Annotated in this window: 60 protein-coding genes, 13 pseudogenes and 2 other annotated features (2 of these 75 only partly in view); of the genes and pseudogenes, 55 read left to right on the top strand and 18 right to left on the bottom strand. The window is 34.7% G+C overall.

Going from position 1 to position 57671, the window contains the following annotated elements:
• The 9 genes and pseudogenes from LC087_RS16400 to LC087_RS16440 all read left to right on the top strand — a co-directional run.
• On the top strand, nucleotides 1-312 hold the end of the coding sequence (locus LC087_RS16400; protein WP_226542649.1) for a hypothetical protein. The gene continues 312 nt to the left of window position 1, outside the view; only the last 312 of its 624 coding nucleotides appear in the window; its start codon lies off the left edge, out of view; it ends in the stop codon at nucleotides 310-312.
• Nucleotides 313-473: 161 nt separating this feature from the next.
• Nucleotides 474-764 carry an Asp-tRNA(Asn)/Glu-tRNA(Gln) amidotransferase subunit GatC gene (gene gatC, locus LC087_RS16405; protein WP_226542651.1) on the top strand — a complete coding sequence of 97 codons (291 nt, stop codon included), beginning with the start codon at nucleotides 474-476 and terminating at the stop codon, nucleotides 762-764.
• A gap of 12 nt (nucleotides 765-776) precedes the next feature.
• Nucleotides 777-2234: an Asp-tRNA(Asn)/Glu-tRNA(Gln) amidotransferase subunit GatA gene (gene gatA / locus LC087_RS16410; protein ID WP_226542653.1), complete on the top strand. Its 1458-nt coding sequence runs from the start codon at nucleotides 777-779 to the stop codon at nucleotides 2232-2234.
• Between the two features lie 13 nt (nucleotides 2235-2247).
• Nucleotides 2248-3679: pseudogene (gene gatB / locus LC087_RS16415) on the top strand (Asp-tRNA(Asn)/Glu-tRNA(Gln) amidotransferase subunit GatB).
• 256 nt (nucleotides 3680-3935) lie between these two features.
• Nucleotides 3936-4875, top strand: a pseudogene (locus LC087_RS16420) (diacylglycerol kinase).
• Nucleotides 4876-4950: 75 nt separating this feature from the next.
• A pseudogene (gene rlmD, locus LC087_RS16425) lies at nucleotides 4951-6331 on the top strand (23S rRNA (uracil(1939)-C(5))-methyltransferase RlmD).
• Between the two features lie 194 nt (nucleotides 6332-6525).
• Nucleotides 6526-6675, top strand: a complete 150-nt coding sequence (locus tag LC087_RS16430) for a hypothetical protein (protein WP_226542661.1) — start codon at nucleotides 6526-6528, stop codon at nucleotides 6673-6675.
• Nucleotides 6676-6895: 220 nt separating this feature from the next.
• A complete protein-coding gene (locus LC087_RS16435; protein ID WP_226542663.1) occupies nucleotides 6896-7417 on the top strand; it encodes a hypothetical protein in 522 nt (173 codons plus the stop codon).
• Between the two features lie 50 nt (nucleotides 7418-7467).
• On the top strand, nucleotides 7468-7863 hold the full coding sequence (locus tag LC087_RS16440) for a DUF2251 domain-containing protein (RefSeq protein WP_226542665.1): 396 nt from the start codon (nucleotides 7468-7470) through the stop codon (nucleotides 7861-7863).
• A gap of 462 nt (nucleotides 7864-8325) precedes the next feature.
• Here LC087_RS16440 and LC087_RS16445 read toward each other — a convergent pair whose 3' ends face one another.
• Entirely contained in the window at nucleotides 8326-8721 is a 396-nt protein-coding gene (locus tag LC087_RS16445) for a hypothetical protein (RefSeq protein ID WP_226542667.1), read from the bottom strand.
• A 322-nt stretch (nucleotides 8722-9043) separates the two neighbouring features.
• Nucleotides 9044-9241 carry a hypothetical protein gene (locus LC087_RS16450; protein WP_226542669.1) on the bottom strand — a complete coding sequence of 66 codons (198 nt, stop codon included), beginning with the start codon at nucleotides 9239-9241 and terminating at the stop codon, nucleotides 9044-9046.
• Nucleotides 9242-9474: 233 nt separating this feature from the next.
• Between LC087_RS16450 and LC087_RS16455 the strand changes: the two are divergent.
• Nucleotides 9475-10629, top strand: a pseudogene (locus tag LC087_RS16455) (IS3 family transposase).
• 204 nt (nucleotides 10630-10833) lie between these two features.
• On the opposite strand, the gene LC087_RS16460 reads toward LC087_RS16455, so the two are convergent.
• The 5 genes from LC087_RS16460 to LC087_RS16480 form a co-directional block, all read right to left on the bottom strand.
• On the bottom strand, nucleotides 10834-11523 hold the full coding sequence (locus LC087_RS16460) for a hypothetical protein (protein WP_226543449.1): 690 nt from the start codon (nucleotides 11521-11523) through the stop codon (nucleotides 10834-10836).
• Nucleotides 11524-11599: 76 nt separating this feature from the next.
• Entirely contained in the window at nucleotides 11600-12100 is a 501-nt protein-coding gene (locus LC087_RS16465; protein ID WP_306019710.1) for a hypothetical protein, read from the bottom strand.
• A gap of 134 nt (nucleotides 12101-12234) precedes the next feature.
• On the bottom strand, nucleotides 12235-12465 hold the full coding sequence (locus LC087_RS16470; RefSeq protein ID WP_226543445.1) for a DUF7660 family protein: 231 nt from the start codon (nucleotides 12463-12465) through the stop codon (nucleotides 12235-12237).
• Between the two features lie 88 nt (nucleotides 12466-12553).
• The gene (locus LC087_RS16475) at nucleotides 12554-12931 is read right to left on the bottom strand and encodes a hypothetical protein (protein WP_226543443.1); all 378 of its coding nucleotides are present in this window, start codon (nucleotides 12929-12931) and stop codon (nucleotides 12554-12556) included.
• A 378-nt stretch (nucleotides 12932-13309) separates the two neighbouring features.
• Complete coding sequence (locus LC087_RS16480; protein ID WP_226543441.1) at nucleotides 13310-13528, bottom strand: hypothetical protein; 219 nt, start codon at nucleotides 13526-13528, stop codon at nucleotides 13310-13312.
• 30 nt (nucleotides 13529-13558) lie between these two features.
• Here LC087_RS16480 and LC087_RS16485 point away from each other — a divergent pair.
• Nucleotides 13559-14026 (top strand): annotated as a pseudogene (locus LC087_RS16485) (transposase); the annotation flags it as partial.
• A gap of 236 nt (nucleotides 14027-14262) precedes the next feature.
• Nucleotides 14263-14964, top strand: a pseudogene (istB, locus tag LC087_RS16490) (IS21-like element helper ATPase IstB).
• 163 nt (nucleotides 14965-15127) lie between these two features.
• On the opposite strand, the gene LC087_RS16495 reads toward istB, so the two are convergent.
• Entirely contained in the window at nucleotides 15128-15496 is a 369-nt protein-coding gene (locus tag LC087_RS16495; protein WP_306020863.1) for a transposase, read from the bottom strand.
• A gap of 436 nt (nucleotides 15497-15932) precedes the next feature.
• Complete coding sequence (locus LC087_RS16500) at nucleotides 15933-17126, bottom strand: ISL3 family transposase (protein ID WP_226543362.1); 1194 nt, start codon at nucleotides 17124-17126, stop codon at nucleotides 15933-15935.
• Between the two features lie 343 nt (nucleotides 17127-17469).
• On the opposite strand from LC087_RS16500, the gene LC087_RS16505 reads away from it, so the two are divergent.
• The 13 genes and pseudogenes from LC087_RS16505 to LC087_RS16565 all read left to right on the top strand — a co-directional run bounded on the left by LC087_RS16505 (nucleotide 17470) and on the right by LC087_RS16565 (nucleotide 28589).
• Nucleotides 17470-17763, top strand: coding sequence for a restriction endonuclease subunit S (locus tag LC087_RS16505; protein WP_226543364.1), 294 nt, complete (start codon nucleotides 17470-17472; stop codon nucleotides 17761-17763).
• Between the two features lie 44 nt (nucleotides 17764-17807).
• Nucleotides 17808-21152, top strand: a pseudogene (locus LC087_RS16510) (DEAD/DEAH box helicase family protein).
• Between the two features lie 83 nt (nucleotides 21153-21235).
• On the top strand, nucleotides 21236-21679 hold the full coding sequence (locus tag LC087_RS16515; RefSeq protein WP_226543366.1) for a DUF4275 family protein: 444 nt from the start codon (nucleotides 21236-21238) through the stop codon (nucleotides 21677-21679).
• A 192-nt stretch (nucleotides 21680-21871) separates the two neighbouring features.
• A complete protein-coding gene (locus LC087_RS16520) occupies nucleotides 21872-22501 on the top strand; it encodes an immunity protein Imm33 domain-containing protein (RefSeq protein WP_226543368.1) in 630 nt (209 codons plus the stop codon).
• Between the two features lie 94 nt (nucleotides 22502-22595).
• On the top strand, nucleotides 22596-23117 hold the full coding sequence (locus tag LC087_RS16525; RefSeq protein ID WP_226543371.1) for a general stress protein: 522 nt from the start codon (nucleotides 22596-22598) through the stop codon (nucleotides 23115-23117).
• A gap of 541 nt (nucleotides 23118-23658) precedes the next feature.
• Nucleotides 23659-24504, top strand: a complete 846-nt coding sequence (locus LC087_RS16530; RefSeq protein ID WP_306019711.1) for a hypothetical protein — start codon at nucleotides 23659-23661, stop codon at nucleotides 24502-24504.
• Nucleotides 24505-24616: 112 nt separating this feature from the next.
• Nucleotides 24617-25141, top strand: a complete 525-nt coding sequence (locus LC087_RS16535) for a hypothetical protein (RefSeq protein ID WP_306019712.1) — start codon at nucleotides 24617-24619, stop codon at nucleotides 25139-25141.
• Nucleotides 25142-25180: 39 nt separating this feature from the next.
• Nucleotides 25181-25645, top strand: coding sequence for a DUF4367 domain-containing protein (locus tag LC087_RS16540; RefSeq protein WP_226543198.1), 465 nt, complete (start codon nucleotides 25181-25183; stop codon nucleotides 25643-25645).
• A gap of 160 nt (nucleotides 25646-25805) precedes the next feature.
• A pseudogene (locus LC087_RS16545) lies at nucleotides 25806-26228 on the top strand (GNAT family N-acetyltransferase).
• A 220-nt stretch (nucleotides 26229-26448) separates the two neighbouring features.
• The gene (locus tag LC087_RS16550; protein WP_226543200.1) at nucleotides 26449-26949 is read left to right on the top strand and encodes a hypothetical protein; all 501 of its coding nucleotides are present in this window, start codon (nucleotides 26449-26451) and stop codon (nucleotides 26947-26949) included.
• Nucleotides 26950-27605: 656 nt separating this feature from the next.
• Entirely contained in the window at nucleotides 27606-27959 is a 354-nt protein-coding gene (locus tag LC087_RS16555) for a DoxX family protein (RefSeq protein ID WP_226543202.1), read from the top strand.
• A 182-nt stretch (nucleotides 27960-28141) separates the two neighbouring features.
• The gene (locus LC087_RS16560; RefSeq protein ID WP_306019713.1) at nucleotides 28142-28441 is read left to right on the top strand and encodes a MarR family winged helix-turn-helix transcriptional regulator; all 300 of its coding nucleotides are present in this window, start codon (nucleotides 28142-28144) and stop codon (nucleotides 28439-28441) included.
• Nucleotides 28422-28589, top strand: coding sequence for a hypothetical protein (locus LC087_RS16565; RefSeq protein ID WP_306019714.1), 168 nt, complete (start codon nucleotides 28422-28424; stop codon nucleotides 28587-28589). Before LC087_RS16560 ends, LC087_RS16565 begins: the two co-directional genes overlap by 20 nt.
• A 523-nt stretch (nucleotides 28590-29112) precedes the next feature.
• Here the strand turns inward: LC087_RS16565 and LC087_RS16570 are convergent.
• Nucleotides 29113-29724: a phosphatase PAP2 family protein gene (locus tag LC087_RS16570; protein WP_226543207.1), complete on the bottom strand. Its 612-nt coding sequence runs from the start codon at nucleotides 29722-29724 to the stop codon at nucleotides 29113-29115.
• A gap of 682 nt (nucleotides 29725-30406) precedes the next feature.
• Here LC087_RS16570 and LC087_RS16575 point away from each other — a divergent pair.
• From LC087_RS16575 to LC087_RS19795, 6 genes and pseudogenes are all read left to right on the top strand, one after another.
• The gene (locus tag LC087_RS16575; RefSeq protein ID WP_371932710.1) at nucleotides 30407-30913 is read left to right on the top strand and encodes a DUF6143 family protein; all 507 of its coding nucleotides are present in this window, start codon (nucleotides 30407-30409) and stop codon (nucleotides 30911-30913) included.
• Between the two features lie 145 nt (nucleotides 30914-31058).
• A pseudogene (locus tag LC087_RS16580) lies at nucleotides 31059-31462 on the top strand (cytidine deaminase).
• A gap of 192 nt (nucleotides 31463-31654) precedes the next feature.
• Nucleotides 31655-32153: pseudogene (locus LC087_RS16585) on the top strand (LURP-one-related/scramblase family protein).
• 380 nt (nucleotides 32154-32533) lie between these two features.
• Nucleotides 32534-33547 (top strand): aminoglycoside phosphotransferase family protein, encoded by a 1014-nt coding sequence (locus LC087_RS16590; RefSeq protein ID WP_226543213.1) that lies wholly within the window; start codon nucleotides 32534-32536, stop codon nucleotides 33545-33547.
• A gap of 187 nt (nucleotides 33548-33734) precedes the next feature.
• On the top strand, nucleotides 33735-33908 hold the full coding sequence (locus tag LC087_RS16595) for a hypothetical protein (protein WP_226543215.1): 174 nt from the start codon (nucleotides 33735-33737) through the stop codon (nucleotides 33906-33908).
• Between the two features lie 12 nt (nucleotides 33909-33920).
• Nucleotides 33921-34160 carry a GNAT family N-acetyltransferase gene (locus LC087_RS19795; RefSeq protein ID WP_371932711.1) on the top strand — a complete coding sequence of 80 codons (240 nt, stop codon included), beginning with the start codon at nucleotides 33921-33923 and terminating at the stop codon, nucleotides 34158-34160.
• A 156-nt stretch (nucleotides 34161-34316) separates the two neighbouring features.
• Here LC087_RS19795 and LC087_RS16600 read toward each other — a convergent pair whose 3' ends face one another.
• Nucleotides 34317-35012: an aspartate/glutamate racemase family protein gene (locus tag LC087_RS16600; protein WP_226543217.1), complete on the bottom strand. Its 696-nt coding sequence runs from the start codon at nucleotides 35010-35012 to the stop codon at nucleotides 34317-34319.
• 163 nt (nucleotides 35013-35175) lie between these two features.
• Nucleotides 35176-35398 (top strand) — a binding site (T-box leader).
• A 32-nt stretch (nucleotides 35399-35430) separates the two neighbouring features.
• Nucleotides 35431-35652 (top strand) — a binding site (T-box leader).
• A 48-nt stretch (nucleotides 35653-35700) separates the two neighbouring features.
• On the opposite strand from LC087_RS16600, the gene thrS reads away from it, so the two are divergent.
• Nucleotides 35701-37620, top strand: a complete 1920-nt coding sequence (thrS, locus tag LC087_RS16605) for a threonine--tRNA ligase (protein ID WP_226543219.1) — start codon at nucleotides 35701-35703, stop codon at nucleotides 37618-37620.
• 158 nt (nucleotides 37621-37778) lie between these two features.
• Here the strand turns inward: thrS and LC087_RS16610 are convergent, their stop codons facing one another.
• Together LC087_RS16610 and LC087_RS16615 are read right to left on the bottom strand one after the other, a co-directional pair.
• Nucleotides 37779-38300 carry a DUF4256 domain-containing protein gene (locus LC087_RS16610; RefSeq protein ID WP_226543227.1) on the bottom strand — a complete coding sequence of 174 codons (522 nt, stop codon included), beginning with the start codon at nucleotides 38298-38300 and terminating at the stop codon, nucleotides 37779-37781.
• Between the two features lie 40 nt (nucleotides 38301-38340).
• The gene (locus tag LC087_RS16615; RefSeq protein WP_226543221.1) at nucleotides 38341-38883 is read right to left on the bottom strand and encodes a GNAT family N-acetyltransferase; all 543 of its coding nucleotides are present in this window, start codon (nucleotides 38881-38883) and stop codon (nucleotides 38341-38343) included.
• An 849-nt stretch (nucleotides 38884-39732) separates the two neighbouring features.
• Here LC087_RS16615 and LC087_RS16620 point away from each other — a divergent pair.
• The 8 genes and pseudogenes from LC087_RS16620 to LC087_RS16655 all read left to right on the top strand — a co-directional run.
• Nucleotides 39733-40467 carry a transposase gene (locus tag LC087_RS16620; RefSeq protein WP_306019707.1) on the top strand — a complete coding sequence of 245 codons (735 nt, stop codon included), beginning with the start codon at nucleotides 39733-39735 and terminating at the stop codon, nucleotides 40465-40467.
• Nucleotides 40464-40916, top strand: a complete 453-nt coding sequence (locus LC087_RS16625) for a transposase (RefSeq protein ID WP_306019708.1) — start codon at nucleotides 40464-40466, stop codon at nucleotides 40914-40916. Before LC087_RS16620 ends, LC087_RS16625 begins: the two co-directional genes overlap by 4 nt.
• A gap of 65 nt (nucleotides 40917-40981) precedes the next feature.
• On the top strand, nucleotides 40982-41233 hold the full coding sequence (locus LC087_RS16630; protein WP_226543034.1) for a hypothetical protein: 252 nt from the start codon (nucleotides 40982-40984) through the stop codon (nucleotides 41231-41233).
• A gap of 164 nt (nucleotides 41234-41397) precedes the next feature.
• On the top strand, nucleotides 41398-41601 hold the full coding sequence (locus LC087_RS16635) for a Hint domain-containing protein (protein ID WP_226543033.1): 204 nt from the start codon (nucleotides 41398-41400) through the stop codon (nucleotides 41599-41601).
• Nucleotides 41602-41688: 87 nt separating this feature from the next.
• Nucleotides 41689-41946, top strand: coding sequence for a hypothetical protein (locus tag LC087_RS16640; RefSeq protein ID WP_226543031.1), 258 nt, complete (start codon nucleotides 41689-41691; stop codon nucleotides 41944-41946).
• 39 nt (nucleotides 41947-41985) lie between these two features.
• Entirely contained in the window at nucleotides 41986-43083 is a 1098-nt protein-coding gene (locus LC087_RS16645; RefSeq protein WP_226543029.1) for a metallophosphoesterase, read from the top strand.
• Nucleotides 43080-43295, top strand: a complete 216-nt coding sequence (locus LC087_RS16650) for a hypothetical protein (protein ID WP_226543027.1) — start codon at nucleotides 43080-43082, stop codon at nucleotides 43293-43295. The genes LC087_RS16645 and LC087_RS16650 overlap by 4 nt, the downstream gene beginning before the upstream one ends.
• Before the next feature lie 31 nt (nucleotides 43296-43326).
• Nucleotides 43327-43455, top strand: a pseudogene (locus tag LC087_RS16655) (SDR family oxidoreductase); the annotation flags it as partial.
• Nucleotides 43456-43493: 38 nt separating this feature from the next.
• Here LC087_RS16655 and LC087_RS16660 read toward each other — a convergent pair.
• The 3 genes from LC087_RS16660 to LC087_RS16670 all read right to left on the bottom strand — a co-directional run bounded on the left by LC087_RS16660 (nucleotide 43494) and on the right by LC087_RS16670 (nucleotide 46077).
• The gene (locus LC087_RS16660) at nucleotides 43494-45041 is read right to left on the bottom strand and encodes a polyamine aminopropyltransferase (RefSeq protein WP_226543025.1); all 1548 of its coding nucleotides are present in this window, start codon (nucleotides 45039-45041) and stop codon (nucleotides 43494-43496) included.
• Between the two features lie 63 nt (nucleotides 45042-45104).
• Nucleotides 45105-45518: a DUF350 domain-containing protein gene (locus tag LC087_RS16665; RefSeq protein ID WP_226543023.1), complete on the bottom strand. Its 414-nt coding sequence runs from the start codon at nucleotides 45516-45518 to the stop codon at nucleotides 45105-45107.
• Nucleotides 45519-45537: 19 nt separating this feature from the next.
• Entirely contained in the window at nucleotides 45538-46077 is a 540-nt protein-coding gene (locus tag LC087_RS16670) for a DUF4247 domain-containing protein (RefSeq protein WP_226543021.1), read from the bottom strand.
• Between the two features lie 991 nt (nucleotides 46078-47068).
• Between LC087_RS16670 and LC087_RS16675 the strand changes: the two genes are divergently transcribed.
• From LC087_RS16675 to LC087_RS16740, 15 genes and pseudogenes are all read left to right on the top strand, one after another.
• Nucleotides 47069-47398: a darcynin family protein gene (locus tag LC087_RS16675; RefSeq protein WP_226543020.1), complete on the top strand. Its 330-nt coding sequence runs from the start codon at nucleotides 47069-47071 to the stop codon at nucleotides 47396-47398.
• A 73-nt stretch (nucleotides 47399-47471) separates the two neighbouring features.
• The gene (locus LC087_RS16680; protein WP_226543018.1) at nucleotides 47472-48032 is read left to right on the top strand and encodes a GNAT family N-acetyltransferase; all 561 of its coding nucleotides are present in this window, start codon (nucleotides 47472-47474) and stop codon (nucleotides 48030-48032) included.
• A 240-nt stretch (nucleotides 48033-48272) separates the two neighbouring features.
• The gene (locus tag LC087_RS16685; RefSeq protein ID WP_226543016.1) at nucleotides 48273-48689 is read left to right on the top strand and encodes a histidine phosphatase family protein; all 417 of its coding nucleotides are present in this window, start codon (nucleotides 48273-48275) and stop codon (nucleotides 48687-48689) included.
• 25 nt (nucleotides 48690-48714) lie between these two features.
• Nucleotides 48715-48864 (top strand): hypothetical protein, encoded by a 150-nt coding sequence (locus LC087_RS19800; protein WP_371932616.1) that lies wholly within the window; start codon nucleotides 48715-48717, stop codon nucleotides 48862-48864.
• A gap of 212 nt (nucleotides 48865-49076) precedes the next feature.
• The gene (locus LC087_RS16690) at nucleotides 49077-49544 is read left to right on the top strand and encodes a UPF0158 family protein (RefSeq protein ID WP_226543014.1); all 468 of its coding nucleotides are present in this window, start codon (nucleotides 49077-49079) and stop codon (nucleotides 49542-49544) included.
• A gap of 307 nt (nucleotides 49545-49851) precedes the next feature.
• Entirely contained in the window at nucleotides 49852-50355 is a 504-nt protein-coding gene (locus tag LC087_RS16695; RefSeq protein ID WP_226543012.1) for a DinB family protein, read from the top strand.
• Nucleotides 50356-51319: 964 nt separating this feature from the next.
• Nucleotides 51320-51787, top strand: a complete 468-nt coding sequence (gene yiaA, locus LC087_RS16700; protein ID WP_226543010.1) for an inner membrane protein YiaA — start codon at nucleotides 51320-51322, stop codon at nucleotides 51785-51787.
• Between the two features lie 204 nt (nucleotides 51788-51991).
• Nucleotides 51992-52933 (top strand): annotated as a pseudogene (locus LC087_RS16705) (RNA-guided endonuclease TnpB family protein).
• Nucleotides 52934-53393: 460 nt separating this feature from the next.
• A complete protein-coding gene (locus LC087_RS16710) occupies nucleotides 53394-53945 on the top strand; it encodes a PadR family transcriptional regulator (RefSeq protein WP_226543009.1) in 552 nt (183 codons plus the stop codon).
• An 87-nt stretch (nucleotides 53946-54032) separates the two neighbouring features.
• The gene (locus tag LC087_RS16715) at nucleotides 54033-54533 is read left to right on the top strand and encodes an anthrone oxygenase family protein (protein ID WP_226543007.1); all 501 of its coding nucleotides are present in this window, start codon (nucleotides 54033-54035) and stop codon (nucleotides 54531-54533) included.
• A 223-nt stretch (nucleotides 54534-54756) separates the two neighbouring features.
• Nucleotides 54757-55059, top strand: a complete 303-nt coding sequence (locus LC087_RS16720) for a serine hydrolase (protein WP_306019715.1) — start codon at nucleotides 54757-54759, stop codon at nucleotides 55057-55059.
• A 28-nt stretch (nucleotides 55060-55087) separates the two neighbouring features.
• Nucleotides 55088-55294 (top strand): hypothetical protein, encoded by a 207-nt coding sequence (locus LC087_RS16725; RefSeq protein WP_306020866.1) that lies wholly within the window; start codon nucleotides 55088-55090, stop codon nucleotides 55292-55294.
• Between the two features lie 25 nt (nucleotides 55295-55319).
• Nucleotides 55320-55664, top strand: coding sequence for a serine hydrolase family protein (locus tag LC087_RS16730; RefSeq protein WP_306019716.1), 345 nt, complete (start codon nucleotides 55320-55322; stop codon nucleotides 55662-55664).
• Between the two features lie 205 nt (nucleotides 55665-55869).
• Nucleotides 55870-56393: pseudogene (locus LC087_RS16735) on the top strand (GNAT family N-acetyltransferase).
• An 11-nt stretch (nucleotides 56394-56404) separates the two neighbouring features.
• Nucleotides 56405-56641, top strand: coding sequence for a DUF3977 family protein (locus LC087_RS16740; RefSeq protein WP_226543002.1), 237 nt, complete (start codon nucleotides 56405-56407; stop codon nucleotides 56639-56641).
• 33 nt (nucleotides 56642-56674) lie between these two features.
• On the opposite strand, the gene LC087_RS16745 is transcribed toward LC087_RS16740, so the two are convergent.
• Both LC087_RS16745 and LC087_RS16750 read right to left on the bottom strand, forming a co-directional pair.
• On the bottom strand, nucleotides 56675-56956 hold the full coding sequence (locus LC087_RS16745) for a LysR substrate-binding domain-containing protein (protein ID WP_226543000.1): 282 nt from the start codon (nucleotides 56954-56956) through the stop codon (nucleotides 56675-56677).
• A gap of 78 nt (nucleotides 56957-57034) precedes the next feature.
• Nucleotides 57035-57671: the end of a peptidoglycan D,D-transpeptidase FtsI family protein gene (locus tag LC087_RS16750; RefSeq protein ID WP_371932617.1), read on the bottom strand. Its footprint extends 1238 nt past the window's final position; 637 of the gene's 1875 nt are visible here — the last part of the coding sequence; the start codon falls outside the window, past its right edge — the gene reads right to left on this strand; the stop codon is at nucleotides 57035-57037.

The raw sequence follows: 57671 nt of genomic DNA on the forward strand, positions 1-57671 counted from the left end.
GAAGGAGTAGATCGTCGTTTTGAACAGATGGAAAAACATTTAAGGCAAGTAGATCATCGCCTTGACGGAATAGACAAACGTATTGGGGGAATGGATCAGCGACTTGATCGCCTAGAGTCTGAAGTGAAAACGATTAAAGAAGGTCAAGGTCAACTTTTAAAAAATATTATCGAAAGTATGGGACAATATACGGATAACATTATCGGATATGTAGATAGTGGAACAGACGCTTTAAATAAGCGTGTGTATAAACTCGAACAAAATTATGAAAATATTATTAACGGTAGGGCTAGAACATCCTCGGCAAAATAAATAGCACACATAGAAACTAGTCCTTTTGATTTTTCTCCTCCATTCTTACCTAAAAATCCCCTATATTTATTTCCTAACTTATATGTATGTTGCTTGATGACGCAAACGTTTGATATGATTTATAATATTGTCTATGCACGAATTATGCGGAGGTGAAGGAATTGACAAGCATTTCAAAAGATCAAGTAAAACATGTTGCCCACCTTGCTAGATTAGCGGTTACTGAAGAAGAGGCTGAGATGTTTACAAAACAGTTAGATGCAATCATTGATTTTGCAGAACAGTTAAATGAATTAGATACGACAAATGTTGAGCCAACTCATCATGTACTGAATATGAAAAACATTCTACGTGAGGACAAGCCAAAAGAAGGGTTACCATTAGAAGAAGTATTAAAAAATGCACCTGATCATCAAGATGGACAAATCAAAGTACCATCGATTTTGGAATAAGGAGGGGATAACATGTCTCTATTCGATCATAAGCTGTCACATTTAAAGAGTTTATTACATAAAAAAGAAATAACAGTCTCAGATCTTGTGGATGAGTCTTTTAAAAGGATAGAAGAAGTAGATTCAAAAGTCGATGCTTTCCTTACATTAAATGAAGAAAATGCTCGCAATTATGCAAAACAGCTAGATGAGGCTCTAAACGAAAAAGATGAATTTGGTTTGTTATTTGGAATGCCGATTGGTATAAAAGATAATATTGTCACAAAAGATTTACGAACAACGTGTGGATCGAAAATATTAGAAAATTTTAACCCAATTTATGATGCGACTGTTGTTCAAAAGCTAAAAAAAGCGGAAGCTGTTCCTATTGGTAAATTAAATATGGATGAGTTTGCGATGGGTTCTTCAAATGAAAACTCAGCTTATAAAATGACTCGCAACCCATGGAATTTAGAAACAGTTCCTGGAGGTTCTTCAGGTGGTTCAGCCGCTTCTGTTGCAGCTGGAGAAGTTCTTTTCTCCTTAGGTTCGGATACGGGGGGCTCAATACGTCAACCAGCAGCCTTCACGGGAACAGTTGGGTTTAAACCAACTTACGGACGCGTATCTCGTTTTGGATTAGTTGCCTTTGCATCTTCTTTAGATCAAATCGGACCGATCACGAGAAACGTTGAGGATAATGCCTACTTGTTACAAGCAATATCAGGCCTAGATGAAAATGATAATACCTCTGCCAATGTAGAAACGCCAGATTTCTTATCTTCTTTAACAGGCGATGTAAAAGGCTTAAAGATTGCTGTACCAAAGGAATATTTAGGTGAAGGAGTAAGTGCTGAAGCTCGTGAATCTGTACTTAATGCTCTGAAAACATTAGAGAAGCTGGGAGCGACATGGGAAGAAGTGTCCTTACCTCACTCTAAATACGGAGTAGCAACTTACTACTTAATTGCTTCATCTGAAGCCTCTTCTAACCTTTCTCGCTTTGATGGTGTTCGTTACGGATATCGCACAGACAATGCTGAAAACTTATTAGAAATGTATAAGCAAACGAGAAGTGAAGGCTTTGGAGATGAAGTGAAGCGCCGTATTATGCTAGGGACGTTTGCGTTAAGCTCTGGTTACTATGATGCTTACTATAAAAAAGCCCAACAAGTACGAACATTAATTAAGCAAGATTTTGAAAAAGTATTTGAAAAATACGATGTCATTATTGGACCAACAACTCCAACACCAGCGTTTAAAATCGGTGAGAAAATTGATGATCCATTAACGATGTACGCAAATGACATCTTAACGATCCCTGTAAACTTAGCAGGTGTTCCGGCAATAAGTGTCCCTTGTGGATTTGAAAATGGCTTACCTTTAGGATTACAAATTATCGGTAAACATTTTGATGAAAGTACGATTTACCGTGTTGCTCATACATTTGAGCAAGCAACAGACTATCATAAACAAAAACCACGACTGTAAGGGGTGACAATAGATGAATTTTGAAACAGTTATAGGACTTGAAGTACACGTTGAGTTGAAAACAGATTCAAAAATCTTTTCGAGTTCACCAAATGCATTTGGTGCAGCACCAAACACAAATACTTCGGTCATTGATTTAGGTTATCCAGGCGTACTTCCTGTTGTCAATAAAGAAGCAGTTAACTTTGCGATGAAAGCAGCCATGGCATTAAATTGCGAAATTGCAACGGAAACGAAATTTGATCGAAAAAATTACTTTTACCCTGACAATCCGAAAGCTTACCAAATTTCTCAATTTGATAAACCAATTGGAGAAAACGGCTGGATTGAGATTGAAGTCAATGGTGAGAAAAAGAAAATAGGGATTACACGTCTTCATTTAGAAGAAGATGCTGGGAAGCTCACTCATAGTGGAGAAGGCTATTCTTTAGTGGATTACAACCGTCAAGGTACACCTTTAATTGAAATCGTGTCTGAACCAGATATTCGTACACCAGAAGAAGCGTATGCATACTTAGAGAAACTCAAATCCATTATCCAATATACAGGCGTATCCGACTGTAAAATGGAAGAAGGTTCACTTCGTTGTGATGCCAACCTTTCGTTACGTCCGATTGGTCAAGAAAAGTTTGGAACAAAAACGGAATTAAAGAACTTAAACTCCTTTGCTTTTGTTCAAAAAGGATTAGAGTATGAAGAGATACGTCAAGAAAAAGTTTTATTAACGGGCGGTGTCATTGATCAAGAGACACGTCGTTATGACGAACAAACGAAAACAACGATCTTGATGCGTGTGAAGGAAGGTTCAGATGATTATCGTTACTTCCCTGAACCAGACTTAGTCGAACTATACATCGATGACGAATGGAAAGAAAGAGTAGCCAAATCGATTCCTGAACTTCCAGATCAACGAAAAGCACGTTACATAGAAGAATTAGGTTTACCTTCTTACGATGCAATGGTGCTAACGCTCACAAAAGAAATGTCGGATTTCTTTGATGAAACTGTTAAAGTAGGAGTGATGCGAAGAAAGCTTCTAACTGGTTAATGGGTGAAGTGTCTGCCTACTTAAATGCCAATCAAAAGGAATTATCAGAAGTACCTTTAACACCTAAATCTTTAGCTGAGCTAGTAAAGCTTATTGATGAAGGGGGACACTTTCTTCGAAAATGGCAAAGAAAGTATTTAAGGAATTAATTGAAAATGGTGGCGATCCTCATAAGATTGTTAAAGAAAAAGGATTAGTGCAAATTTCAGATGAGGCGACAATTAAGAAGTTTGTCAACGAAACGTTGGATGCAAATCCTCAGTCAATTGAAGACTTCAAAAATGGTAAGGATCGAGCGATCGGCTTCTTAGTCGGTCAAATTATGAAAAAGACGAAGGGTCAAGCAAATCCTCCGTTAGTCAATAAGTTTTTATTGGAAGAAATTAAAAAGCGCTAACACACTTTAGAACCAGCTATGAAGAAGATCATGGCTGGTTTTTTATATGATAGGTATGAGAAGTTTTGGTAGGATTGTTTACTATGATGATATATTTGGTTATGATAAGTAATGGATAAAAGTTCTTTTCGAAAGTAAACGGTTGGTATATAATAGTCAATTGTGAGAATAAAAAATAGACCTTAGACACGTATACATTGAAAACAAACATGTGTAGAATTATACAAATACATTCAACATAATAGGATGATGGGGAATGAAAAAAGCGAGAATTATATATAATCCAACGTCTGGACGAGAAGCGTTTAAAAGACAACTAGCAGGCGTTATTAATGAATTTGAAAGAGCAGGATATGAAACATCTTGTCATGCAACGACCGGAGAAGGTGATGCCATTGAAGCAGCTAAGTACGCTTGTGAGCGCAAGTTTGATTTAGTCGTTGCTGCAGGTGGAGATGGTACGGTAAATGAAATCGTTAATGGAATAGCGGTTATGGATTATCGTCCTACATTAGGAATTATTCCAGTAGGTACGACGAATGACTTTGCAAGAGCCATCGGTATGCCAAGAGATAACATTTTAAAAGGGGCCAAAGCTATTATAGATGGGGCTCCAAGAAAGATTGATATCGGTAAAGTAAATGATAGTTACTTTATTAATATTGCTGGTGGAGGTCGGTTAACGGAGTTAACGTATGATGTACCAAGTAAATTAAAAACGATGCTCGGTCAGCTCGCCTATTATTTAAAAGGAATAGAAATGCTTCCTTCTATAAGACCATCCCAAGCAAAAATTGAGTTCGATGGTGAACAATTTGAGGGAGAAGTCATGTTGTTTTTAGTTTCTTTAACAAACTCAGTAGGTGGTTTTGAAAAACTAGCACCGCAATCAAGACTAAATGACGGAATGTTTGACTTGTTAATCTTAAAGAAGACGAATTTAGCTGAGTTCATTCGAATCGTTACATTAGCGCTTCGTGGAGAACATGTTAAGGATTCTCATGTTATTTATAGGCAAGTAAAAAAAAATAAAGGTTGAGACAGATCAAAAAATGATGCTTAATTTAGATGGAGAATACGGGGGGCTATTACCTGGTGATTTTGAAAATCTATTTGAGCATATTGAAGTCATCATGTCGAAGGAAAAATCTGAGCGAATGGATGAACTTGATCGTATGATAGAATTGAGTGATTAGCAGGGCGCCTGAGAAAAGGGGTCCTACTTTTAATATGGTCTAACCTATTTTTTAAATGAAAAGGAAGATTCAACTATGACGAAACAAACCCCTCCTGTACAAAAAAAACGAGTATTACAACGTTCAATTTGAAGATTTAACCCATGATGGTGCAGGAGTAGCGAAGGTTGACGGTTTTCCTATTTTTGTTCAAGGTGCTCTTCCAGATGAAAAGGGAAAAATAAAGGTTATCAAAGTAAAAAAAGGGTTTGCCTTTGGACGCTTAATGGAGCTCACTGAACAAAGTAAGGAAAGACAAGATGCACCTTGCCCAATCTATAAGCAATGTGGTGGGTGTCAGCTTCAACATTTAAGTTATCAAGGGCAACTCGACTACAAACAAAAACAAGTTAAAGATGTCCTTAAGCGCATAGGCAAACTTGATTTAGAAAAGGTAAAGGTCCATCCTACATTAGGGATGGAGGACCCTTGGAATTATAGAAACAAAGCTCAAGTCCCAGTCGGAGAACGTGAAGGAGGGCTTGTAGCAGGTTTTTATCAACAAAGGTCACATGAAATCATTAATATGGAAAGGTGTCTCATCCAGCAGGCAGAAAATGACCATGTTGTCCAAGCTGTTAAAGAAATTTGTGAACGATTCGGCATTAAAGCATATGATGAAAAAAAGCATAAAGGATGGCTACGTCATATAATCGTTCGCTATGGCTATGTGTCGGGACAAATGATGCTTGTATTTGTCACAAAAACATCAGATTTCCCCCATACAAAAGCCTTATTACAGGAAATCACGAGCCAGTTTTCAATGATTCGCTCAATTGTCCAAAACGTAAATAGTAAACGAACAAACGTGATTTTTGGTGAGGAAACGAATGTCCTGTTTGGCTCAGAATATATATATGACAAAATCGGTGATATAGAGTTTGCCATTTCAGCACGTTCGTTTTATCAAGTAAATCCAGAACAAACAAGAGTACTATATGATAAAGCACTGGAATATGCAGAATTAACAGGTGAAGAATCCGTTATCGACGCTTATTGCGGGATTGGCACAATCTCGTTATTTTTAGCGCAAAAAGCAAAACAAGTTTTCGGTGTCGAAATTGTTCCAGAGGCGATTGAAGATGCAAAACGAAACGCAGAACTAAATGGAATGTCGAACGCCGAGTTTGCGGTCGGACAAGCAGAAGAGGTCATTCCAACCTGGTATAAGGAAGGGAATAAAGCAGAAGTAATTGTCGTCGATCCACCTAGAAAAGGCTGTGATGAAGCCCTTCTTCAAACGATCATCGATATGAAGCCAAAACGAGTCGTTTACGTTTCTTGCAATCCATCCACCCTAGCCAGAGACTTACACATCCTCGAACAAGGAGGATTTGAAACAAAAGAGGTCCAACCTGTTGACATGTTTCCTCACACATCTCACGTTGAGACAGTCGCGTTGATAGAGTTGAAATAGCTTAGTATCAATAGGTTGAGTGTATTTAAATTGAATATTCAAGTGTGTTTTATGTTCCCTCGGACTATTGGTTCGGGGGATTTTTTGACCCCCGGGGGTTTTATTGTTACGCGGAAAAGAGTAGTGAAGTTTTATGGAGATGTTTTAGTGATTTGGGGGGAGACCTTTTTTTTTAGAAAAGTGATACAAACCCTATGGCTTACAATATAGTTTCTGTAGGACATACGGCAGATACGGTAGAAGGTGAATTACTAAGAGCAATAGAAAGACTTCGATATGAGGCGCAAAATAATGGGAATGGTCACTGGGATGATGGATTTGAACTTTTTTGTATGTATATATGAGAGACATTAAATGACGAAAGAGTATTCAAAAATGAAGTTTTACAACAAATAAGAAGAAATATTGAGACCTTATTGAATTATGAAAGCCCATATTTAGAAGATGATTTATATGACAGGATAATAAATCAAACGATTGAGTAGAGTCATTCACATAATGGTCCTATATCTAGGGAGAAGGACCCCGATCAACTTAGATAGGAAAGAAGGAGGTTATATGTTTATGAACGATAGAAAACAGTTATTGCAACAAAAGTTAAAGGCAACTAAGCAAAAAATTAGCAGAAAAGAGTTAATAGAGTTGCTACCTGATAATCTTTCAGTAGTTATAGAGGAAGCTACGTTCTTTACTGATCCTAAAGTAGAACATATTTTAAACAACTTATATAATTTATGGAACAATGAATTGCACCTACACAGCTTTATTAATAAGTACAGCGAAAACAGAAAAGAATTTAGTTGGGAAAATGAGGTGATTAGTTTTGTTCAAGGGTTAAATTTTAAACAGGAACTAGGATATTTATATGTTGGCATAGAAAAAAGTCCTCTTTATCTTGTTGGTGGTAAATGGCTAATAGAGAATTTTGATGTGTTCTGGGAACAAATTAGTTTTGAAGACATATGGTTTTTTGGGAAAGATCTTAGTAATGGGGTATTAGTTTCTCAGTACGGAGGATATTTAGAACACGATCCAAACCCCAAAGAAATAATGTATGCTATTACATATTGGGGCATTGATAAATAAGATTTAGCTTTAACAAATAGTATAGAGAAAGTACGGAGGAGTTGATCGTATTGAATGATCAAGAAGAAGGTTTTGTGATAGATGGTATATCACCAGATGGAAAGTGGTTAGTAGTCTTTGAGGATAATGGAGAACCAGCTTACTTGTATTTATATTCTCTAACATCCAGTGGTGATATTTCAGGAATTGTTGATCACCTATGGATTTATAATCAAATATCCCCTCCTATCGACGAGTGTGATCAAGTGAGTATTGTATGGTCAGCAGATTCTATGAAATCTATCATTATTGTAGACGGTGAATGTTGGGGAATGTTTGACCTTTTATCAATGAGAAAACTCACTGCTCCAAGGGATCAAAACATTATAGTAACTATTCCATTAGAAATTTGGGAAGAAGGAATTCCATCTCAATTAGGAGAAACATTAGGTGTATTATTACACTAAAATAAGCTCTTCCATTCCCTTATTTGCTCAAGAATTGGATCATCTTTACTAACAGGTATTTTTTAAATTTCAAAGTCCCTTGGCTGTTCATTAATAATTCTGTTTAAAAGCTTTTGCTTTAATTCTTTTCTGTCGATTACGGAGCCTCCTATCAAAAGAATACATAAGCTAGTTGTTCGGGAAGGGTTCTGTTTTTTATTAACGGGGTCCGTTACCTATCGCAACAACATCTATTTGCATAAGAAAATGAATATGTAAATGTATAGAAAATCGCATTATGTTTTGAATAGGTATTATGATAACAAAAAAACGGTACCTCAACCCTTAACGGACCAGGATGCGGCTTTTATTTTATTCCGGGGGTTTATACAATTAAAGCCCCCGTTTCTGTATGAATCGATTTTAAGAAATTTTAGTACTTATTTTGATTTAACGCAACCTATCTAAATATATCTTCTAATTTTATTCGTATGCTTTAAATTGATCTTCGCTCTCATTTAATACAATTAATTCTCCTTCAATCCTATCTATACCTATTAGAATATAGGAGTTCTTTTCTTTTGCGTCTTCATTTATTTCTTTGATTGATATTGTTGTGTTATTTTCAGTAATGTCTGCCTTTGAAAATTCCAAAGTTTTGTCACTTGATCCAGATGAAATAACTACCATCTTTCTTCCTTCCGAAATTGTAAAGACTTTATATCCTCGAAAATCTGTTTCATTATTTTGGAGTTGTACCACATAGTTTCCTACATTGCTATCTTCGTCAATCCTATCTTTTTCTAACACCCAGGTATTAGAAACGCAAGCACTCAATGTTACCAGTAACAGGAATACCAATAGCAATAATTTTTTCATAACCTTAGTGCCCTCCATTCTACCAAATAACTATACAACTTCAACTAAAGCACCCTAATGTTGAGGATAACCACTATTCCAAATACTAAATGTGATGGTTTTGAGCCTTACATCATTTTATCAAGTACTATTGAAGATAAAGATGTGATAGTTGTTGGAAAGTGAAAACCATTTTAAATTCAAAAGTTGATATGGAAAAGTTACAAAAATACAAAGACCAATTCACATCGTACCAAAAAAAGTATAAAACCAACTAAAAAAGCATTAAGAAATTAATTAAAATGTTTGAGATAATTGCTGGTCAATTTTTAATTTAGCAATTCTAATACCACCATCCAATCATAATGCCAAAGAAAGATTTCTGACGCATTTTTGTATGAGCAAATAAGCTCTCCCATTCCCTTATTTGCTCAAGAATTGGATCATCATCGCTAACAGGTATCTTTTTAATTTCAAAATCCTTAGGTTGTTCATTAAAAATTCTGTTTAGAAGCTCTTGCTTCAATTCTTCTCTTTCCATTACTGAATCTCCTATCAAAAGAATATATAAGTTAATTGTTTTAAAAGGGTAAAAGGAATGATGTTTTATCCTTTGCTCCTTACTTATTATTGCTTTGGGGTTAAATGGATTTAAGGAATAAAAGATCAGCTTAATTAGTAATAATAGGAGGATAGTAGTATAGTTTCATGGACACACCTGAGTTAAGTTTTCTAATTCTTGACTATAATAAAAAACGAAAGGATGTGTCCTTGATGGGTAACCAAGGTGTTAGTAAAAAATTCAATGAAGACTTCAAAAAAACGGTGGTTAATCTTTATCATTCTGGCAACTCAGTAAGCAATCTAAGTAGCGAATATGGCGTGTCTGAAGTGACGATTTATTAATGGATTAAACGATTCTCTCCAATCAATTTAGAACATGGTTCGACCGTTACAACGGACGATTTAATCCAATTAAAAAAACAAATGCGCCGCCTTCAGGAGGAGAATGAAATATTAAAAAAGGCTATGGCCATATTCGCGAAAAAGTAAGTAAAACTGAGTTAGCCGCTACGATTGAAAAGTATAAAGATCAACACCCTATACAAGCACTGTGTGAAGTCCTAGATATTCCAAGAAGTACGTATTATCAATCACTACATGAAACAGAGTCTAATCGTGATCGTGAGAACAAGGAACTAACCAAAGAAATGATGGAAATTCATATAGATAGTAAAAAACGGTACGGAGCACCCAAAATTCATATGGAACTCGAAAAAAAAGGATTTTTCGTGAGTCTAAAAAAGAGTTCAAAGGCTAATGAAAAAAGCTGGAATCCGCTCCATTATACAAAGGAAATATCATCCTTATACTAGTCAGCACCAAGTAACAGAACAAGAAAACTTATTAAACCGAGACTTTACCACCACAACGATTAATGAAAAATGGGTGGGAGATATTACGTATATCCATACGATTAAAGATGGTTGGTGCTACTTAGCTTCAGTGATGGATTTACATTCTAAGAAAATCATAGGTTATTCCTTTTCAAAAACGATGACGACAGACCTAGTGACAAAAGCACTGGATCATGCGTATGAAACGCAATTTCCTAAAAAGGAGCTCATCTTTCATTCGGATTTAGGCTCTCAATATACAAGTGAAGAATTTGCAGAATCCATCCGTTCCAAGGGGATCAAACATTCATTTAGCCGAAAAGGTTGCCCATATGATAATGCTTGTATTGAATCGTTTCACGCTATTTTGAAAAAAGAAGAAGTCCATCAAGTTAAATACCTAAACTATCAATCGGCTAACATGGCTTTATTTCAATATATTGAAGGCTGGTACAACCGGAAAAGAATCCATGGAGGTATTGGGTATCGAACTCCACAAGAAGTAGAAGACAGCATTCGGGCATGCGCATAGCGACTCTCTAACATGTGTGAATCAAGCTTTATAGGGAGTAGCGGGCATGATAGCCTCCTTTGGCGATGCCGATGTCGGAGCATCTTGTTTCTCGGCAACAGAATCATGCCCGCGGAGGGACCCTGTCAAGCGTCAAATTAAAACAAGTTTTCTTCGAGCATAGGTATTAAAGTGAACTAACTTTTTTGTGTCCGAAAATTTGACTCAGATCCAGGATTCAATCCATTTGTATCCTTTTCCATTACGTTTACACCAATCCACAAAACCTGAAGTTTCCTCCTCATTAAATTGAATCCAATCATTTATTAAGTTCTTATAGTACAATAGCTGATTGTTTATGTATTGAACTTCCTGTTCGTTTTCTATTTTATTTTTAAGATCTTCGATTTCATTAATAAGTAACCTATCCTCCATAATGTCTCCTAAATATAAATCTTCTGATATATGGTGAAAAGAGAACCAAAGGGAGTCGAAGAGGATTTCAATCAACTTTAACAAAGATTGTTGTTCTTTAGTACCACCTGCTTGAATGGATAGGTTTAAATGTTTTTTTCTTTCATAAGTGTTTAAAAAAAGTCCAAACCACCTATAGGGTCTTGGGTCCTTAGGATCGCTCATTATCCATTTTTCTAAAATCGGCTTCAATAAGTTTTCCTCTAATGGATAGGTAAGTATGTTTTGTGTTTCTGATAAGGCTTCAAATAGACCAAAAAGCCAACAAGCAAAGTCTTTTTGTTTTTTTGTATCCCACTTCTTTGCTTCTTCAATAAATAAGTCTAATGTTTTAAATGCATCCTTACGAAGTCCTTTATCTCTTAAAATGCAAAAGTCTTTGAACAATAGATAATCATCTGCTTGTTCATTGTGTATAACTTCTTTAAAAGAATAATTCAAATCTTTCACAATCCTTATTTTTCTTTAGTTTGCTCTTTTTTAAAGAGCTTCTGTGACCTATTGACTTGTAACTTTTTTAATCCTCTTGCGATTGTAATTCAGTATGATATTGACTGTATTTTTGAAACTGACTTAAAAAGTTTTTTATACGATCTTTTACTTCTTCTGAGTTTCCATATATTTTTTGTTCTGCGAGGTAATACTCATCTAATAAACTGTGTAGTTCTAATTCAATCCATTCACAACTGGCTGGAATATAATTAATTAAAATAGACAGAACTGTATCAATTCTTGTCATATCTTCTGTTTCTTCATAGTATTTGTTAATTAACCCTAACAGTATTTTAGTTGGGAGTTCTTCTTCAGTGAATGCGGTAAGTTCCTTTAATTTTGCACATATAAAATACGGTTTTTCTCTTGAAGATAACGAAACTTCTATTATTTCGTATGGTGGTTCATCCACTTTTTCAATTAAGTTATCAGCCCATTTTATTACATCTTGAATTGTATAAAAACCTGCTGCCAGACCTAAGCGATACACTTCAGCTATTGTTTTTATATCCATAAAACCCCTCATTTCAACAAGCATTCTTCTTAAAAAAGGTCACTGTGTGATTGTTGTTTTCAACATTCTTGGGTAATAAGTATCTATAAAATTAATACATAGTTGTAGACATCCAATGTTTTTAGAGTATTTTTTTATGATAGATATTACTCGTATCGACTCCCCGCATAAAGTATTTTAGCAAAGTCCGCCCATTTAGGATTGTCTGAAAAAGATTTAGAGTCGTTAATAAAACCCTCCATCCCTGCTAAGAAGGTTTGGATTCGTTGGTTTTCCCATTCTTTTTTATTTTTGATCAAGTCCTGTTTTAAAAAAATGATGAACTGAACTAAATCGTTCTTTGAAACGACTTTGCTTTCAATATCATTGTAATTCAATGGTCAACTCACCCTGCTTCTTATAGTATTTGTTAAAGTTTTGTTTTAATAAAAATTGGCCACTATATAATGAAAAATGGTAAAAATTTTATTGTAGATGGTAATTTGTTTCTTTGACTAACAACACTTCTGCGCCAGAACAAAAAAAGTGTAAATTACCTGTTTCATAGTCAATTACTTCTAAGGTGATTGCTTCTAAGCCTTGTTCTTTTATATTAATAATATTTAAGTTAATTTGTTGATAAGGACCTCCACTGTTAAATTGTATACTTTGCGGGTCAAAAAACCTAAATCTAGATAGGAACCTCTGTTCTGTTTTACTGTGTATTATAAAATCAATCTCTAATACAGCCTTCTTCTCACCAAACTCTTCGAACATTTGAAGGTGAAATCCAGTGATGAATTTCACATCTGAAAAGGAAAAATTAGAGATGATGTCCTTTATTAAGGATATATTGTTAATCATAATTATCATCCAATCTAAAAGATGTATCTTTACTTAAATCACTTTATTATGTAGTTAATTTATTGATTTTATTAACATAGTTAAGAAAATACCACCTGTTATGTATACAACAATTTCTTTTTGAAAATTTTAATCCTTCAGCTAAATTGATATCTATTGTTTTTTTCGTATTGTGTAATTTCTAATGCTTATATTCTACTCTCTCTTGTTGTACCATTTTCCCATTCAAACAGCATTAAAGATAATAGATTCGTATTGTCGTTATTGGTGTAAAATAAAACTTTTGCTCTATCTAATTCAAAAAGAATCCGTATAACTATCTGATGGTAACAAAATCTTACTCATATAAGGCTATTCTATCAAGCCATCGGGAAAGAACTATTCACTTGTTTGTAAAAGTTCTTTTGATTTAGGATCAAAAATTTTATAGTCTATTTCAACTAAATGATCTTTTGTGACAGTAACCTCACAATAGTAGGGAACGTCTCTACCATAAGAGCCCAGATTAGGTATATCCATAAAATCAAAAAATTCCTCAGTATCTAGCATTTTTATGGATGTTAAACTTGACCTTCCAGAAGAATCTATTTCAATCACGCAACTCCTAAGAAAATGGGAAAACCCGTGCGTCAAATTTATAAGGTCGTGGAGCGGACGATCGATCGAAATGGACAAATTTTATTAGTCCCTGAAATCGAGTTCGAAAGTTACTGGACTTCTTTGAATATCGAACCTGAACAGGTCATTCCTCTCTATCATGAACACGGAACATGCGAACAATTTCATAGTGAATTAAAGACAGATTTGGATTTAGAGCGCTTTCCATCAGGAAAGTTTGCGACGAATGATTTAATCTTACACCTTGGCTGTTTTGTTTATAATCTGCTTCGAATCATTGGACAAGAAAGTTTAAAAGGAAGTGATGCCCCATTAAAAAAGAAGGTGTTTCGACGTCGAATAAAAACAGTCATTCAAAATCTAATTACCATTGCCTCTAAGATGGTTAGACATGCACGAAAAGTCTACTTAAAGTTTGGCAAAAATAGCCCTTGGTTCCATACGTTTAGAAGGATCTATTCGGTTTTCAGTACTTAGGCGGTCTTCATCCACTAATTTAAATTAGAAAAAAGAAAACATAGAAAAACCTGTAAAAATCCGTTCTTTTTAGAGGTTTATTTAGCGTGCTTTTTTTCTCTAAATAAGAGGTTTCCGTTTCCCTGTTTTAGGTCATGGAAAGCTTCATCATATCCAGGGTGTTCACTCTATTCAAAATACCATGATTGCGTGAACATCACTGCTAATACCATGGATTCAGGGAGTGTTTAAAACGCCTGAGATTGCCAACCATACGGGAACAGTTGCCTGCTTATATACGGGAAGCAAATGAACAACAAATCACGTATGAAGAATTTCTCTTTCACCTTCTGTCTATTGAAGTAGCTGAAAGGGAAGTGAAAAAGAAAGAATTAGCAAGGAAAAAGGCACAGTTTCCCGTACATAAAGACCTCCTCTCTTTTCGATTTGAGGAGGCACCTCATGTGCCAAAGAGACGAATCCTCGATATTTTTCAAGGAGAGTATATTCAGCAAAAAAACAATGTCATTTTTATTGGAAGCTCTGGGACAGGGAAAACGCATTTATCCATAGCTTTAGGGGAGGAGGCAATTAATCAAGGCTATAAAGTCAAGTATTACACCGGCGCCGGCCTAGCCAATGAATGAATGGAGGCTCAAGATGAAAAACGACTTCTCCAGCTAGAAAAGCAGTGGCTAGCTGCGGATGTGGTGATCATTGATGAACTAGGTTACATTCCTTACCACCAACGAGCAGCTGAACTGTTATTTCAATTTTTCTCTGCCCGTTATGAGAGAGGAAGCATGATTATCACCAGCAATCGTGAATTTGGACGCTGGGTGGAGGTTTTTCATGATGAGCAGATGACCACCGCCTTGTTGGATCGAGTGACTCATAAGGCTCACATCATCCCAATGAACGGAGATAGTTATCGCCTCAAAGAAACGTATTCGAAGTAACAAGAGGGTGGTCAACTTTTACATGAGCGACATGGTCAACTTTTGGGTTGACATTAACAAAACGAACCGTGTGCATCATCTTTGTCCCTGTTTGTTCACCGCCAAGATACACTTCAGCGTCTTGAAAAATGAGATTTTCGGGATCCGGCACTTGTTCATTTAATTACTCGATTTTGGCGTTCTTCTTTAACCTTTTAATAAATCGAATGTCTTTAAAACAATAGTGATCAAGCTGTTTATAATCCATATACCCACGATTAAAAAGATAAAGGCAATCAGGGTCTAATTCCACTAACGAATCCATCTTAGAACGATCAGAATGGTTCGCAGGAGATAACACGACCTCATCTGGAATGGTCATTTCTTTTGTCACAACGACTTTAAGATGCAGCTTAATACCGGCTTTTGTTTTTCGAAACGTGGCCCATGGATACTGAGATAGAGACATGGTCATCGTAGAAGAATCGATCACATGTAAACGACTGATCTCTCGAATAATAGGCTTGTTTTTTAATCGAGAGTGAATTTTCATCAAAAGGTGGCGAAAAACCTTTTCAAATACAGAAGAAGGAATCGCTTTAAGCCTTCTGGATAATTGAGAAGTACTAATGGAATCAAGTTTGATCGTTTCCTGCAGTTGTTTCTCATCTTCTAAATAAAGAGAAACATGGGTTAAACTTTCAATCTCTCGAATATGAGCAACAATGGAAATCTGAAATAAACAGTAGGTCGTCAGTTTCTTTATGTACTTATCTAAATTGTGAACGTTGGTTATTTTTTTGTCTCTTCACCATTTTCTGTGGTTTACACTCAATCCAGGCAGTAAGTTAGCGGGAGTGCGTAGCCGACCAGGGAAGGTTCTTCATCAGCTTACAGACCACTAAGTTGGTAGATAAGGAGCAGTCAAGTGCTTTCCTTGACGGGGCCGATTCTACCAACTATCCTGTCTGTTGCTGATGAATGAAGTGTTAAGCCGCCTTTTCCTTATAGAGTTCCCCTGTGCACTCCAGAAATACACGAAGTCTAAATCGTTCTAATTTTCGGTATCCATAGGCTCGTCGTTTAATATTTTTGATCTTATGATTCGTTCCTTCTGTTCGTCCATTCGTATAAGGAGAAAGGAAGTATTGAAGGATTTCTGCCTTCCAATTCTTAAGGGTCGTTGCTACTTTATGAAACGAAGGTAAGGGACTTGCACGAGCGTATTCAATCCATTCTTCTAAAAGGTCTAATGCCACATCATAATCGCTGGTTTGATAGAATTCCCGAAACGTTTCTTTCATGTAGTAGGCAAGAGCTAAACCAGGATATTCTTCAACCATCCATTCTAACCCTGCTTGTTGTTTTTCAGACAGCTTTTCATTTCCTTTGAGTAGTGTGTACCTTTCTTTTTTCAACTGTGGATACTGCTTTCTTACTTGATCTAATGCTTGGATGACTTTTTGAACCACATGGTATTTATCTACCACAATCGTAGCCATAGGAAATGCGCTTTTGATGGCTTTATGAAAAGGGTCCCACATATCAACGACCACCGTTTTAACAGCATCAGGAGAAGCGATTTTAAGATCAAATAACTGTTTAGTCGACTCCGTTGTTCTTTCATGGATCATTCCTAAAATGCAGCCTTTTTTCATATCCATTAGCACCGTTTCATAGGTATGTCCTTTCTTCACAGATACTTCATCTAAGCTTATGACAAGGTCTTCGGTATCTCTTTCCCTGTCAATCTGTTTTTGGTGCTCCATCTCCTTTTCTTTGGCTACAGAGTAGAAAATACGTTCTAAGGTGCTATAGGGAATCTGGTGTTTTTGACTAACATATTGAATGGTGGTATCCAAGTACATCTGGTAAAGGTATTCTCGTAATCGAATGGTTTGATGACAACCTTGGTAAACCGATTCATACGTTTCTGAAAAGACTTCTAGGCAGTTGTGACAACGATATCTCTTCACCTTTATAAACAAGTACAAGGACTTGTTTAACATCGTTAAATCCCTGACTTTCCTTGTCCGCCTGTCATGTACAGTGGACGTCATAAACCCACAGAATGGACATCGTTCTCCTGTCGTATTCTTTTCAACTTTCGCTATGATGATATGATCCTGTTCTTCATGATTAAGAACTTTAAATTCTGGTAAACCTAGTGATAGGGAAAGCATTTATGAGTCCTCCTAATGTTTTAGTTAGCACTAACATTATTGCCAGGATTCCGTAAATGCTTTCCTTTTTATTTGTAAATCACACAATTTGGTGATGAATCATTTTTTTAAACGTATCTTCATCTAAAAATTCTAGTAGTTTATTTAAAGTAGGATGTGTGCTACAATTGTCCATGCTTGTTTCCTTTATAGTTTGGATTTGGACATGTGCTACTTGTTCTCCAAATTATAAAGGATTTTTTTATACCTAAAAAGACTTGTATTTTCCATAATTTTAATAATATTTAAGTTTTTTCATTCAATAAAGGTATTGACATTTTGAAAAATAGTTAATGCAAAGCTAATGATATTAGATGAAGATTTTGTAGCTCCTGAATATTTGCTTTATTTTTTTAAAGGGTATCAAAAAAAGGTACTTGCCCAAGTTAGATCTGTTACTGCGGACAACTTGGACTTTAAATCAATAGTGAATATCGATGTCCCAATTCCACCACTGGAAGAACAATATAGCTTTATTCAAAGATTAAATTCTATAAATAATCTAATGGAACAAAACAAACAACAATTATCAAATAAGGAAATATTATTTGAATCTCTTATGCAAAGGGCATTCAAAGGGGAACTATTTAACGATTAATTGTTCTAACAATTGTAGTAGACGACACATTGGGAGGGATCGGTTTGTTAAGGAATTTTGAGTTTTTAAAAGAAAAAGATGAATTTAGTAGTTTTGCAAAAGCTTGCTTGGAGGTAGAAGAAGGCCTTCAAGTAAGTCCAGCAACTTGTGCAATTACAACGAGACGTGCATTGGAGCTTGCGGTGAAATGGTTATATTCTTCTGATAGCGAGCTTAAATTACCTTATCAAAACAATCTATCAAGTTTGATTCACGAGCGAACGTTTTTAGCTATTATTGATGAAGATCTATTTCCGTTAATGAAATACATTATCAAGTTAGGCAATGTGGCGGTTCATACCAATGCCGTTATTTCTAGAAATGAAGCAGTTCTGGCGTTACACAGTCTTCATCAATTCATCGATTGGTTAGATTATTGTTATTCAGAACATTACTCCGAGTCAGAATTTAGAGAGGATATTCTTTTAACTGGAGAGGAACCAAGAAAAAGACCAGAAGAATATCAAGAGTTGTATGAACAGCTTAGTTCTAAGGACCGTAAGTTAGAAGATCTTATGAAAGAAAATGCTCAACTTCGTAAGGAAGGAACAGCTAAACGGATTGAGAAAACGGAAAATTATGATATTTAAGTGGATGAATTAAATGAGTTCAATACACGGAAGATTTATATTGATTTAGAACTAAAATTAGCAGGCTGGCAATTTGGAAAAGACGTTATTGAAGAGTATGACATTACAGGGATGCCTAATAAAACAGGTACTGGTCAAATTGATTATGTTTTACTTGGTGATAACGGAAAACCGATTGCCGTCGTTGAAGCTAAAAGAACTTCTTATGATGCGAGTAAGGGGAAACAACAAGCGAAACTATATGCCGACTGTGTGGAACAAATGAACGGACAACGACCAGTCATTTTTTATACAAATGGATTCGAATATCGTTTATGGGATGACAAAATGTATCCTGATCGAAAAGTTTCAGGTTTTTATACAAAGGCTGACCTTCAACTATTAATTGATAGACGGACAATTAAGAGAGAATTAAAAGAAGTTGAGATAAAAGAACAAATATCAAATCGTTATTATCAAAAAGAAGCGATTTTATCTGTCTGTGAAGCTCTTGAAGACAAACAAAGAAAGACTCTTTTAGTAATGGCGACGGGAAGTGGAAAAACGAGAACCGCTGTTTCAATTGTTGATGTACTTGTGAGACACAACTGGGTGAAAAATGTATTATTTTTAGCAGATCGAAAGGCACTTGTTTCTCAAGCAAAGAAGAATTTCAACAATTTATTGCCGAATATGACGCTATGTAACTTGTTAGATAATCAAGACAACCCTGAATTAAGTAGAATGGTTTTCTCTACTTATCCAACAATGATGAATGCGATTGATGATACAAAACGGAAAGATGGGAATAAGTTATTTACAGTTGGTCATTTCGATTTAATTATTGTTGACGAAAGTCATCGCAGTATTTATAAAAAATATCGAGCTATTTTTGAGTATTTTGATGGTATATTACTAGGTTTAACGGCGACACCTAAGGATGAAATTGATAAAAATACATATGATATTTTCGGTTTGGAGACGGGTAATCCAACTTACGCCTATGAACTTGAAAAGGCCGTAAAAGATGGTTATTTAGTTGAGTATCGTACAATTGAATCGACTTCAAAAATATTAGATGATGGAATTCGTTATGATGAACTTTCTGATGAAGAGAAGGAACAGTATGAAGATACATTTGCTGAAGAAGAAGGCGATGAAATCACAAGTGGAGCAGTCAATGAATGGCTCTTTAATGACAATACAATTGATCAAGTATTAAATGAACTGATGGACAAAGGAATTAAGGTTGAAGGTGGAGACAAACTCGGGAAAACGATCATTTTTGCTAATAACACTCCACACGCCAAGCGAATTGTGGAACGTTTTAACCATTTGTATCCTCACTATAATGGAGCATTTGCTAGTCAAATTGATTATAGCACCGATTATGTAGATACGTTGATTGATGATTTTTCAACTAAGGAAAAGTTTCCTCAAATTGCGGTTTCAGTTGATATGTTAGATACAGGTGTTGATATACCTGAAGTTGTTAATCTAGTATTTTTCAAAAAAGTCCGCTCAAAATCAAAGTTTTGGCAGATGATTGGACGTGGTACACGACTTTGTCCTAATCTGTTTGGAATAGGAACGGAAAAAGAATACTTCTTAATATTTGATTACTTACGAAACTTTGAGTTCTTCCGTGAGAATCAAAAAGGAATTGAAGCGAAGGCAACAGTAGGTTTAACAGAGCGAATCTTTAATTTGAAGGTGGAAATTATTAAAGAGCTACAATCGCTAGATTTCCAAGAAGAAACCTATATGAAACATCGAAAAGAGATTGTAGAAAATGTGTTGAAAGAAATATATCAGTTGAATGAAGAAAATTTCCAAGTGAGAATGCATCTAAAGTATGTCCATAAATATAAAAACCGTGACAACTGGCAAGCTTTGACCGTTTTAAAGGTGAGTGAGATACAAGAACATATTTCCCCGTTAATCCTATCTATTAATGATGATGAACTGGCGAAACGATTTGATAGTGTGATGTACTCTATCGAGTTAGCAAAATTAACGGCAAAAAATGCTACAAAACCAATCAATAATGTTGCCAAAACAGCTGAGGAGCTGTCTAAGTTAAGTACGATCCCCCAAATAAATGCTAGTAAAGAGCTTTTGCAAAGAGTTCAAACGGATGGATTTTGGGAAGAAGCAACGATATTTGATCTTGAGGAAGTTCGTGAAATAATCCGCGAACTTGTGAAGTTCCTAGAGAAGGAGAAACAAAAAAACTACTATACAAATTTCACGGATAACTTTTCGCAAATCGGAAAAGAAGAACCAGCGTTCTTTGTATCCAACAACTTAAAAAACTATAGAAAAAAAGTGAATCACTATTTAAAAGAGCATCAAGATCAGACTGCTATTTATAAGCTACGTCATAACATAGCATTAACGAAACAAGATGTTGAAACATTAGAAAAAATACTGTGGGAAGAGTTAGGGACACAAGATGACTATAAAAAAGAGTTTGGTGATACACCAATTACAAAACTAGTTAGAAAAATTGTTGGACTTGATCAGCAAGCAGCGAACGAAGCATTCTCCCAGTTTCTTAACGAAGAGAAACTGAATGTCCATCAATTACGATTCGTCAAAATGATTATCGACTACGTTGTGGCAAACGGGACACTCGAAAAGAAAGTTTTGCAAGAAGACCCATTCCGTTCGTTAGGGAGCGTGACAGAATTATTCCGTGACAACATCGAAAACGTTCGAGGTATAATACAAGTTATTGATTCGATTAATCGAAATACAGAAGTCTTTAAAGGGGCATAGTTTTTTCTAGAACATTGTAAAAGGGGACAATAATTATTGTTACCCCTTTAAATTTATCAGCTACTAATCAACAGAGGTGTAGAATGGACATAGTAGATAAACTCAGAAACAAGAACATTAGGGTGAAAGAAATCCCAAAATGGGGAACGTATTTACGTCAGGAATGGGAAAATAATTTCGCCAGTCATCTTAGTAATAAGGAGAAAGAAGAAATATATTTATATGACCATAGCGGTTTTTGTGGCTACCTGTGGCATCTTTTTAGTTATGAAAAGAAGGAATGTCTCCAAGGTATAGAAGCTGAAAGTGCTTTTAACAATGAGATGAAAAATAAATGCTATGTCTTCTTCCAGCACTCAGATTACGCATTACTTCTTGAAAATGCCTCAAGGTTTAACACTGATGACTTAAGAAATGAAACAGGATTAGATGTGTATGTTGTGGACAATCATTTTCGTTGGACCTTTGTAAAAACACACGAAATCGATTTTTGCGGCCCTTATTTTAGCCGAAAAGGAAGGTTGTAGGTCTATTTTTATTAATTGATAGGACAGATTCAGATAATCCAATCGTCAAAAGCAAAAGCACAGATGTATTGTTTTTTTATTAGTGTTTTTTTCACACGATGCTCGAATGATAATATAATTTATCATACTTTTAGTTAGAAAAATTGATGGTTATTTGCTTATGTTAATTAGATGTCAATGGAGGAGAAAGGGATGTCTTGGTGCTTAGATGATGTATATACTTTGAACAAACAATCGCCTTATACGTTTTATATTCCTAGTCCTGAGGTGCTAGATAGGTTGAAAGTTGGAGATAGGGTAAGGTTAATCTTTGTAAATGAAGAAGTAGATGATGATGGATTCAGAGGAGAGAGAATGTGGGTTGAAATTACCCAACTAAATGGAACTAGTTTCAAAGGTATATTGAACAATGAGCCTTATCGTTTATCACTAGAAGTTGGAGACGAGATTTCATTTAAAAGGGAAAATATTTGCGATACAGATACTATAGATCCTCATTTGTCTGAATGGGACTTTTATTTTGATACACTAGTAACAGTGAGTGAAGATGTATTTGAAAAAGAAGAATTCAATTTTATGTTAAGGGATGAACCCAAGGGTGAGGGGGATGCTGGTTGGTCAATTTTAAGTGGATATGAAGATGACGACTTTCTTAATGATCTCGAAAACTTTCAAATTGTTTCTATTGGGGTAATCTTGAATATTGATGATTCCATTCTAAATATAATCAAAGAACCTCCTCTATGTGCTTATGAAAGAGATGAAAATGGTGAGTTTTATAAAATAGAGGACTATGATTGGGAAGGCTATTTTAGTGGGTAAGTGAAATATCAAAAATTGATTTTGAAGTAGTCTATCTATATACGTGATGGTGGTTTCTTATTGGGGATATTTTGAAACGCATAGGAGGTCCAGCTTGAAGAAAAAATTAGAGAAAAGATTTTCTTACTTATACACAGGGGAATTTATTTCCTTCGTTCTTTTTATTGTGGTTAGTTATCCGTTGAATTATTTATTTATGATGCGCGACCAACAATTGTACTCGCTCTATTCATTTTGGCTAGCATTTATCCTTTTAGAGTTTCTTCTACTACAAGGAACGATTTATTGGTATTCAAAGCTTAAGAGATTAAGAGAGGAAAAGAACCCAATCACACCTGGGAAGGTTGTACGATTATTACATCGATTAAAAAAGGTGAATGTGGTTATTATTATTTTTACAATACTTGCATTTTTAGTGGATTTGATTATTTGGTATCCTTCCTTGCCGTTAGTAGGGCTAGCTGTTGCTCTCTTCGTTTATATATTCGCCATTTTAGAATTCATTAACTACTTTTACATTCAACTCTCATACGACAATATTTCCGATATCAAGTACTTGTTCAAAAATAAAAAGTTAAAGAAATCCTGTATGTCTAAAGATTTCAAACGTGTTTAATAGTTCCTCTATTCGTAAATATTAAAACATAGTATAAATGCTACTCTAAGAATGTACAAAAATGATTGTTTAAAAACACAGTCCTAGCATAGTTCCACCCCTTTTATGTAAGGCTATTACGTCCGCTTCTCCATGTAAAACGCACGTTTCTAACTGGAAAAAAGCGTACTAAATAATATAGCGATAATTGTATCATTTTATTTATCATTCACAAGAGGACTGGAGAGTCAAAAGTTCTCCGGAATTTTTCAAAGCTTTTTCCCCATACTCGATGTTTTTTATGTAATGGTAAGGGATTCCCCTCGCTTTCCGCGGACGACCTGTCAAGCCTCCTCGTTCGTGCCTCACATTGCGGGGTCTTGACTAGCCCGTTTTTCCGCAGGAGTCTTGGGGTCCCTTACAAAGTCCATTTTATAAAGATGACTCAATCCCTTAGAAAGAGAATTTTCTGCATAAAAAATAACCCTTCTGCTTGATTTCATGTTAACCTATTAAGCGACTAAACAAAATAAGGAGACATGTCATCCGAGAAGAGTTATCTTTGATATTGTATCAAACTCAACAGCGAATGACCATAGTGATTATGTGGAAAAGAATAGATAAAGAACTTTCAGAATTTAGGACCTGTTTTACACGACAAGCTACCTATGAATGGTTTGTCGTCATGATTATTGGATTGATGTTACGTTCCGATCAAGTAGGATTAACCTCCATCATTCGTGAGCCTTTCGATCTCACCCAAGTCCTATCCTGCTATGATGCATTTTTTAGGTCCCAAGCTTGGAAGTTAGAGGATCTTATTCAAACATGGACGAAGCTTGTTTATCGTAAGGCACCCATCTATAAGAAAGACGGCATCACCATCTTGGTAGGAGATGGCGTGAAGCAATCGAAAGAAGCACGAAAAATGCCTGGTGTGAAGAGGTTACATCAAGAATCAGAAAATTCCTCAAAAGCCGAGTTTATCTTTGGGCACATGTTTGGTGGGATAGGTGTTCTCATTGGCGATCCTTCTAAGAAACTATTTTGTCTTCCTCTTTCGATCAGGCTCCATGACGGTGTCAACATGATTCGAAATTGGAGAAAAAAACAGAACAATTATGAATGTGAAGGTTCTCACATTGTTCAAATCATAAACGATGCGTTTCAAGCGACTAAATGTATGGGAGAATCGCTCGTACTGCTTGATGGCTACTATTTATCCATTTTTGCTCTTATGAAACGGGCAGAACTGTTAGAGAAATCAGAAACGATGCTTCACCTTTTGACTAAAGCCAAGAAGTCTTGTAGGGCTTATACAAAGCCCGGTGAATATAAAGGAAAGGTCGTCCTCGTAAAAAGGAGAGACCATCAAACTTCAAGACCTCTTTACATCAAGGAAGAGTGAATTCGTAGAAGCAACCGTCCGTTTATATGGAAAAGAAGAGACCGTTCGTTACCTTTGCCTTAATTTATTATGGGGGCAAAAGCTTTATCAAGAACTGCGATTCGTCCTTGTCATGTATGGAGAAAAAACAGCCATTCTTGTTACAACGAAGCTCGATTTAGATCCCGTTAACATCATTGAATTGTACAGTTTTAGGTTCAAAATTGAATGTACGTTTCGAGAGCTGAAACAAGTGATGAATGGATTTGGGTATCAATTTTGGTCAAAAGCCATGCCTAAACTGAGACGCTATGCAAAAAAAGGAATGATTCATCCATTAGAAGAAATGGAGGATGAAAAAGAGAAAGAACTCATCTTGTCCGCTTTGAAAGCAATCGAGGGATTTGTCATGTGTAGTTGTATCGCCATGGGGATGCTTCAAATGTTGTCTCTTACTTTTTCAACTAAGATTAATGAGAGTCCTGTTCGATTTTTACGAACGAAGTCCAACCCTATTGTCTCAGAAGCGACCGTTGCCTATTATTTAAGGAAGACGACTTTTTCGCTTTTTAGTAAAACGAGCCGTTTATGCATAAGTCGAATAATGAAAAAGAAGCAATCAGACCCTTTTTTTGACGAGGATCTGAAGGCTTCTTAAAGGTGAAAACTTTTGACTGACAAGAAGAGGAGGATAATTATGAAAAAGATTATTATCTTAATGATAACTTCCATTTTTTTAATAGGGTGTAATAGTAGTGGTGGGAGTAACTTAGTAACATATGATAACGATAAACTTGCAAAAGAAATAGAGGAAAAAGGTTTTAAACCTAAACTACCAACAAAGTTTCCTATTGCTATAATAAACCATGAGATATCTTCCCCACCAACTAATGACCATTTCATAGTAGATTTTACAGGAGAGAAAGGAGAATATTTTGAATTAATTATATGGGATAAGCTAGTTACATGGAATGACAACAGTAATCAAGAAGAAATCAACATTAATGGAAAAGAAGGATCTTATATGAGTGATGAAGTATTGATGAGTACGTTACATTGGCGAGATGGAGATTATGATTATATTTTACAATATTACCATACGTTTTCAGACACAAAAATAGCAAAAGCTGATCTAATAGGTATAGCTGAATCCTTCCAGTAAAAGCTTAAAAATGAAAAAAACTATTAAAGCAAAATATTAATAATTGTTGGCTGTGTCATGCTAAAAATAAGATAGTTTATGACTTAATGATTTTTATAGAGATTTAATGGAGTGATTGAAAATGGGTACTAGAGGTTTAAAAGAAAGTTAGGTGGCAGTTATGCCAACAAAATGGCAGTTAACGAATACTATACCTACAAAGGAGGAATTTATTTATCTTTGTTCGAGTGTAGGGTAGGAAAATTTTATAAATTTTGATGCTGTAGAAAAGTCCATTCAAAATTCTGTTCACTCAACAGTTGTCAAAGTTAACGGTGATATTATTGGAATGGGAAGAATTATAGGGGATGGTGCGATATATTTTTATAACAAGATGTAGTGGTACACCCTGAATATCAGGGGAGAGGGATTGGTAAAGAAATTATGAATGAGTTAATGAGATTTTTAGAAGCTCATGCCTCAGATAAAGCTTTTGTTGGATTGTTTGCATCTGAGGAAAAAAGGTTTTTATGAGAAGTTTAGTTTTAAAGATTATTCTCCGAACATGACAGGTATGTTCAAAGTGATTAATCGGAGAGAATAAATAGGCCCTTCTCCTTTTAAAATGATCTTAAATATATACAATTGGAATAAGTTCAATTGCTCGCTCAGAATTGCCCAGTTGTAACAAGATTTAAAACAAGTCCTTTAAGAAGGGAGACACTTGTTTATTATTTCAAATTATTTAAGTTGAGCATTTACTTGTCATTTTAAGTAGTGAAAAGTATTAAAATAAGCATTTTTTTATAAAATGGAGGGTTATTATGTTTTCAGTAGAAAAATATGCAGATTCAGTTAAGAAACACCTTGAAAATCATTCTGATATGTTAGTAAGAAACCTTAAAAAGATCTTTAAATATAACTTTTCATCTGAAGTGGATTTATTAGAATTTACGGTATATGTTGACGATAATACTTTCGAATTCTCGATTATGATGTTCCTTATGGATTTAAACGGTGACGAAGTTGTCTATAAAGGAAAGGACAAAACGATTTTTGTAAGTAGTACGGAGATACTGCCAGAAGTAAAATATTGTGACATAGATGAGAGTCTCTTAGATGATTTTTATGAATTTTACGATCAGAATGAAGATAGGTTCTATACTCAAGAACAACTGATATTCACAAAATGGTTTAGTCAATGTTGGGAGAAAGCAGATGGAGACACAGTGAAATTACCATCGTACTTTGCTTTTCCTAATGATGATAGGTCATACGATTTAAAGAACCATCAATGGGTCCATGATGAAAAAAAGTGGTTTTAAACAATAAAGTGCCTGTCTGGTAAGGATAGCTTAGATCAAAATTTAAATAAAAAAAGACCTAAGAATGCGTTAATTTATTCGCTAGTGATACGTATAGTTTAATTATCAGCCGGCCACTGGTCACCGCGTCGATTAGCCTCATCATTATTATCCATTGCTGTACATTATGTAGTAAGTTTTAATTTCCAAAAGTGTGGTTTAACGCCACCGTCTTTAGACGATAAAAGCTTTTAGACTTCTTAATTGATGTCCATACTTAAGTTGTGAGGTGAAAGTATGAACGGATATAAAAAGAATGGTAATACCGTTCATGGCATAGAACACCATGTAATGTAGGTCACAAAATATCGAAATAAAATGTTACAGGGAAGTGTAGGGAAAGATCGTTTTCATTTATTACTATACATGGCTACCTAGCATTGCATCCAGTAAAATTGTGTAATACCTGAAGGAAAGATCATATTAGGAATAGGGAAGGTTTGTACTTAAATAAAGTTCAAGTTCGATTAATAAGAAATAGTTTGAATAGAAGATAAACAACCCGACAACCATAAATTGGGTTGTTTTTTTGGTTGACATAAAATATATCCTAATGATAGGATAAAAAAGTCCTGAGTTAAGGATAAATAATACTAGCATAAAGGGAGAGATTATAAATGACGGTTTTATCAATTATTCTTCAAGTTTTATTAGGTTTAGGATTTTTAATGTTTGGAGTTATGAAGTTTGGTTCAAAGCAAATGGTTGATGATTTTAAGAATTTTGGTTATCCAGGATGGTTTAGAGTATTTACAGGGTTAATGGAAATTTTTTCCGCAGTTTTAGTTATTGCAGGAATTTGGAATTTATCAATGGCTGCTTGGGGAGGATTATTAATTGTTGTAACGATGATGGGGGCTATTTTTACTCATATCAAAATTAAAGATACTGTTAAAAACATGATGATGCCAATCATTTTGCTAATATTTGGTTTGATAGTATTGCTAATAAATTTTGAATCATTGTTTTAAGGGATAAGGTTTAATTTGATTAAGAAGAATTTCATCATTATTCAAATTGATATTTGAATAATGAAGAAAAATTTACCCATCCAGTTTTAAAGGTAAAGGACTTCAGATTTTACTAATAGACAGAAATTAATTATTCTATATACAGAAAACCAATATAACCGTAATTTGAAGGAGGTTAGGTGATGGGTGAACAAAGTGATCTGGATTTGAGATTATTTAGGGTTTGGATGAAGGCTACTGATGCTGTTTTCGAAAATATCCGAAAGGATATTGAAAGTCATAAAATTAATAATGTGAATTTTATGATACTTGAATTACTTTACAGTAAAGGTCCTCACCCTATCCAAAAAATTAGTGAGGTACTTTCTATTCCTAGCGGGAGTATCACCTATGTAGTGGATAAGTTAGAAAAGAAAGGGCTTTTAGAAAGACAACCACATCCAAATGATAGAAGAGCTTCTAATGTCATACTATATAACTGAAAGAGGAAGAATATTATTTGATGAAATTTTTCCTAAACACGTGGCAACAATTTCTCGAAATTTATCATTTATCTCCAATGATGAAAAAGAACAGCTAATTGGACTATTGAAAAGAATTGGAATAGGTGCGCAAAATTTAGAGAAATAAAACTTTGTATTTTGCAATTAAAAATTGAGCCACTTTAGTAAGTCTATTTCACAAACTTTAGAGAGAAATATTTTTCCATTTTTAGGATTGTCATGGAGCCTCTACAGGCATGAATTTCTGCGAAAATGTGCGAGTAGGGAGGAGTTCGCAACCTTAACAAAGGTATCATGCCCGCCTCTCTAAATAATGCCATCCTTTTTATCTTCATACAAAGAATTCACAAACTTTGAGTGGCTCATTTTTTTTTTATCATGTGGTTCGCTTTTCGTGTGCTATTAACAAAAGTCGTTTTGTAGATTTGTAACAAGTATTTAAAAGATATGTTGGATGTATAACCATCTTAGAAAACTGTTAAGAAAGTGGTTTTGTCTATTGTTAATAAACTAATCGTATTCTATCGGGTGTATGAAAGAACTCGCTAATTTCATTTTATCGTTCCTAATAGAAATTTCGTTGAACATGCATATTATTGACTAGGCAACAAATGTTTCAATAATATCCTTCTCATAAATTACCATATATCTCAATGGCCATTTGAATGATCGTTATCTCTTCTGAATATTTCCCATTTCTCATATAGAAATAAGAGACCTCCCGTAATAGTTAACCCAGTGAGGTATCCTCCGACAACATCACTAGCATAATGATCACCCTGTACAATTCTACTAGCTCCAACAAAGAGTACGAGTAAAGTGCTACTAATATAAACGAGGAATCGAATGCTCCTATTAGAGATCTCAGTACGGATTACATAGCAGAGCAAGAAGAAAAAGATAAAACTCATTGTACTCTGACCACTAGGAAAGCTATTCCCCTCATCAAGTGCTCCCAGTGGTCGTTCTCTTCCTATTAATATTTTCAGTCCTTTGAAAGCAAAATATCCTAATACAAGAGATGAGCCGATAAATATGACTTTTCTATAATTTTTATCTTTCCACCATATGTACAAAATAAGGATAAAACCCATTATGCTAACAAACTTATTGGAACCTAAAAAATCAAATAAGGTTAGCCACTGGGATGGTTCAAGAAAAGAGGAAATAGGCTTATCCCATGGTAGAGGGGAGTTTGATACGTTAACAGAAAGAAAAGTAAATGAAATACAGGAGAAGAAAGCGATCCAAAATGCTTTCATATGTCCTCTGTCCTCCTTTCATAAATTCAGAATGAGATAAGAAAGTGTTTTCTTAAATTATGCCCGAAACACTTATATATTAAATGTAAATTGAGTAATGATTGTTGGATGATAATATTGTTCAACAATGAGCTGAAGCGTATAAGATAAATTAAAATGGCTTATGTATGATTCAAATTCACATTAGAAAACAATAATTTATAGAGGTTGTTCAAAAAGTCCTACGATGGCCTGGATGGCCTAGCATCATCGTTAGCTCGCGCGACGTGGCTGTACTTAGCCTGTGTTCATTAAGCAGACCGCCTCGTTCTTGTCTAGCTTCAACCCTTACATCGGAGACGCCTAAAGGATTTAGGTGGATCTACGTTAGTCACAGGACGTGACTGTTCTTAGTAGATCTTCAGAAATAGTCAAACATTTAGTGAAGGTAAAAAACACCTTCACGTTATGTTCGCCTTATGCTCGCCCTAGCGTGAACAAAGGGTTTCAGCTTTTCTATTCAGCGTCCTTTTTTCCCTACTTATTGAATACGCACTACTATAAAGGAAAATTTAGATTAATGATTGAAGGTATCGCCTAGGCTTTAATTTGAAGTCTTCTCAAAAAAGTTCTACTCACTAAAATGTGATAATAAAAATCAATTGTGAAGATTTTTTAGGAGGGATAGATTTGAATTGATAAAATAAGACCAGTTATAACGGTTGGAAATGATGCGTTTGAAAGTACGAAAGGCGTTTTATTTGCTGGATCATCGTCAGACTTAATTCCGAACACAAATACGAATGCCTGGGTACAATTGTTCAATCCACCAGATTCGAATGTTAACTTATTCATCAATGTAATTGTATTAGCTAATTTTTCAACCGATCTTGTTAGAGCGGATTTATATTTAAATTCCGAGCCTCCTGGTGCTAAGTTTGAGTCTACAAAAGTGACTAGTGTTAATGTAGGTTCGCCTAATCAACCCATGGGGCAAATTCATTTTAACCCAAGTGTTCAAGGTGTGCCGGTTGGAGGAACGAATATTGGCTCAAGAGCTTTGACACCACACTCCACTTTTTTTGAAACAGCTGAAGGAAGGATCATTTTGGAACCAGGGACAAACTTAGTGTTATTTATTGGAAGTCGAACTGAAACAGTCTCACAAATTGGTTTCGAATGGTGGGAAGGTAAAGAAATTGTTTGTTGATTAAACGAATAACTTAATAACGATACCACAGTAACGACATTAATCATTGAAAGCGGTCTGTTCTCAATAGACACCACCAATGATAAACTGAGGCTAATAAAATTTCCATATGAGTTACTCTCAATATGGAATATGAGGTGTTAAAATGAATATAGAAAAAAAGACTCTATGAAGAAGCAGTAGCACTAATAGAGAAAAGATACCCAATAGGTTGGGGTGGTGCTGCGGCTATGTACACAATAGACCGGAAAATCTTAACGAGTGTTTCTCCTGAAAATATTAATGCTTCCACAGAGTTATGCATTGAAACAGGAGCTATTTTAGAAGCTCATAAACTTGAGACTCAAATTACTCATTCTATTTGTGTAGTAAGAGATCATGAAAAAGCAGAATATAAAATCCTAACACCTTGTGGGGTATGTCAAGAAAGGCTTTTTTTATTGGGGACCAAAAGTAAAAGTTGGTATTTACACTCCAAGTAACGAAATTCTTTTTAAAACTTTAGAGGAAGTTCAACCTTTCCATTGGTATAAAGCGTATAGAAAATAGTTAAAATTAAACAAGTGAACTCCACCAAATCTGGAGTTCACTTTCTTTAGTTAAAAATCAACATCGTTCTTTATAAAGGGTTAGATTTAATAAAAGGCGCTTTAAAAGATCAAAAAATTAATACATAATTTTGGAACCTATAGACGGATCAAACGTAAATACTATTAGATTGTTTTTTGGGGAGGTATAAGGATGAGACAGCTTTTTATAAAACAAAAGGTATTTAGTCTTAGCGAGAAATTTACAGTCAAGGATCATGAGGAAAAGGATGTATATTATGTAGAAGGTAGCTTTATGAAAGTTCCTAAGACTTTCTCGATAATGAATGCAACAAGAAATGAAGTAGCAATCATTACGAAAAAGGTGTTTAGCTTTTTACCGAAATTTATTGTTGAGGTGAACGGTCGAGAGGTATTAACGATAAAGAAGGAGCTTTCTCTTTTTAAGGCTCGTTATACCATTGCTACAGAAGGTATTGAAGTGCATGGGAATTGGTGGGATATGGAGTTTCAAGTGTTACAGCATGGTGAAATCATTGGAAAAGTCAACAAGGAATGGTTCACATGGGGGGGATAGCTACAAAGTTCAAGTAATAGATGAACAGATGGAGACCATTATAATTGCACTAGTTGTTGCTATTGATTGTGTGAAGTCGGATCAAGCGGCAGCTTCATCAGCAGGGGCGGTTTAAAGTGAAATATGAATAGGGTATTAATATTATGGAAAACTCAGTCGTTTTTTAAATTTGTTTTTGAGCTAATCGGTTAGAAGATTAGTGTTTTTATTTCGTTTAATGAGTAGCGAAAATAATAATATGCTAAAATTGGTAAGAGTTTATGAATAGGTTTTAGTGTAACAAGAAACAAAAACCTTAAATATAGTGTTGAATGTTTAGAATGGAGTGGAATCTTATTGGAATTCATCATTGATAGTGAATGTTTTAATAAAGCAATATAAGATATAAATAAATTGGTGTCTTTAATAACCTCTTTTCCTATCCTGTCAGGCATAGAGTTTACAGCTAATAAAGATTGTTTACTCGTTATTTTAAACAGAAAGGGATGATTTAAAATGGGAGATATCAGTTATAAGTTGGACTTTAAGGATATATGCCGAACGTCTCTTCTTGGTGAGCTAGTGAATGAACCTAAGCCTATCTCTGGAGGACTTTTACATCGAATGTTTTCCGTTGAAACTACTCAAGGGAAGTATGCAGTAAAGCTACTAAACCCAGAAATAATGAAAAGACCGAATGCGCTTAGAAATTATGTGAACGCTGAAAAGATAGCCTATTTTCTTTCTAAAAATATACCAGCTCTCTCGACTAGAAACACGACGGATGATTTCATTCAAAACGTGAATGGACAATACTATCTTGTATTTAATTGGATAGAGGGTGTAACTTTAAATCAAGTGAATATTAATAATAGTCATTGTGAAAAGATTGGAGGAATTCTTGCGGATATACATAAGACTGATTTTAGTGAATTAAAGATAACAAATGATAAACATGAAAATAATCACTTAATAAATTGGGACTATTATTTGCAAAGAGGAAAGAAACAATATATGGAATGGGTTGACATCCTCTCTCTAAATTTCGATAACCTTAAGGGTTGGAATTTAGCGGCGAATGAGGCGGAGGATGTTCTGGCGTCTAATATGGTCATTAGCCATAGGGATCTGGATTCTAAAAATGTTATGTGGAATTTTGATAAACCAGTCCTTATTGACTGGGAATCAGCTGGTTTTATTAATCCTCATCATGATTTAGTTGAAACAGCAATCTACTGGTCAACTAAAGAAAAAGGAGAGATTGATAAACAAAAGTTCTGCACATTTATACAAAGCTATCAAACGCGATACGGTCAAGTAAACGCCGATTGGAGAAAGGTATTATCACTTGGTTTTCTTGGTAAACTAGACTGGCTTGAATACAGCCTGAAAAGATCGCTAGGGATTGAGTGTACAGATGAGGAAGATAAGAAAATGGGGACGGAACAGGTAACAGCAACAATAAATGAAATTAGAAGTTATGCCGATCAAATTCCTATATTATTGAACTGGTTAAAGAATGAGTTATAAAACATATTTGTTCCTTCAAAAATAAATATTTCGTTATTATTTTATTCTATGAATTAACTAAAGACTTTAACCGGAATATACCCTTTTATATTAATAAAGGATTTTTTTGGATGATCATAGTCAACAGAAATATTTAGTACTAAGTTGAATTCAGGATAATCTAATAGATGAAAGAAGGCTAGGTATAGTGTTAACAATAAAAAGAAAAAAAGAAAGTGAGGCACAACAGCTTTTAGAGATTCAGAAAGAAGAGTTTGCAGAGGATTTAAAAAAGTACCAAGACCACGGAACAAGTCGTGTTAATGAACCAATAGAGAGACTACTTAAGAAAATAGAAATCTTTTTATACTACACAATATAGAATGATGATGAAATAGTTGGTGGTATTGACATTAGAGATTTAACCAATAACAGGTTTAAACTCAATAGAATATTCCTGTCTACTAAATATCAAAATAAAGTATTCGGTACGGACATTATGAATTTGATTGAGAAAGAATTTCTCTCAGCAATGAAATGGTGTTTAGACACTCCGCATTTAAACAAAAGGAATCATCACTTTTATGAAAAACTAGGGTATGAAAAGGTGGGGGGAATACCAAGGTACAGATAAACTTATATTAATTGATTATGTGAAAAAATTAGCAATTTAGATGATTCCATTACCGGGCAAGATTGTGAAACAAGATTTAAAATGTTGATACGGAAGAGTGATAATCAATAAGTATCAACCCTCTAAATTCTGGAGATCCCCTCTATTGTAAAATAATCACTTATTCATCGCATAATCAGCAGCTTTTATTGCATGAATTTTGGTTGTATCAAAGACCGGAATGTTGATATCTTGTTCTTTAATTAACATTGTAATCTCGGTGCAACCAAGGATAATACCTTCAGCTCCACGTTCAATTAGTCGGTCGATAATCTCTTTATATATTTGTCTAGATTCGGTACGTATGTCACCAAGACATAGTTCATTGTAAATAATATCATGAATCATAATCCGCTCTTCTTCATTAGGAATAATTACGTCTATTCCATATTTAGATTGTAATCGTCCCTTATAAAACTCCTGTTCCATCGTAAACTTCGTTGCTAGTAATCCTATTTTTCTTATTCCGGACTTCTCAATTTCTTCCCCAGTCGTATCTGCAATATGAAGAACGGGTATTGAAATCGCACCTTGAATTTCTTCAGCCATTTTATGCATGGTGTTCGTACAAATGATTAAAAAATCTCCTCCACCTTTTTCAACACATTTGGCTGCTTTAATAAGTTCAACTGTTGCTTTGGACCACTTTCCTTCAAATTGAAGGTCTTTAATCAGTTGAAAATCAACAGAGTACATGATACTTTTTGCAGAATGAAGTTTACCAAGCTTTTCTTTCACTCTTTCATTAATTAATTTGTAATAGATTGCTGAAGATTCCCAGCTCATCCCACCAAGTAGCCCTATAGTTCTCATCATTTCGCCTCCAAAAGATTCGATGGTAAAATATTGTTTGTTTTTTATTATAATACATCCTTTCAAAACTAGCTGATCATAATATCATGAAAGTTTTTTTAAAAAAAGGTTGCTAATTATGGGGGAATATTGTAGCATATGAAATAATTTAACTTAGTTCATGTTAAAAGCAATGAAGAGGACAAGAATTATTTTTACGGTTATTAGAGAGGGAAGGAAAGGTGAGAGCTTCCTAGCTTAGGAAAATAATTTACCACCTATGAGCTGTATTGGTGAATCAAAGTATCCAATACCGTAAAAGCTACGTTACAGCACCAAAGCCAAAAGTATTTTTTTACTTATGGGAAATTGGGTGGAACCACGAAACTAACGCATTCGTCCCTTGTTATAGGGATGAGTGCGTTTTTTATTCTACAAAATAAAAGCAATGAAGAGGACAAGGATTATTTTTACGGTTATTAGAGAGGGAAGGAAAGGTGAGAGCTTCCTAGCTTAGGAAAATAATTTACCACCTTTGAGCTGTATTGGTGAATCAAAGTATCCAATACCGTAAAAGCTACGTTACAGCACCAAAGCCAAAAGTATTTTTTACTTATGGGAAATTGGGTGGAACCACGAAACTAACGCATTCGTCCCTTGTTATAGGGATGAGTGCGTTTTTTAATATATAAAAGGGGTGTTTATTGAAATGAATGAAAAATTAATTAAAGTTCAATTACCTGACGGAGAATCAAAGATATTTCCAAAAGGAATTACAGTAAAAGAAGTGGCAGAGTCAATTAGTTCAAGCTTAAGAAAGAAAGCCATAGCAGGGAAAGTAGATGAGAAACTGGTTGATTTATGCTATCAGCTTGAAAAGGATTCAACACTTTCTATTTTAACAATGGATTCGAAAGAAGGTTTAAATATTTTAAGACATTCTTCAGCGCATGTAATGGCACAAGCTGTGAAAAGACTCTATGGGGATGTGAAGTTAACGATAGGCCCCGTGGTTGAAGATGGTTTTTATTATGATTTTAAACTAGATCATCATTTGAATGAGGCAGACTTACTGGATATTGAAAAAGAGATGGAGAAAATTGTTCATGAAAATTTAGCCATTAAGCGAGTTGAAGTTTCTTATCAAAAGGCTGAGAACTTATTTAAAGAACAAGGTGAACCATTTAAATTAGAAATTTTAAAAGACATACCTAAAGATGAAAAAATAACATTATATCAACAAGGGGAATTTATTGATCTTTGTCGTGGTCCTCATCTTCCCTCAACTGGATTGATAAAAGCATTTAAACTAACTCATGTATCAGGTGCCTATTGGCGAGGAGATAGTCAAAACGAAGTTCTTCAACGTATTTATGGGGTCGCATTTCAAAGGAAACAAGATTTGAATGAGTATGTGAATTTCCTAGAAGAAGCAGCTAAACGAGATCATCGTAAGCTAGGAAAACAATTAGAGCTATTTATGTTTTCAGAGGATGCACCAGGAATGCCATTTTATTTGCCAAAAGGACAAATCGTTCGAAATGAACTAGAAAATTTTTCTCGTGGGCTACAAACAAATGCTGGTTATGACGAAGTTCGTACTCCATTAATGATGAATCAACAATTATGGGAAAAGTCCGGTCATTGGGATCATTATCAAGAGAATATGTATTTTTCTGAAGTTGATCAGGCTACGTTTGCCATGAAACCAATGAATTGTCCTGGTCATATGCTGGTATTTAAAAACAGTCTTTATTCCTATCGTGATTTACCAATTCGGATGGCAGAGTTCGGTCAAGTTCATCGTCACGAATATAGTGGTGCATTAAATGGAATGCTTCGGGTCCGTACATTTTGTCAAGATGATGCTCACATCTTTGTTCGTGAAGACCAAATAGAAAATGAAATTAAGCAGGTCTTTGGTTTAATAGATCAAGTGTATCGTACGTTTGGCTTTGATTATTCGGTAGAGCTTTCAACTCGTCCGGAGAATTCATCAGGTGATGATCATCTTTGGGAAATCTCTGAAGGGTCATTAAAAAAAGTACTGGATGATTTAAAAATAGATTATCAGCTAAATGAAGGGGACGGGGCCTTTTATGGTCCGAAAATTGATTTTCATATTAAAGATGCTTTAAAACGAAGTCATCAGTGCGCTACGATTCAGCTAGATTTTCAAATGCCTGAGAAATTTGATTTGACTTATATTAATGAAAACAATGAAAAAATTCGTCCTGTTGTTATCCACCGTGCCATTTATGGCTCTATTGATCGCTTCTTTGGTATATTAATTGAACATTTTGCAGGAGCATTTCCTGTTTGGCTGGCACCGACACAAGTACAAATAATTCCTGTTTCACAAGTTCACATCGAATACTGTCTCAAGGTTCAATCCGAACTGAAACAACGAGGAGTAAGAGTGGATATTGACGATAGTGATCAAAAGCTTGGGTATAAGATAAGAGAGTCGCAGATGAAGAAAATCCCCTATATTTTAGTCTTAGGGGACAATGAATTACAACATGAAGCAGTAAATGTTAGAAAATACGGAGAAAAACAATTACAAAGTATTCCATTTGATGAGTTTAAAATGAACATTGAAAAGCAAATAGAAGAACGTAGTCTTTAAACAGGATAAATTTATGTAGGAATTCTTCCATTTATTTGAGCATCTTCTTAAAAAATAGTAGTTATTTGGTTATTATTCACTACTCCACTCCAGTGTATATCAAAAGAGGGCGAATAAATTAGTAATGTTCTGGTAACTAATCGCCCTCCGATATATAACTAGACCTTTAGCGAGCCTCGAAACCCTCTTGCAGCATAATAGGATTCGGCTCCGTTATGATAAATAAAGACGTGACCATAGCGAAAATCACAAAATAGTGCACCGCCGAGATCTCTAATATCCGCAGGGGTTTGTACCCAACTGGATGATTTCTTATCAAAATCTCCATGTTTTTGTAACTCTCGATATTGATCTTCGGTCAAAAGTTCTATTCCCATAGAAGTGGCCATATCAAGAGCGTTATTTTCAGGTTTATGCTTCTTTCTAGACTCTAGTGCTTCACGATCATAACAAACACTTCTTCGACCTTTAGGACTTTCCACTGAACAATCATAAAATATGTATTCATCTGTCTCCTTATCGAATCCTATAACATCTGGTTCACCCCCTGTTCTTTCCATTTCATTGAGTGACCAAAGCTTTTCGGGATGAGCATCTAGTTTTTCTTGAATTTTTGCCCATTCCATACTTTTGTGTCTATTCATATTTTTATCAAAGCGGACTTTTAATACTTCCATCATTTCTTCCCTTTGTTCTAGTGATAATTCCTTTTCCAAATCTTTATTCCTCCTTCTTCTTTAAACGGTAATAAGACAGTATCCGATTATGGTGCTGTTGATCTCCAATAAACGTAAATCCAAGTTTATGAAGCACATTTTTTGAATGACTATTATTAGTACGAACCCGTGCAAAAACTTTTTTGACCTTAAGAGAATGAAACGCATATTGAACAGCTGCATTTCCTGCTTCTGTTGCTATCCCTTTCCCCCAATACTTTGGATCAAGAAGGTAAATGAGCTCTATCTCTTGTGAATCATCTATATATCTTAAACCGCAATGACCCAACATTTCATTGGTGCTTTTGCTAATCAATGCCCAAACTCCAATGTTATGTACTTCCCAATGTTCTATTATTCTGTTTATGTATGAGGTAGATTCTTCATACGACATCCCTTTTCCTAACCCTAGCCATTTACCGACTTCATCTTTTTGTACAATTTTGGAGAACATATTGATATCCTCTTGTACAAATTTTCTCATATAGATTCTTTCTGTATTGATTATTTCGTTTCCTTTATTATTACAAATATGATCAATCTTCACTGCAACACTTTCCTTTACTGCACTTTTATATATTTTACCATTCAGATATACTAAGAGGGAAGGTGCAGGGAGGTTTGATTTAATCACATCCAAAATGGAAAACGTCAAAATTCAGGTTAGACCCTCGAATTCAGAGACCCATAAACTAGGATTACCTGTTTTATCGAGCGTTATTGAAAATTGTAAATAACTATGGTCAAACGAGAACCACTTACAACATAACCTAAGTGGTTTTTATATTGATTGTAGGTATTTTTGTGTCATTATTCCTGTGTTAAAAATGGGTGCGAATGTAATGAATAAAAGTAGGTTTTTCATTGGAGAACTCATTTGATTGGATATGTTGAGGTTCATTTAAGTTAAAGCAATGAAAAGCAAAGAAGTTACAACCGGAAAATTAGTCTGCTTTTTAAGGACTTGATCATTTTCTCACTCCTGACTTGGATTACTATAATTTGACAAATGTTGTATGATAATAAAAGGAAGCGAAAAGTTACTCCTGTACTTTATGAAAATAGAGTTGATAACTTCAATGGTGTTTTCTATATTTTATTAGAATAACTCTAAGAAATTTAAAGAAAGAAAATAAAACTTCGTTTACAAGGGTTATAATACCGTAGAAATACTGTTAATATGTTTAAAAATGGATTTTTTTTTAGGAGAGAGAGATGTGGAGAATTTTGTATCGTTTTGTTTGCTAATTATATTGTTGATTATTAATATACTTTAAATGAGCAAATTCAGATCAAAAAAATTCCATTAAATTAAATAGAAAAAGACATGACCACTAACTTGGGTTAAAATTAAAGCTCCAACACCATAACCCTAACCAAGGAGTGTTCATGTCCAATGACTAGATTATCACATCAAGAAAAAATCCACAATATTTTAGAGGAATGGCGTTTACCACTTTATTTTTCCAAGCCGTCTATGAACCATCTTGTTTCTATGATTGATGGGATGCTGAGTTTCGGTTTCACAGGAAAGATATCGCAAATTCATGCGCTAAGCTTTTGTAAAAAACATCGTACAACATTAAGCTATTTTTTAAATAAAGGTGCTTGGGACGAAACCTATTTAAATCAAATTACAAAACAAAAAACCGCCCAAACCATTCACAAAAACGCAAGAAAACAAAAGGAACCTGTATTCCTTCTCTTTGATGACACCATCGGACAAAAGACCAAACCTTCGTCACAGGCTCAGTCTCCTATTGAATCTTGTCAGTACCATTTTTGTCACAAAGAAGGAAAACCTGTTTACGGACATCAAGTCGTTGGAATGATGATGCAAAGCGGGGATTTAGCGTATCCCTATGATTTCGCCCTATATAACCAATCGAAAGAAAAGAGTAAAATTCAAATGGCCGTTGATATGATTGACTCTTATGTAAAGCGAACTGTATCAACCTATATCCTTTGTGATAGTTGGTATACCTCTAAACGTATCATTGAAGCTGGACTAGGGAAAGGAATTCATACGATAGGAGCTCTTAGAAGCAATCGCATCTTTTTCCAAAAGGCGAGCGAAAACAAATCAAACAGTTTGTTCCCGATATTTCAATGGAAGAAACCGACCTTGTGACCGTTGGTGATGAAACCTATCGAGTCTATCGTTACGAAGGAAAACTGAATGATTTAGAGCTTGGTGTTGTATTGCTTTGCTTCAAAGAAGGCGAACCAATGGAGCCTAAAAACGTACGCAGCTTCCTATGTACAGATATACAGCTATCCACAAAGAAAATCTTAGACTACTACTCCAAACGATGGTCAATTGAAACGTATTTTAAACAAATAAAAGGATCGTTAGGTTTTGATGGATATCAGATTCGCAGTGAAAAAGCGATCTTGAGATATTGGACAATTTTAAACTTCACCTATATTTTCGCAAGCCTTTTAAAAGGCACAAAATTTTGCGAAGCTCTCCATGAAATCAGGAATCAAAAGTTTGGTAGCATCATTAGGTTTGTATATGATCAAGCAACTCAAGGAGAAGAACTTGAAAAGATTAAAAAAGAGCTTTTAGTTGCCTAGGGTACTTGTCATTTCATTTTTGTTGGTAATTTTTGTATTGATTTTTACTCAATTAGAGTAATATATTGAAAAACAAAAGTATATTAAAAGAGATGACATCCTTTCAAATTATAGGTGTAGGGGTATCATACTTAATATATATTTCATTAGTCATAATAGGTATATACATGTTTAGTTGGATTGGAAGAGGTATTAACAATCATCTCTTAAAAGAAACCGTTCAATTCATTGTCTTTTTATTAATACTCTATTTATGTTCAAAATTTATAAGCAAAGTATTGAACAAAATTACCGGTGGTGTCCTTCCAAAAGAATAAAAGTTAGAAGGCGGAGTGATTTGAATATTTACAAAGTAAAGTGTTTAATAATCGATTTTCTGAGTTATGGCTGTTGATAATGTCTCTAGCTTTCTTTCTTTTTGGATGCAGCCTTGAAAATTATCAGGAGGAAAGTTTTAATACTGATCAAAGAGATGGTTCATGTGAAGAAGGATATATCGTTTTCCATGAGGGAAACACCAGTTTTTATTATGGATGAGAATATTAAAAAGGAAGACAAAGTTTTGTCTTTTGATGAGTTGGAAGCAAAATATAGTCCGAATTTATTTATATTAAATGTGGAAGATGAATACATAAAGGATCTTGAATCAGGTCAAAGGTATACGTATGGTCTCAAAAAATTTTAGAATCATATAATCCTCAACTAGAGGTTGAACATTTAGAAGTAGCGAACGAAAACGATTTTAGAAACTGAGGAAGGAGGTGTGGGTCATTTGCTACCCATTATACTGTCGATAATACTTGTTATCACCCTGTTTATTTCTATAGTATTTGTTATTCAAAAAAGAAAAAAGGCAGGAATAACAGGGATCAAAAGTGCGTTAACGCCCATTTGTTTTTTTCTTATGGCCATCGTAAACCTTCTAGCTTATTGGTTTAACTTTCTTGGTCTATTGAATTGGGCCCTCATTGTTTTATTGTTATTTTTAGGAGCATATTTCACAAAATATTTACCAGCGCCAATTGAGTAAATACTAACGGCTAGTCATAATGAAAAAGGAGACGTTTCCGTGGACAAACTAAAACAACTAACAGTACCAGATCAAGCACGTATGATTGTCATCTCTGACATACATGGAGAATTAGAGCTTTTTAAAAGATTGCTAGAAAAAGTGAATTACAATAGCCAAGACGATTATTTAATCATTAATGGTGATATGTGTGAGAAAGGGAGCAACAGTATAGGGGTCGTAAGCTATATTAAGAGTCTTTCCAAAACCAATCCGAAAGTTCATGTTACGGAGGGTAACTGTGAAGCTCTAGTTGAAGAGTTATTAAATGAAAATCCTAAATTAATAAATTATTTAGTAGCAAGAAAGCATTCCATTATGAATGAGTGGCTTACACAATTAGACTATCCAGTTGATGAAAATTCAAATATTCAAGAGGTCAAAGAAGTGTTAACGAAACATTATTCTGAAGACATCGACTGGTTGATGCGATTACCAACGGCAATTGAGACAGAAGATTATATATTTGTTCATGCTGGTTTAGATGATAAAGAAAATTGGAAAGAAACAGACCGAGATATGGCGATAACAATACCAGCATTCTTAACGAAATCTCATCGCTCAAAGAAGTATGTCATTGTCGGACATTGGCCAGTTGTGAACTATAGCTCGCATCTTCCTTTAAATAATCCAATCATCGATCATGAAAAAAGAATAATTGCAATGGACGGAGGAAATGTCGTTAAAAGAAGTGGCCAGTTAAATGCGTTAATTATTCGTCCATCTTACGAAGAACAGTTTTCTTATACTTATGTTGATCATTTTGAGAATTTTACAGTCAAAGAAGATTTTCAGGCTGATCCAAAAATGGTCGGTTCAATTAAATATCCAATGTATAAAATTAATCCAATTAAAGAAAAGGATCATTTTACTTTGTGTGAAAAAATAGGGTCGGAAGAACAAATATACGTTAAAAACGAGTATATTCAAAAAGATGAAAACGGGGAAATTACTGTTACAGATGATCTTTCATGCGCTCAAATTAGTGTGAAAAAAGGGGAGATGGTTTCCTTAATAAATGGTGATTGTACTGCATATGCGCTCATTAAAAAAGACGGTGCTGAAGGTTGGGTAAAGAAAGAAGCAATAGGGTTATGAAGGATAGTTGGAAAACAATAGATTCAAGCTATTTACATAAAAGTACGTTCGGAAAAATTAGAAAAGATAAATGTGAGCTCCCGAATGGAGTTGTTATAGAAGAATATGTTATAAATGAATATCCTGACTGGATCAACGCTATTGTATTAACAAAAGATCATCAGATGGTTCTTGTTGAGAAAGATTGGTATGTAGGAAATCACTGCTTTTAAGTACCTTAGATAAAAAAGAAAAATTCCTGAAGTTCCTATGAAAAGAGCAGGACAACCGTATGAGATGGCCCCTGCCTATGTATTGCTCGCTTCTAGTGATTTAAGCTATATGACAGGTCAAGTTATTCATATAGGTGGAGGAGGATTTGTTGGAAGTTAGCCAAGTGAGAATAGAAGGCTGTTCCGTAAAACAGCGCTTTAGTAATATTTCCAAGCTTTTTCATAGTAGTCCAACAAATTAGGACGATTTAAACTATTTACAGGCAATTCTACTTTTTTATTATTATGAATAATTTCCTCATCTTCATCTTTGCCAAAATGGAAAAGGGCAGGAATCATCTCATCAGTTAAATACTTTGTTTCAATGGACAATTCAATTTCATCAATAGTAAACGGTTTTCTAGAAGCAAGGGTAAATCCCCAATTACCGAATGAAGGAATGTCCAAGTGATAATTGTCTACGTGAAGACCAGTATATTTGACCGTATTACTGATGGTCCAAAACGCTTCAGTTGCAAACACAGGTGAAGTGGATTGAATAGAGGTGAATCCATCTTCTGATAGGTGATTTCGAACTAAACTATAAAATTCCCATGTGTATAGCTTATTAAGGTTTTCATTGTTTGGGTCTGGAAGGTCGATTAGAATGACATCATATAAATCCTTACTTTCATTTAAAAAAGTGAAGGCATCATCATTAAAAACGTTTACTTTTTCTGAATCGAAGGCAGCCTGATTTAACCTTTTTAGTTCGTGATGCTCTTTTGCTAATTGAGTCATTTTTGGGTCTAAATCTACTAATGTGATTTCTTTAACTCCTTCGTATTTTAAAACTTCTCTAATGGCTAAGCCATCTCCGCCACCTAGTATTAGCACGTTTTCATGCCCTTTTGATAACGACATAGGGATATGCACAAGTGATTCGTGATAGCGATACTCATCAGACTCTGCAAACTGCAATTGTCCATTTAAAAAGAGCCTCAAATCTTGAGGAGCTTTGGTCATCACAATTCTTTGATATTCTGTTTCTTGGTTATAAATGATGGGGTCTCGATAAAGCTTTTTCTCTAAATGATGAGTGTACTTTTCGCCAAATAAAAATCCTAAAATAATGAGGATCATTAAAATGAAGCCAATAAACTTGGTGGCCTTATTTTTAACTTCATCTTTGAAAGAAAAGCTTAACCATACAGCCACAATAATATTAATGAAGGCAATCAAAAAGCCCGTTCGTATTAAACCTAAAGAAGGTCTTAGTAAGAGAGCGAACGTAATTGTACCGATTAAACTTCCTGCATAATCAAAAAACAATACTTTTGCCGTTGACTCCTTTAAATCTGCATTGATTTCTTCTGATTTGCGAATTAATAATGGAAGTTCGAGCCCTGTGAGATAACCTGTGATGATGATGACGGTGTATAAAAAGATTTTCGCTATACTATCTCCGAAATTTACTTGCATATAAAATAAAAAGAAGATGGAGAATCCGCCTATCATGGCAATCAAGTATTCGGTCATAATAAATGTTGAAATCAAGTTCTTATGGAACTTTTCACTATGCATAGCCCCAATCCCCATCCCACTTAAAAACAAACCGATGGTTAAAGAATAGAAAAAAGTCGAGTTACCAAATAGGTAGCTTCCCGCTGCGCCATATAGTACTTGATAGACAATCCCACATATGGATACGATTCCAGATGACGTAAATATTCTTCTTTTTTGTCTCGATTTTATGACTTCTGACATCTTGAACAACCTCTTATAGAAAAGAAGACATTGATCAATAACAATGTCTTCTTTGAATTTTTATTAGGAAATAGCACCGGCTGTAATTAAGGCGATCACGATTGAAATCGCAAGTGAGATGATTGAAACCGAAACCTTTCCACTTTCAATCTCTTTTTTTACATTCAGTTTAGGTGTAAATAATTCGAACGCAAAATATCCAATGACCATAAGGATAAACCCGATCAATCCCCAAACGGCTGCTGATAATAATGAATCATTTGTGGCTACCGCGCTATTCATAATATAGCCAATTCCAATAATTTTACCTGTGAATTGAATCGCAACAGCTGAATTTCCATCTTTAATTTGTTTAAAGTCATCATAAGGAGTAATTTTTTCAAAGAGCCACATACATAAGAAAGTAACACCTGTTAAAACAACAAAGTAATATAAAGTATCTATAATTTCTTGCAAATCTAAAATGTTTTCAAACATGTAAAGGGTCCCTCCTTCTTTATTTTCCTGTACCTGGTCCACCACCGCGAACAGAACTACCTTTTCGAATCGTTCCATCACTACTAGTAAACTGATTAATATAACCTTTATATCCTTTTTTCTTTTTTTTGAGTTTGAGGTCAGCATCTGTGTGGTTCCATCCATACAAGCGACTCGCGATTAAAAGAACCCCAAACGTTTCTAACATTCCGAAATCATAACTTTCCTCTGCAAAGTCCTCTTCAACTACCTCAATGATCGTATCTTCTGGGTTGTCTTCACTTTGCATCAAATGAATAACCTCTTCCGTTGAATCTTCCGGATAAAGTAGAAACATTTTTTCATCATCAGTTGTCGAAATATACTCTGGTTGACGATTTTCACTAATTTCATTTGCTACTGTCGAAACTGATTTGTCTTCAGCTACATAAATGGTTCCTGCATTTCCAAATCCATCTTCAATGGTATTCAATTCTTCGTAGTTGGATGAAATAAATGAGGAGCTTCCGCAAGCAGTTAAAAGGGAGAGTATGGCTATGACTATAAAGATCTTTTTCATCGTTTTCCTCCTTTTTTCTACTTATCCTATTATATTGTAATTTATATAAAATACAAGGATACAGAAATGAGAAACTATTAATAGTAGAATTTCTTATATGAACAGTGTAAAGAAGAATGAAAAAAATGATAAAATATTTAATTAAAGGAGGACTATGACATTAATTACTAGACAGATTACAAATAAAGATGCAGAAGAATTTTCAGGGCTAAGTAAAAAAGTCGATCAGTCAGGCTTTATGTTATTTGATCCAGGTAACCGTTACAGATAAAGGCTATGATGCGAGTAATCTAGCTTGTTTAGCAGATTGTGCGGCCGGCTGGGGAGAAGCACTCACCTTACTAAAATTTTATTTGGAATATGGTATTAGTACAAAATAAACGTACAATTCATGTGTACTATTTACATAGGAAGCTAGGGTCTGCTCTTAATTATATTAAGATGGAAACATTATTGAAATATATTTATTTTAAGTAATTAATTTGAAATAATGGTACATATGAAAGCCGGAAGAGTAATTATTTCAATATTTAATTAAACTTCTATGAATTAGATATTGTAGTATGGAAACGGAGTAAAACTAGATATATAAGAAGAACTGATGAAGAAAAAGAGAAATATATAGAGATAATCATTTGTTCGGATGATTGGATTATTGAAGGTGTTCATACTCAACCATGGGTGGACAAAACCTTTGAACAAGCAGAGTTGATTATACACCTTATTAAAAAAGACATATATAATCATAAAGCGGGTTACTTTGCAAAAGCTTAGCCAATTATAAACTAACAATTTAGATATTCTTGAGAATGTTTCAATGGAACTCAACATTTGAAAGAAAAACAATGCCTTTAATCTTATCCATGTTGGAAGAAACAGATTATGATTCAGTTCTAGTAAAGAGTGCTAAAGATAAAAAAATCTTATTGATTAAGACGTCGATTCTTTGAGTTTTGAAGAGTCTATTAAAGATTGAGAGGAGAATAATGATATGAATTATGCTTTTATCGTCCTTGTTGAATTTTATCCATCTTGGCTTGCAATGAACCGAGAACAAAGAAGATTAAAAGGTCAAGAACTTAAAGATATTATCTCCAAATACCCTGAGGTTAAAGTGCGTTTTTTTGATGCAGAAGCGTTACCAGGAAAGAATTATACGGACATAATATTTTGTGAAACAACAGATGTTAAGAAGTATCACTATATGTGGGAAGAGTTGAGAGACCATCCTGTTTATACAGAAGGGTATATGAAAATTAAAGACGTCATAATGGGCATGGAAGAGGCGTATAAAAAATTTGAAGAAGATTTAGGCAAATAGTAATAACTAAAGTTAGTAAATGATTGTTAAGGAATTACTCGAAAAATATACATGGATTCGAGAGGTGAAAGAAATGAAACAACAAGTTAATGTACCCCTTTCTACTGAACGTTTGATGTTAAGGGAATTTACTAGAGAAGGTTGGATTCACGTTCATCAATACGCATCACGAGAAAGAGTTTGTCAATATCAGCCTTGGGGTCCTAATACAGAAGAGGACTCCAAGACTTATGTAAAACAGGTTCTGGAAGATGGTCAGCAAGCGCCCAAAACAAGGTTTGCTTTTGCTATTGTTTTTGATTCAGTAATGGTTGGAACAGTTGAATTAAACATTAGAGACATGACGAACAAAATCGGTGAAGTTTCTTATATTGTCAATCCTAATTACTGGGGAAATGGAATTGCCACAGATGCAACAAGTCTAGTCATTGCTTTTGGATTTGAAGACCTTCAACTTCATCGTATTTTTGCTACTTGTGATCCTAGAAATACGGGTTCATCTAAAGTATTAGAAAAAGTTGGTATGACGAAGGAAGGTAGAATTCGTGAAGATTTATTAATTAGAGATGGCTGGCGAGATTCTTTACTGTACAGTGTTTTAGTGCATGAGTGGAAAAGTAAGCGTAGAAATTAATAGAAGTGCGTGTTCAAAAAATAGGCCTTTATGAGTATTTACTAGAACAAATGGTGGATGCAATTGTCGTTGCAATTGATTGAAGTAAAGGAGATGCAAGAATCAATGAATACTGTCCTTAATTAAATGGAGATTATCGTAAAAAGATTGATGTAGTAGTAAAAGTGAAAAAATTCTCAAAAGCTACAGAGAAAAAACAAGTAGGAATTAAGTTATCCTTTAAAGTAGGTGTGAACGAAAATGGAAATCCTTATTATAAGGCACGGTCAATCAGAAGCAGATTTGTTAAATGTTCATGAAGGGAGAGCAGATTTCTCTTTAACAGACTTAGGAAGAAATCAGGCGATAAATTTAGCAAAATATTTGAAAGAGTATGGAGGATTTGATGCTATATGGACAAGTACATTAAGGAGAGCGGCAGAAACTGCAGAGATTATTTCAAAATATATAAATTGTAGCATTAATTATGATGATAATTTAATAGAAAGAAATAATGGTATCTTAGCAGGTAAACCCATTACAAATGAAAATAAAAACTCTCATTATAATATGAAACCATTTGAATGTATCCAAGAGGGAGAAACAGATATAGAATTTAGGGCAAGAGCTGAAGCAATTTTACTTAGAATACTAGATATACAAAAAAAAATCAAATAGAATTATTATATTATCTCATGGAGGTATGATTGAGAAATTACTACATGTTCTACTGAAATTACCTATGAATCCAAATTGTTATTTTTACACAAGTGATACAGGCGTACATTATATTGAGTATAGTAAATCAAGTCTAGTGATAAAAACATTAAATAATATATCGCATTTGAAATAAAGTCTTTAAAGACACTGGAAAATTAAATAACTAACTAAATAACCAATGTTGATAAACTATACTAGCATCCTAGCTTATAATTGGACGATTCTTTGAATTAATAAAATGGATGTTTATAATATAAGTATTAACCTACTGGCGTAATAAATATGGTTATGTAAATTATGAACCAGTAAATTTATAAAAAAAACCATTTTGAAGGGTGGCCGATCATGACGATTCAAGTGGAAATAAAAGAGTTAGTTGAATATATGGATATGCAATTTGAAGAGTCAAATACTTATTTAAATTTAATAACAGGAGAGTTTGTTGTAGTCACAACAGAACAATTAGGTTTAGCAGAAGAAGATGAACCATATGATCATCTTTCTGAGTGGGAAAAAGAGGAAAGAGAAGTCGCTATTGATATTATTGAAAACTTTGAAAATTATCAGGAGGTCCCAACTAGGTACGAAATCAATGAGTATAGTATGATGGAAGATTTTTGCTTCACTGTTAATGATGAAAGAAAGCAACAAAGATTATTAAATGCGATTAGTAGAAAAGGTGCTTTTAGAAGATTTAAGGACCTAATTATTGATCTCGACATTGAGGAACAATGGTTTTCCTATCGTGATGAAAGGTTCAAAGAGTTGGCTATTAAATGGTGTGAACGTCATAATGTGAGCTATGTAGACTAAAAAACTCTCCCCTTTTTGACAAGGGGAGAGTTTTTTTCTCAGAGTAAGAAAGTATAAAAATCTGTCCTTATTCGGATGGTGCTTTTATTTTTGTCTAGCTCCATTGCCCAGCAACTCCGACGCACACGATGTGCTAGCGTCAACGTTAGTTCGCGCGTCGTGACTGTACTTAGTTGACGTACCTTTTCACCTTCGTTGCTAAACGGGCGCTTGCGCTTTCTTATAAACGAGCTTTTCTCTCAACCTAACAGAAATCCAATCAATAATGTTATTCTAATTTAAATACATATAGTGAAGGGGAATGAAAATGGGAGAAGAAAAAGAAATTATCACTAGATTTAGTGAATATTTGAACTGGTTAAGGGAGATTGAAAAAATCGATGAAAGTAAATGGTCTGAACCTATTGCCAAAGGAAAGTGGTCTGTTAGTGAAATAATAGGGCATATTATGTATTGGGATCGTTATCTAATAACAGAGGTACTTTCATCTATCAGGCAGGGGAACGAAATCACTTTTCCAGAGTTTGATTCATTTAATCATCAAGCCTCTTTTTATGTAAGATCAGGTGGATCTCAAGCTGCACTTATAAAAGAAGCGATAGAAGCTAGGGGATCACTAGTGAAAGGATTATATGAATTGCCAACTGCAACCTTAAAAAAGCAAGTAACGGTAAATGGTGTAGCGGACTGCCCGCATACAGGAAATCCATATACTCTTCTTTATATTGTCGAGGAATTTATCGAACATGATCATCATCATCAAAAACAGGTGGAACGATCTATTACTAGACATGATAGCTCATTTTCATAGTAATAGTGTGTGTTCAAAAAGTATGGAAAAAAGGACGCTGAATAGAAAAGCTGAAGCTAGCACAGTGTACGTACAGGTGTAGGATCACAGGCTAAGAACAACCACATCGCGCGAGTTAACGCCTGCGCTAGCACCTCGTGTGCGCCTGAGGAGCGGAAAAGCAAACCAACAAAGTTATTCAACCGACATTTAAGGAACATCATCTAAGTTCAGCCACGTCGCGAGAGCTAACGATGATGCTAGGCCATCCAGGCCATCGTAGGACTTTTTGAACAACCTCTAAAAGAGTTCTTTCGTTTACACTTTCAAACTATTAATGCTCTTTTTCTATTTGTATAAAAGATTAAGCAAAATCGTTCTGTGTTATTGACATCATCTCACAGAACACCAATAATATATATTAAGAGAAAAAATATGGGACATTCGCATATTTGAATTTGGAAGTGAGCTACAAAGCAACCGGAGCGAATGGCTAGGAGTCTTTCCGATGAAGTGAAAATTATAGTTTATAACGAATAGAGTTCCTCTTATTAAGGATATAATCCAACTTTTTATAATTGAAATTAGTGTAAAAAGATATTTTTGAAGTAAAAAGAAATGATTTTTTCTGTTTTTGAGCAGACTTTATATCGTTATGAATTAACTAATTTTTCGTCAGACAGACTCCTAGGAGGAATGGCTACCCACCATACACTTGTGAATAATAAGGCGGATTTATACTCCTTGTCTCTTCTGTCTATTGCGTTACGACCTATATGTTTCATGGTCACTCTCACCGTCGGAAGGCAATAGGGGCGGACAGGAGAAACTTTTTACGGATAGCTATGGCGGAATCGGTAGACGCAGATAAGACCATTACTCATCTAAAGGGAGCAAGGCAAAACGCCAAACAACAAAGGTTGCATGCAAGGTTCAAATCCTTGCTAGCTGACGCATAACTGTTATGAAAAACGGAGGAATTTATATGTCTAATAATGAAGTTTTCTCAGATGATGAAAAACAAAAAGATTCTAAATTAAAAATCGAAAGAAAAGAAGGAGAACCAACTTCAGCGTTCAAAGGTTCTTCGTGGGCATCACTATTAGTAGGGATTACCGCGTATTTAATAGGTTTGTATAACGCTTCGATGGAACTAAACGAAAAAGGGTATTACTTTGCCGTGTTAGTATTTGGGCTATATTCGGCAGTATCTTTACAAAAAGCAGTAAGAGATAAAGATGAAGAAGTTCCTGTTACCGGTATCTATTATGGTTTAAGTTGGGCGGCACTCATTGCTTCTATAATATTGATGTCTATTGGTTTATACAATGCAGGGAGTATAGTGCTAAGTGAAAAAGGATTTTATGCGATGTCATTCGTTCTTAGCCTATTTGCCGCTATCACCGTCCAAAAGAACATTAGAGATACCCAGAGAGCAAGAGAAAGAGATTGAGAAAAGGACAGACAGCTGCTTTGCAGTTTAGTAGTTGTCTCTCACTTCCTCTTTTATATGACAAGTAACCCATCAATCGATGGGGTTTTTCTATTTTTAACGTAATTACCGAGAAGTCTCCCACTTCTAAACGAAGTGAAAGTGGGTGATGAATCGGCTTTTTTGGTATAATATTCTTATAAATTGTCAAAGTAGGTGAAAATCGTGACTAAGCTAAATAAGGCGTATCAATTCCGTATATATCCTATATGAGAACATGCTTCTCTTATTCGCAGAACCTTTGGTTGTGTGCGTTTTGTGTACAATAAAAATTTCTTTTCTAAAAATGCTGAATTCCCTACCTTCAAAAGTCATAGATCAAGACAATGCTATACAACAAACGTTGTAAATAGAAATATTGAACTTATAGATGGATTGTTAAAACTACCGAAACTAAAATTTGTAACGATTAAACACCACCGTCAAATACCTGAAGGACATAAGATTAAATCCTGTACGATCTTTATGACAAAAACAGGGGAGTTTTTCGTGTCCATTTTGACTGAATATGAAAAAGAAATCATGGAGCAACCAACTCATTCATTTATTGGTTTAGACTTTGCGATGAATGGCTTATTTGTCGATAGTGAATCAGGTAAGAGAGCCAATTACCCACGTTTCTATCGTAAAATGGTAGAAAAGCTAGCCAAAGAAAGTTCCATATTAGCTAGACGAACAAAAGGTTCTTCTCGTTGGAATCAACAATGCTTAAAAGTAGTGGAAATTCATGAAAAAGTAGCGAACCAACGAAAGGCTTTTCTTCATAAACAATCCCATAGACTAGCAAACCAATACGATTGTGTCATTATTGAAGACCTCAATATGAAGGGAATGTCTCAAGCATTAAAGTTCGGTAAAAGTGTATTTGATAATGCTTGGGGTATGTTCACTTCCTATTTAGACTACAAGTTGAAAGAACAAGGAAAGTGACTAATCAAAATTAATAAATGGTTTCCTTCTTCAAAAACTTGTTCAAACTGCGGTCAAATCAATAAAGAATGGACTCTTTCTGACCGAGTGTTCCATTGTCATTGTGGATTCTCGTCCGATCGTGATTGGAATGCGTCTATCAATATCAAAAACGAAGGTATTCGAAAGCTTACATAAAGGAAACAAGACCTCTTGGTTCACGAGGGATCGCCTAGTCCATTAGAGACCATTAGGCTTCTGCACCATAGTAAGAAAGTATAAAAATAGGTCCTTATTTAGCTTGCGGTTTTAATTCTTGTCTAGCTCCATCGCCCAGCAACTCGTAAGTTTTTCGAAGCACACGACGTGCTAGCATCATCGTTGCCCACAGGACGTGGGCGTCTTTAGATGATGTTCCATTTCTCTATGATATGTCAACGGAGACGCCTCCAGGAGGGAGGTGGATCTACGTTTGCTCGCGCGACGTGGCAGTAGTTAGTAGATCCTCCGCTTTCCGGCTTTTCGTGTTTCCTTTATCTCATACGGAGTAATCAAGCCCCTTCGTTGCTAAACGGGTGCTTGCGCTTTTCTTACTAGGAAGCATCCACCTCTAAGCGCAAGCGTAGGTGGTATCTAGTTCACTATAGGAGAGATTGTAATGAATAAAGCTCAGTTTATTGTCTTAGGTATATTGGAACAGTTAGGACAAGGAAGTGGTTATGATATTAAACAAGTGTATGATGATAAAAAAGTTGATCAATGGTTAGATATTAAAGTAGGTTCAATTTATCATGCAATAAATCAGTTACATAAAGACGGTCATATTCAAGAAGTGCAGAAAAAGCAGTTAGGAAAATATCCAGAAAAAACAATTTATCGAGTATCATTGGAAGGGGAAAAACGATTTGATATGCTTCAGGAAAAAGCATTTTTAGGATTATTCCCCGACTTTTATGGATTTAAAATGGCACTTAAATTTAATAAGCGTCGAAACAAAAAGGAAATTATAGAATATGCAAACAGAGCGATCCAGATCATTGATAAAAAACTGGAATTGATGAGAGAGCATTTAAATTCTCTTGGAAGTGACAAGTCCCATTTTAATTACGATGCTTTTTTTATTGAACATGAAAGATATCTATTTGAATCTGAAAAAAAATGGATTCAAGAATCTATGACAAATATTGATCTTATTATGTTTAAAGAATAAAATTCTGAAAATTATTGATATTCTCCTCAAACTTGAATAGAATGATGATATCTACTCAAATTTGAATAGTTTGGAGGAGTGTTTAACATGATAAGATATTTGGAAAATGGAACTTTGGCTCTCGCGTTATTTATTACTGGTATAATGGCAGGATTCTTCTATACCTACACCTTTAATGTGAATTTAGCCATGTTACAAGTAGATGGAGAGACATATGCAACAGTCCAGTCATTGTTTAATGAAAATGTTCGTCATGTTATGTTTTTTATCTTTTTCTTTGGAGGTGGTGCTATATCTGTAATCACAGTAATAGCCAATATTAGACACTATAAAACTATCTCTTTTTGGTTGATGGTGACAGCGGGTTTAATATACATGTTGGGGATCATTGTTTTTACTGCGAATGTCAATTTACCACTAAACTACGAAACAGAAAGCTGGAACCCACAATCCTTACCTTCAGATTGGCAACAAATTCGAAATGATTGGAATCAAGCCAATGCATTTCGCGTCATATTTTCTACACTCTCATTCATTCTCTATATCATCGTTTTAGTTATTCGCTCGATAAAAATTAAAAAAATATAAAGGTCATTTTGAGTGAATTTTGAATAAATCAAATTGTAGTGTTGAGAAGAAAAAAATTAAGATTAGGAGTTTCACTTTAAAAATTTGGAGGTATTAACTTGTTTCCTATTAATCTTAGTAATAATGTATATTCACCAATATTAATTCACGTGTGGAATACGTTTAACCAAGTAAAATGCTCTGCTGCTCTGCTGCAACCATCGTCATTCATGATGATTCAATCGTGTTAGAAAAATATATAGGGAAACAATCAAATCAACTTAATGCAAGGGCTGCTCAGCCTGATACTCAGTTCCATGTCGCTTCAGTAAGGAAAAGTTATATTGGATTTGCAGTGGCCTATGCCGTTTATTATGGTTACATAAAAAGTATTGATGACTTTGTTCTAACTTATTTACCAGACCTTGACGTTGAGCCTTGGAAACCTGTAACGATCAGACATTTATTAACCCATACGCATGGATTAAGTGAAAAAGAAGGAAAGGTTGTTCGTGAATTTCAGGTAGGGAGAGAGCTGGATATATAATCAAGTTGGCATAAACGTTTTAATTGCTATCGTCAAACGAACAACGAAAAAAACGGTGGCTGACATTTTACAAGAACAAGTCTTTTCACCACTTGGGTTTAGTGAATCTAATTGGTACTCTGAAAAAACGGAAAAACTTGCTGATGTCATGGTTAGAGATGAAAAGGATATTATTTGGAAAAACTTCGATAGTATAGAAGGTGACGAGCCCAATATGTACGTGTCAGGCTCGTGAACTAACGATGTGGGGCTATTTACACTTGAAAGAAGGTCATATAAATGGAAAGCAAATCGTTCCAAAAGAGATAATAACAATGGCAACCTCTATTCAAAGTCCATCGATGCTTCATAAAGATCTACCTCAAAATGGTTTTCTATGGTTTGTAAAAGATTTACCCGCTAAAAAGACAGAGATCGGGGAGAAAGTTCCAAGTGGCTCTTATCAAATTTTAGGCTATACAGGTGTAACTTTAGTAGTCATTCCTCAAGAAAATATAGTTGCCGTTCGAATGTTTAATAGCTTTGGTTCACCAGTAGGTCATGATTATTTATCTAATGTTCGATCATTTGGTAATATTGTTATGAAGTGTATAAAGAAACTTTAAGAGGTTGTTCAAAAAGCTCTGAAAAAAATATCGGTTGAATAACTTTGTTTATTTGCTTTTCCGCTCCTCAGGCGCACATGATGTGCTAGCACAGACTTTAACCACACGACGTGGTTACATTGATTTCTTATACTTTTTTGGAATAATTGTTATCAATCTATTAAAGCATGGCAAGGATTTTAAATCTTAAAAGGGAGAGGTTGCTGTGGGATTTCCTATACTGGAAACTGAACGATTACATTTAGTTCAAGTAAACAAAGACCATACTCACCAGTACTTTGAGATTATGTCTAATAATCATGTCATGAAGTATTATGGGATGGACCCTCTAAAGAGAATAGAAGATGCTTCAAATATCATCGAGTCTTTCCAACATACCATAAGGTGGGGAATTGTATTAAAAGAAACGAATCATTTGATTGGAACGTTAGGGTTAAAAAATCTAAATTTGTGGAGTGAAAAAGAGAAATAGGGTATGAGTTACACTCTGCCTATTGGAGTAAAGGAATTACGACTGAAGCAATAATGGAAGGTTTGCGATATTCGTTTGACGAATTAGGATTACATAGAATGGGTGCAGTCACTTTTCCTCAAAATCAACCATCGATTCACTTATTGGAACGATTAGGGTTTATGAAAGAAGGGTTATTGAGAGGATATCTGTATCAAAATAACCAGTCTCATGATGCCCTGATCTTTTCGTTATTAAAAACTGAGTGGAGACAATAATGGGGTGACATATGAAATATATAGAAATTGGTGTGGGAAATAAATGGTTTGTACGAACGGAAATAGAACGGGAAGATGGTACGGAATACGAACGAAAAGGAGTGGTGGGTCCTATAAGATTTCGCTCCTTTTATGTAAGAGTGTGGTTTGGCGATAAAGTGATCGTATTTGATTCTCTAGAAGGGATAAAACGAATAAAAAAAGAAAGGAAGGGGTTAAAATTTCTTGTTGGTGTCGTTAGTGAATAAAATGCAAGAAATTTCTCCCTTTAGCTTACTAATCTACTCTAACTCTTCTCTTTGAAGTATTTGTTCCGTTATTGTAATGAATTCTTTCACAGTGTATGGAATATATTTTGCTTTTTTTGTAATCATCGTCAGTTCTAGCCTAGCTTTAAAATTAATAAGCGGAATCGCTTTGATTTTTGGATTAATAATTTCTTCTGCTACTCTACTTGACAATAAAGTAATCCCAAGTCTTGCTTCTACCATTCCAATCATAAAGTCTTTTTGAGAGCTATGACAAACAATATTGGGATAAAATACATTTTGAAAAAAAGACATCTGCTTATTCAGCAAACGCCTCTGTTAGTGTATTGTTCATCTTATCTTGTTCCCTTTTGAAGAGATATTAGTCAAACGTTACTTGTCTTTGTTTTTGTTTTCAAAATAAGCTTTGATGATATCTTGTCCAATGTACTTATTAATACCACTATCGTCTTTCAGTGAATACGGAACGACGATAGAAAAAGCGATTTCAGGATCGTCATAAGGCGCATATCCAACTAATGTTAAATTGTAAGTAGAAGGGCTCGTAATTAACTTCTCTTTAATAGAATCATAATAAAATGATTGAGCTGTTCCCGTTTTTCCTGCTAGATTATACGAATTATAGGGAGATTTTCCAAAATCGTAATTTGCCGTTCCTCCAGCCTCCTGATAAACTGCCTTAAATCCACTTTGAACGAGATCAAGATATTGCTGGGGCATGTCTACTTTATTAAGTACAACTGGCTCTATCGATTCTTTTACAGCTCCTAACTCTTCAGAAGAAGAGCTTGAGTCTCTAATCTGTTTTACTAAGTGTGGTTTCATACGATATCCATCATTGGCGATCGTTGAAACGTATTGAGCTAATTGCATAGGTGTGTACGTGTCATACTGACCAATCGAAAAATCCAATTCTTTCCCTGCTTCTTTCTTTTGGGATAAGCCTTTAATTTCACCTGGGAGATCAATTCCTGTTTTTACCCCTAAACCAAATTGATTAAAATGATAT

This window comes from Bacillus carboniphilus, assembly GCF_020524035.2.
Lineage (GTDB): Bacteria > Bacillota > Bacilli > Bacillales > JAIVKR01 > Bacillus_CC.

What these genes read in the sequence shown, in the direction of transcription:
- LC087_RS16430 (WP_226542661.1), top strand. Translation starts at nt 6,526, where the DNA reads ATGGCTTACAATATAGTTTCTGTAGGACATACGGCAGATACGGTAGAA.
- LC087_RS16500 (WP_226543362.1), bottom strand. Translation starts at nt 17,126, where the DNA reads ATGCTTTCCCTATCACTAGGTTTACCAGAATTTAAAGTTCTTAATCAT.
- LC087_RS16435 (WP_226542663.1), top strand. Translation starts at nt 6,896, where the DNA reads ATGAACGATAGAAAACAGTTATTGCAACAAAAGTTAAAGGCAACTAAG.
- gatA (WP_226542653.1), top strand. Translation starts at nt 777, where the DNA reads ATGTCTCTATTCGATCATAAGCTGTCACATTTAAAGAGTTTATTACAT.
- LC087_RS16695 (WP_226543012.1), top strand. Translation starts at nt 49,852, where the DNA reads ATGGGAGAAGAAAAAGAAATTATCACTAGATTTAGTGAATATTTGAAC.
- LC087_RS16495 (WP_306020863.1), bottom strand. Translation starts at nt 15,496, where the DNA reads ATGAAAATTCACTCTCGATTAAAAAACAAGCCTATTATTCGAGAGATC.
- LC087_RS16710 (WP_226543009.1), top strand. Translation starts at nt 53,394, where the DNA reads ATGAATAAAGCTCAGTTTATTGTCTTAGGTATATTGGAACAGTTAGGA.
- LC087_RS16445 (WP_226542667.1), bottom strand. Translation starts at nt 8,721, where the DNA reads ATGAAAAAATTATTGCTATTGGTATTCCTGTTACTGGTAACATTGAGT.
- LC087_RS16450 (WP_226542669.1), bottom strand. Translation starts at nt 9,241, where the DNA reads ATGGAAAGAGAAGAATTGAAGCAAGAGCTTCTAAACAGAATTTTTAAT.
- LC087_RS16565 (WP_306019714.1), top strand. Translation starts at nt 28,422, where the DNA reads ATGTCATACTATATAACTGAAAGAGGAAGAATATTATTTGATGAAATT.
- LC087_RS16685 (WP_226543016.1), top strand. Translation starts at nt 48,273, where the DNA reads ATGGAAATCCTTATTATAAGGCACGGTCAATCAGAAGCAGATTTGTTA.
- LC087_RS16690 (WP_226543014.1), top strand. Translation starts at nt 49,077, where the DNA reads ATGACGATTCAAGTGGAAATAAAAGAGTTAGTTGAATATATGGATATG.
- LC087_RS16675 (WP_226543020.1), top strand. Translation starts at nt 47,069, where the DNA reads ATGAATTATGCTTTTATCGTCCTTGTTGAATTTTATCCATCTTGGCTT.
- LC087_RS16600 (WP_226543217.1), bottom strand. Translation starts at nt 35,012, where the DNA reads ATGAGAACTATAGGGCTACTTGGTGGGATGAGCTGGGAATCTTCAGCA.
- LC087_RS16715 (WP_226543007.1), top strand. Translation starts at nt 54,033, where the DNA reads ATGATAAGATATTTGGAAAATGGAACTTTGGCTCTCGCGTTATTTATT.
- LC087_RS16560 (WP_306019713.1), top strand. Translation starts at nt 28,142, where the DNA reads ATGGGTGAACAAAGTGATCTGGATTTGAGATTATTTAGGGTTTGGATG.
- LC087_RS16590 (WP_226543213.1), top strand. Translation starts at nt 32,534, where the DNA reads ATGGGAGATATCAGTTATAAGTTGGACTTTAAGGATATATGCCGAACG.
- LC087_RS16515 (WP_226543366.1), top strand. Translation starts at nt 21,236, where the DNA reads ATGGACATAGTAGATAAACTCAGAAACAAGAACATTAGGGTGAAAGAA.
- LC087_RS16535 (WP_306019712.1), top strand. Translation starts at nt 24,617, where the DNA reads ATGTATGGAGAAAAAACAGCCATTCTTGTTACAACGAAGCTCGATTTA.
- yiaA (WP_226543010.1), top strand. Translation starts at nt 51,320, where the DNA reads ATGTCTAATAATGAAGTTTTCTCAGATGATGAAAAACAAAAAGATTCT.
- LC087_RS16465 (WP_306019710.1), bottom strand. Translation starts at nt 12,100, where the DNA reads ATGAGGGGTTTTATGGATATAAAAACAATAGCTGAAGTGTATCGCTTA.
- LC087_RS16665 (WP_226543023.1), bottom strand. Translation starts at nt 45,518, where the DNA reads ATGTTTGAAAACATTTTAGATTTGCAAGAAATTATAGATACTTTATAT.
- LC087_RS16740 (WP_226543002.1), top strand. Translation starts at nt 56,405, where the DNA reads ATGAAATATATAGAAATTGGTGTGGGAAATAAATGGTTTGTACGAACG.
- LC087_RS16570 (WP_226543207.1), bottom strand. Translation starts at nt 29,724, where the DNA reads ATGAAAGCATTTTGGATCGCTTTCTTCTCCTGTATTTCATTTACTTTT.
- LC087_RS16610 (WP_226543227.1), bottom strand. Translation starts at nt 38,300, where the DNA reads ATGATGGAAGTATTAAAAGTCCGCTTTGATAAAAATATGAATAGACAC.
- LC087_RS16555 (WP_226543202.1), top strand. Translation starts at nt 27,606, where the DNA reads ATGACGGTTTTATCAATTATTCTTCAAGTTTTATTAGGTTTAGGATTT.
- LC087_RS16550 (WP_226543200.1), top strand. Translation starts at nt 26,449, where the DNA reads ATGTTTTCAGTAGAAAAATATGCAGATTCAGTTAAGAAACACCTTGAA.
- LC087_RS16505 (WP_226543364.1), top strand. Translation starts at nt 17,470, where the DNA reads ATGATATTAGATGAAGATTTTGTAGCTCCTGAATATTTGCTTTATTTT.
- thrS (WP_226543219.1), top strand. Translation starts at nt 35,701, where the DNA reads ATGAATGAAAAATTAATTAAAGTTCAATTACCTGACGGAGAATCAAAG.
- LC087_RS16520 (WP_226543368.1), top strand. Translation starts at nt 21,872, where the DNA reads ATGTCTTGGTGCTTAGATGATGTATATACTTTGAACAAACAATCGCCT.
- LC087_RS16650 (WP_226543027.1), top strand. Translation starts at nt 43,080, where the DNA reads ATGAAGGATAGTTGGAAAACAATAGATTCAAGCTATTTACATAAAAGT.
- LC087_RS16540 (WP_226543198.1), top strand. Translation starts at nt 25,181, where the DNA reads ATGAAAAAGATTATTATCTTAATGATAACTTCCATTTTTTTAATAGGG.
- LC087_RS16680 (WP_226543018.1), top strand. Translation starts at nt 47,472, where the DNA reads ATGAAACAACAAGTTAATGTACCCCTTTCTACTGAACGTTTGATGTTA.
- LC087_RS16475 (WP_226543443.1), bottom strand. Translation starts at nt 12,931, where the DNA reads ATGATTAACAATATATCCTTAATAAAGGACATCATCTCTAATTTTTCC.
- LC087_RS16745 (WP_226543000.1), bottom strand. Translation starts at nt 56,956, where the DNA reads ATGTCTTTTTTTCAAAATGTATTTTATCCCAATATTGTTTGTCATAGC.
- LC087_RS16670 (WP_226543021.1), bottom strand. Translation starts at nt 46,077, where the DNA reads ATGAAAAAGATCTTTATAGTCATAGCCATACTCTCCCTTTTAACTGCT.
- LC087_RS16660 (WP_226543025.1), bottom strand. Translation starts at nt 45,041, where the DNA reads ATGTCAGAAGTCATAAAATCGAGACAAAAAAGAAGAATATTTACGTCA.
- LC087_RS16620 (WP_306019707.1), top strand. Translation starts at nt 39,733, where the DNA reads ATGACTAGATTATCACATCAAGAAAAAATCCACAATATTTTAGAGGAA.
- LC087_RS19800 (WP_371932616.1), top strand. Translation starts at nt 48,715, where the DNA reads ATGATTGAGAAATTACTACATGTTCTACTGAAATTACCTATGAATCCA.